Source organism: Flavobacterium salmonis (genome assembly GCF_903819435.1).
In the GTDB taxonomy this organism is placed as follows: domain Bacteria; phylum Bacteroidota; class Bacteroidia; order Flavobacteriales; family Flavobacteriaceae; genus Flavobacterium; species Flavobacterium chungangense.
Genome location: NZ_CAIJDP010000049.1, coordinates 1 through 57,671, shown reverse-complemented (window position 1 = coordinate 57,671; position 57,671 = coordinate 1). Strand labels below are relative to the sequence as shown.

Annotated in this window: 55 protein-coding genes (1 of these 55 running past the window's edge); 23 read left to right on the top strand and 32 right to left on the bottom strand. The window is 36.2% G+C overall.

Features of this window, described 5'->3' with window-relative positions; translation table 11 throughout:
* Positions 1–421, top strand: partial view of a type I restriction endonuclease subunit R gene (locus FLACHUCJ7_RS01525; RefSeq protein WP_180907668.1) — the 3' end only. It extends 2,684 nt beyond the left edge of the window; the window shows 421 of its 3,105 coding nt (coding positions 2,685–3,105); the start codon falls outside the window, past its left edge; its stop codon occupies positions 419–421.
* A gap of 280 nt (positions 422–701) precedes the next feature.
* Here FLACHUCJ7_RS01525 and FLACHUCJ7_RS01520 read toward each other — a convergent pair whose 3' ends face one another.
* The 4 genes from FLACHUCJ7_RS01520 to FLACHUCJ7_RS01505 are packed head-to-tail and all read right to left on the bottom strand — an operon-like array spanning position 702 to position 3,940.
* Entirely contained in the window at positions 702–2,054 is a 1,353-nt protein-coding gene (locus FLACHUCJ7_RS01520; RefSeq protein ID WP_180907667.1) for a hypothetical protein, read from the bottom strand.
* 29 nt (positions 2,055–2,083) lie between these two features.
* Positions 2,084–2,719, bottom strand: a complete 636-nt coding sequence (locus FLACHUCJ7_RS01515; protein ID WP_180907666.1) for a conjugal transfer protein TraD — start codon at positions 2,717–2,719, stop codon at positions 2,084–2,086.
* A gap of 11 nt (positions 2,720–2,730) precedes the next feature.
* The gene (locus tag FLACHUCJ7_RS01510) at positions 2,731–3,168 is read right to left on the bottom strand and encodes a DUF3408 domain-containing protein (protein WP_180907665.1); all 438 of its coding nucleotides are present in this window, start codon (positions 3,166–3,168) and stop codon (positions 2,731–2,733) included.
* Positions 3,169–3,172: 4 nt separating this feature from the next.
* Positions 3,173–3,940, bottom strand: coding sequence for a ParA family protein (locus FLACHUCJ7_RS01505; RefSeq protein ID WP_180907664.1), 768 nt, complete (start codon positions 3,938–3,940; stop codon positions 3,173–3,175).
* Between the two features lie 764 nt (positions 3,941–4,704).
* Between FLACHUCJ7_RS01505 and mobA the strand changes: the two genes are divergently transcribed.
* Positions 4,705–5,142, top strand: a complete 438-nt coding sequence (gene mobA, locus FLACHUCJ7_RS01500; RefSeq protein ID WP_180907663.1) for a conjugal transfer protein MobA — start codon at positions 4,705–4,707, stop codon at positions 5,140–5,142.
* 2 nt (positions 5,143–5,144) lie between these two features.
* The gene (mobB, locus tag FLACHUCJ7_RS01495; RefSeq protein ID WP_180907662.1) at positions 5,145–6,431 is read left to right on the top strand and encodes a conjugal transfer protein MobB; all 1,287 of its coding nucleotides are present in this window, start codon (positions 5,145–5,147) and stop codon (positions 6,429–6,431) included.
* A 76-nt stretch (positions 6,432–6,507) separates the two neighbouring features.
* Here mobB and FLACHUCJ7_RS01490 read toward each other — a convergent pair whose 3' ends face one another.
* The gene (locus FLACHUCJ7_RS01490) at positions 6,508–6,792 is read right to left on the bottom strand and encodes a hypothetical protein (protein WP_180907661.1); all 285 of its coding nucleotides are present in this window, start codon (positions 6,790–6,792) and stop codon (positions 6,508–6,510) included.
* 187 nt (positions 6,793–6,979) lie between these two features.
* Between FLACHUCJ7_RS01490 and mobC the strand changes: the two genes are divergently transcribed.
* On the top strand, positions 6,980–8,980 hold the full coding sequence (gene mobC, locus FLACHUCJ7_RS01485; RefSeq protein WP_180907660.1) for a conjugal transfer protein MobC: 2,001 nt from the start codon (positions 6,980–6,982) through the stop codon (positions 8,978–8,980).
* Between the two features lie 489 nt (positions 8,981–9,469).
* Positions 9,470–9,823: a hypothetical protein gene (locus tag FLACHUCJ7_RS01480; protein WP_180907659.1), complete on the top strand. Its 354-nt coding sequence runs from the start codon at positions 9,470–9,472 to the stop codon at positions 9,821–9,823.
* 472 nt (positions 9,824–10,295) lie between these two features.
* On the opposite strand, the gene FLACHUCJ7_RS01475 is transcribed toward FLACHUCJ7_RS01480, so the two are convergent.
* From FLACHUCJ7_RS01475 to FLACHUCJ7_RS01455, 5 genes are all read right to left on the bottom strand, one after another.
* A complete protein-coding gene (locus tag FLACHUCJ7_RS01475) occupies positions 10,296–11,024 on the bottom strand; it encodes a superoxide dismutase (protein ID WP_180907658.1) in 729 nt (242 codons plus the stop codon).
* Positions 11,021–12,187 (bottom strand): chromate transporter, encoded by a 1,167-nt coding sequence (locus tag FLACHUCJ7_RS01470; protein WP_180907657.1) that lies wholly within the window; start codon positions 12,185–12,187, stop codon positions 11,021–11,023. The genes FLACHUCJ7_RS01475 and FLACHUCJ7_RS01470 overlap by 4 nt, the downstream gene beginning before the upstream one ends.
* A 79-nt stretch (positions 12,188–12,266) precedes the next feature.
* Positions 12,267–13,115 carry a chromate resistance protein ChrB domain-containing protein gene (locus FLACHUCJ7_RS01465; protein ID WP_180907656.1) on the bottom strand — a complete coding sequence of 283 codons (849 nt, stop codon included), beginning with the start codon at positions 13,113–13,115 and terminating at the stop codon, positions 12,267–12,269.
* 202 nt (positions 13,116–13,317) lie between these two features.
* Positions 13,318–18,714 carry an N-6 DNA methylase gene (locus FLACHUCJ7_RS01460; RefSeq protein WP_180907655.1) on the bottom strand — a complete coding sequence of 1,799 codons (5,397 nt, stop codon included), beginning with the start codon at positions 18,712–18,714 and terminating at the stop codon, positions 13,318–13,320.
* Positions 18,701–19,138, bottom strand: coding sequence for a DUF1896 domain-containing protein (locus FLACHUCJ7_RS01455; protein ID WP_180907654.1), 438 nt, complete (start codon positions 19,136–19,138; stop codon positions 18,701–18,703). The genes FLACHUCJ7_RS01460 and FLACHUCJ7_RS01455 overlap by 14 nt, the downstream gene beginning before the upstream one ends.
* Before the next feature lie 310 nt (positions 19,139–19,448).
* Between FLACHUCJ7_RS01455 and FLACHUCJ7_RS01450 the strand changes: the two genes are divergently transcribed.
* Positions 19,449–19,793, top strand: coding sequence for a Rossmann-fold NAD(P)-binding domain-containing protein (locus tag FLACHUCJ7_RS01450; RefSeq protein ID WP_180907653.1), 345 nt, complete (start codon positions 19,449–19,451; stop codon positions 19,791–19,793).
* 191 nt (positions 19,794–19,984) lie between these two features.
* Complete coding sequence (locus FLACHUCJ7_RS01445; RefSeq protein WP_180907652.1) at positions 19,985–20,683, top strand: aspartate/glutamate racemase family protein; 699 nt, start codon at positions 19,985–19,987, stop codon at positions 20,681–20,683.
* Positions 20,684–20,874: 191 nt separating this feature from the next.
* On the opposite strand, the gene FLACHUCJ7_RS01440 is transcribed toward FLACHUCJ7_RS01445, so the two are convergent.
* The 6 genes from FLACHUCJ7_RS01440 to FLACHUCJ7_RS01415 form a co-directional block, all read right to left on the bottom strand.
* Entirely contained in the window at positions 20,875–21,756 is an 882-nt protein-coding gene (locus tag FLACHUCJ7_RS01440) for an ORF6N domain-containing protein (RefSeq protein WP_180907651.1), read from the bottom strand.
* Positions 21,756–23,840 (bottom strand): type IA DNA topoisomerase, encoded by a 2,085-nt coding sequence (locus tag FLACHUCJ7_RS01435; protein WP_180907650.1) that lies wholly within the window; start codon positions 23,838–23,840, stop codon positions 21,756–21,758. Before FLACHUCJ7_RS01435 ends, FLACHUCJ7_RS01440 begins: the two co-directional genes overlap by 1 nt.
* A 93-nt stretch (positions 23,841–23,933) precedes the next feature.
* Positions 23,934–25,403: a DUF3945 domain-containing protein gene (locus FLACHUCJ7_RS01430; protein ID WP_180907649.1), complete on the bottom strand. Its 1,470-nt coding sequence runs from the start codon at positions 25,401–25,403 to the stop codon at positions 23,934–23,936.
* A gap of 84 nt (positions 25,404–25,487) precedes the next feature.
* Entirely contained in the window at positions 25,488–25,796 is a 309-nt protein-coding gene (locus tag FLACHUCJ7_RS01425; protein WP_180907648.1) for a helix-turn-helix domain-containing protein, read from the bottom strand.
* A gap of 25 nt (positions 25,797–25,821) precedes the next feature.
* Complete coding sequence (locus FLACHUCJ7_RS01420) at positions 25,822–26,175, bottom strand: helix-turn-helix domain-containing protein (protein ID WP_180907647.1); 354 nt, start codon at positions 26,173–26,175, stop codon at positions 25,822–25,824.
* Between the two features lie 249 nt (positions 26,176–26,424).
* Positions 26,425–27,270 carry an RteC domain-containing protein gene (locus FLACHUCJ7_RS01415; RefSeq protein WP_180907646.1) on the bottom strand — a complete coding sequence of 282 codons (846 nt, stop codon included), beginning with the start codon at positions 27,268–27,270 and terminating at the stop codon, positions 26,425–26,427.
* A 932-nt stretch (positions 27,271–28,202) separates the two neighbouring features.
* Between FLACHUCJ7_RS01415 and FLACHUCJ7_RS01410 the strand changes: the two genes are divergently transcribed.
* The 15 genes from FLACHUCJ7_RS01410 to FLACHUCJ7_RS01340 all read left to right on the top strand — a co-directional run bounded on the left by FLACHUCJ7_RS01410 (position 28,203) and on the right by FLACHUCJ7_RS01340 (position 42,101).
* Positions 28,203–29,021 (top strand): SDR family NAD(P)-dependent oxidoreductase, encoded by an 819-nt coding sequence (locus tag FLACHUCJ7_RS01410; protein ID WP_180907645.1) that lies wholly within the window; start codon positions 28,203–28,205, stop codon positions 29,019–29,021.
* A 68-nt stretch (positions 29,022–29,089) separates the two neighbouring features.
* The gene (locus FLACHUCJ7_RS01405) at positions 29,090–29,995 is read left to right on the top strand and encodes a helix-turn-helix domain-containing protein (protein ID WP_180907644.1); all 906 of its coding nucleotides are present in this window, start codon (positions 29,090–29,092) and stop codon (positions 29,993–29,995) included.
* 106 nt (positions 29,996–30,101) lie between these two features.
* Positions 30,102–30,929, top strand: a complete 828-nt coding sequence (locus FLACHUCJ7_RS01400; RefSeq protein WP_180907643.1) for a helix-turn-helix domain-containing protein — start codon at positions 30,102–30,104, stop codon at positions 30,927–30,929.
* Between the two features lie 93 nt (positions 30,930–31,022).
* Positions 31,023–31,742, top strand: coding sequence for a dioxygenase family protein (locus FLACHUCJ7_RS01395; RefSeq protein WP_180907642.1), 720 nt, complete (start codon positions 31,023–31,025; stop codon positions 31,740–31,742).
* A 57-nt stretch (positions 31,743–31,799) separates the two neighbouring features.
* Positions 31,800–32,366 (top strand): DapH/DapD/GlmU-related protein, encoded by a 567-nt coding sequence (locus FLACHUCJ7_RS01390; protein ID WP_180907641.1) that lies wholly within the window; start codon positions 31,800–31,802, stop codon positions 32,364–32,366.
* A gap of 11 nt (positions 32,367–32,377) precedes the next feature.
* Positions 32,378–32,875 carry a cyclophilin-like fold protein gene (locus FLACHUCJ7_RS01385; RefSeq protein WP_180907640.1) on the top strand — a complete coding sequence of 166 codons (498 nt, stop codon included), beginning with the start codon at positions 32,378–32,380 and terminating at the stop codon, positions 32,873–32,875.
* Positions 32,876–32,971: 96 nt separating this feature from the next.
* Entirely contained in the window at positions 32,972–33,379 is a 408-nt protein-coding gene (locus FLACHUCJ7_RS01380; RefSeq protein WP_230408776.1) for a cupin domain-containing protein, read from the top strand.
* Between the two features lie 45 nt (positions 33,380–33,424).
* A complete protein-coding gene (locus FLACHUCJ7_RS01375) occupies positions 33,425–34,678 on the top strand; it encodes a PQQ-dependent sugar dehydrogenase (RefSeq protein WP_180907638.1) in 1,254 nt (417 codons plus the stop codon).
* 34 nt (positions 34,679–34,712) lie between these two features.
* Positions 34,713–35,459, top strand: coding sequence for an SDR family oxidoreductase (locus tag FLACHUCJ7_RS01370; RefSeq protein ID WP_180907637.1), 747 nt, complete (start codon positions 34,713–34,715; stop codon positions 35,457–35,459).
* Positions 35,460–35,549: 90 nt separating this feature from the next.
* A complete protein-coding gene (locus FLACHUCJ7_RS01365) occupies positions 35,550–36,590 on the top strand; it encodes an alpha/beta hydrolase (RefSeq protein ID WP_180907636.1) in 1,041 nt (346 codons plus the stop codon).
* Positions 36,591–37,219: 629 nt separating this feature from the next.
* On the top strand, positions 37,220–37,684 hold the full coding sequence (locus tag FLACHUCJ7_RS01360) for a (2Fe-2S)-binding protein (RefSeq protein WP_180907635.1): 465 nt from the start codon (positions 37,220–37,222) through the stop codon (positions 37,682–37,684).
* A gap of 2 nt (positions 37,685–37,686) precedes the next feature.
* A complete protein-coding gene (locus FLACHUCJ7_RS01355) occupies positions 37,687–39,786 on the top strand; it encodes a xanthine dehydrogenase family protein molybdopterin-binding subunit (protein ID WP_219634039.1) in 2,100 nt (699 codons plus the stop codon).
* A 33-nt stretch (positions 39,787–39,819) separates the two neighbouring features.
* Positions 39,820–40,434: a hypothetical protein gene (locus FLACHUCJ7_RS01350; RefSeq protein WP_180907634.1), complete on the top strand. Its 615-nt coding sequence runs from the start codon at positions 39,820–39,822 to the stop codon at positions 40,432–40,434.
* 47 nt (positions 40,435–40,481) lie between these two features.
* Positions 40,482–41,489 carry an XdhC family protein gene (locus tag FLACHUCJ7_RS01345; protein ID WP_180907633.1) on the top strand — a complete coding sequence of 336 codons (1,008 nt, stop codon included), beginning with the start codon at positions 40,482–40,484 and terminating at the stop codon, positions 41,487–41,489.
* A gap of 18 nt (positions 41,490–41,507) precedes the next feature.
* Entirely contained in the window at positions 41,508–42,101 is a 594-nt protein-coding gene (locus FLACHUCJ7_RS01340; RefSeq protein ID WP_180907632.1) for a nucleotidyltransferase family protein, read from the top strand.
* A gap of 270 nt (positions 42,102–42,371) precedes the next feature.
* On the opposite strand, the gene FLACHUCJ7_RS01335 is transcribed toward FLACHUCJ7_RS01340, so the two are convergent.
* The 16 genes from FLACHUCJ7_RS01335 to FLACHUCJ7_RS01260 form a co-directional block, all read right to left on the bottom strand.
* Positions 42,372–43,283, bottom strand: coding sequence for an NAD(P)/FAD-dependent oxidoreductase (locus FLACHUCJ7_RS01335; protein ID WP_180907631.1), 912 nt, complete (start codon positions 43,281–43,283; stop codon positions 42,372–42,374).
* 113 nt (positions 43,284–43,396) lie between these two features.
* Positions 43,397–44,635 carry a GTP-binding protein gene (locus FLACHUCJ7_RS01330; protein ID WP_180907630.1) on the bottom strand — a complete coding sequence of 413 codons (1,239 nt, stop codon included), beginning with the start codon at positions 44,633–44,635 and terminating at the stop codon, positions 43,397–43,399.
* A 5-nt stretch (positions 44,636–44,640) separates the two neighbouring features.
* Positions 44,641–44,952 (bottom strand): hypothetical protein, encoded by a 312-nt coding sequence (locus FLACHUCJ7_RS01325; RefSeq protein ID WP_180907629.1) that lies wholly within the window; start codon positions 44,950–44,952, stop codon positions 44,641–44,643.
* 12 nt (positions 44,953–44,964) lie between these two features.
* Entirely contained in the window at positions 44,965–46,170 is a 1,206-nt protein-coding gene (locus tag FLACHUCJ7_RS01320; RefSeq protein WP_180907628.1) for a hypothetical protein, read from the bottom strand.
* A gap of 20 nt (positions 46,171–46,190) precedes the next feature.
* On the bottom strand, positions 46,191–48,350 hold the full coding sequence (locus FLACHUCJ7_RS01315) for a TonB-dependent receptor plug domain-containing protein (protein ID WP_180907627.1): 2,160 nt from the start codon (positions 48,348–48,350) through the stop codon (positions 46,191–46,193).
* 109 nt (positions 48,351–48,459) lie between these two features.
* On the bottom strand, positions 48,460–48,867 hold the full coding sequence (locus tag FLACHUCJ7_RS01310) for a 6-carboxytetrahydropterin synthase (RefSeq protein WP_180907626.1): 408 nt from the start codon (positions 48,865–48,867) through the stop codon (positions 48,460–48,462).
* An 18-nt stretch (positions 48,868–48,885) separates the two neighbouring features.
* Positions 48,886–49,365 carry a hypothetical protein gene (locus tag FLACHUCJ7_RS01305; protein ID WP_180907625.1) on the bottom strand — a complete coding sequence of 160 codons (480 nt, stop codon included), beginning with the start codon at positions 49,363–49,365 and terminating at the stop codon, positions 48,886–48,888.
* 15 nt (positions 49,366–49,380) lie between these two features.
* The gene (locus FLACHUCJ7_RS01300; protein WP_180907624.1) at positions 49,381–50,136 is read right to left on the bottom strand and encodes a hypothetical protein; all 756 of its coding nucleotides are present in this window, start codon (positions 50,134–50,136) and stop codon (positions 49,381–49,383) included.
* The gene (locus tag FLACHUCJ7_RS01295; RefSeq protein ID WP_180907623.1) at positions 50,133–50,558 is read right to left on the bottom strand and encodes a Fur family transcriptional regulator; all 426 of its coding nucleotides are present in this window, start codon (positions 50,556–50,558) and stop codon (positions 50,133–50,135) included. Before FLACHUCJ7_RS01295 ends, FLACHUCJ7_RS01300 begins: the two co-directional genes overlap by 4 nt.
* Positions 50,559–51,209, bottom strand: a complete 651-nt coding sequence (gene folE / locus FLACHUCJ7_RS01290; protein ID WP_180907622.1) for a GTP cyclohydrolase I FolE — start codon at positions 51,207–51,209, stop codon at positions 50,559–50,561. It lies immediately after the preceding gene.
* The gene (locus tag FLACHUCJ7_RS01285) at positions 51,206–51,610 is read right to left on the bottom strand and encodes a phosphoribosyl-AMP cyclohydrolase (protein WP_219634038.1); all 405 of its coding nucleotides are present in this window, start codon (positions 51,608–51,610) and stop codon (positions 51,206–51,208) included. The genes folE and FLACHUCJ7_RS01285 overlap by 4 nt, the downstream gene beginning before the upstream one ends.
* Positions 51,600–52,127, bottom strand: coding sequence for a dCTP deaminase (gene dcd, locus FLACHUCJ7_RS01280; protein WP_180907621.1), 528 nt, complete (start codon positions 52,125–52,127; stop codon positions 51,600–51,602). Before dcd ends, FLACHUCJ7_RS01285 begins: the two co-directional genes overlap by 11 nt.
* On the bottom strand, positions 52,128–54,062 hold the full coding sequence (thrS, locus tag FLACHUCJ7_RS01275; RefSeq protein WP_180907620.1) for a threonine--tRNA ligase: 1,935 nt from the start codon (positions 54,060–54,062) through the stop codon (positions 52,128–52,130).
* 1 nt (position 54,063) lies between these two features.
* Positions 54,064–54,594 (bottom strand): molybdopterin adenylyltransferase, encoded by a 531-nt coding sequence (mog, locus tag FLACHUCJ7_RS01270; protein ID WP_180907619.1) that lies wholly within the window; start codon positions 54,592–54,594, stop codon positions 54,064–54,066.
* Between the two features lies 1 nt (position 54,595).
* On the bottom strand, positions 54,596–55,549 hold the full coding sequence (locus tag FLACHUCJ7_RS01265; RefSeq protein ID WP_180907618.1) for a CobW family GTP-binding protein: 954 nt from the start codon (positions 55,547–55,549) through the stop codon (positions 54,596–54,598).
* Between the two features lie 8 nt (positions 55,550–55,557).
* A complete protein-coding gene (locus tag FLACHUCJ7_RS01260; RefSeq protein ID WP_180907617.1) occupies positions 55,558–55,905 on the bottom strand; it encodes a MerC domain-containing protein in 348 nt (115 codons plus the stop codon).
* Positions 55,906–55,996: 91 nt separating this feature from the next.
* Between FLACHUCJ7_RS01260 and FLACHUCJ7_RS01255 the strand changes: the two genes are divergently transcribed.
* The gene (locus FLACHUCJ7_RS01255) at positions 55,997–56,389 is read left to right on the top strand and encodes a Fur family transcriptional regulator (RefSeq protein WP_180907616.1); all 393 of its coding nucleotides are present in this window, start codon (positions 55,997–55,999) and stop codon (positions 56,387–56,389) included.
* Positions 56,390–57,671 lie beyond the last annotated feature (1,282 nt).

Genomic DNA, 57,671 nt, shown 5'->3' with positions numbered 1-57,671 from the left:
GCATAATAAAAAGAACAAAGATAAAGCCATTTTGATTGAAGAAGTTCGTAGGGTTATTCGAGCGAGTATAGGTAACAGAGCAAAAGAGAGTTTAGTTGTAGATTTTATAAATGAAACAGACCTTGAAACCATTCAAGATAAAGCGAATGTTTTAGATTCATTTTACTCATATGCGCAAGGCAAACTGAAAACAGAAGTTTCAGAATTGATTGCAGACGAAAATTTAAATGAGGAAGAAGCAAAACGATACATCGCAGCATCTTTAAAGCGTGAATTTGCTAATGAAAACGGAACGGAACTCAATGCTATTTTACCTAAAATGAGTCCTTTAAATCCACAATATTTGAGTAAAAAACAGAGTGTTTTTCAAAAAATCGCATCATTTGTTGAGAAGTTTAAAGGTGTTGGTGGCCAAATATAAAAAACTTCATTGTACTTTTAAAATCTGGATAAAACAAGCATTCTATCAAGCATTTTGGATTCCTCTAGAATTTAATATTGATAGAATGTTTACAGTTACACTTAGAAGGCTATTTGATTTTGAAAGATGGGTAGAACCAAAAAATGATATTAGGTAGTTCACACAAACTCCCCAATATCAAACCCTTCCAAATAATTTTTCCGCAAAGTGAAAGAACTAGCTTCCGTTTCAGTGGAAAGGCAACTGCGCAATAGCTTAGCTATTTATTTAGCATATTCGATTAAATTCTGCGACCTTTTCTTTTATTTACTGTACTTTCTTCTGGCATTAGACTTATGGACGGTTTTTGCTCCGCTTTTACCTCTTGTCTATTGTTATGCTTTACAGTTTCCGCAAGTCGGGTCTGATGCCACGGTATTACTTTGGCTTCAAAATGCAGATGTATTCCCTCTTTTTTAAGATAATCCGAACTATTTAAGTTTCCTGACTTATTTTGCCAAATTGGGTCAAGGGTACGTTTGCTGGGTATTTGTACAACAATAAGGTCTTCGGGAATTTCCTTGACATTCAGGCTCACTTCCTGAAAGGTATGTGTCCTTTGGTTGTAAGGAATGGTAAAGGTGCTGTCTTTGTGCGAATAATAATACTTGAGTTCGGAAAAGATGATACCTCGTGACCAAATATCATCTTTAGGATGTAATTTGTCATTAAACAAGTCAATATAAAAGGTGTGTCCTGCAATATCTATCGTTGGTATAATCCCTTTATAGGCAATTTTATCAAACGTATCTTGATTAACCATTAGTTTGAAATCGTCCATTTCCGCTATTTTATTTTCGGAAATGTTATGTTTTTTTGCCATTCCTATTGGGTCAAGCTTTACGAAATCGGGTATCTCTACCAATTTTGCTCCCTGCTCGGCGTATGTTGTCAAGCTCTTATTATTCGGACTGTACCAAAATTTATAACCTTGTATTGCTTTCTCATCGATATCCGATATAGAAATTACATTTTTTAGGTTGTCTTTTTCCCGAATTTCCAACTGATTGACATCTACGATAAATTCCGTTCCGTGTATTTTATATGTTGGAAGTTCCCTCTCGGTATCGGTGGGTATTCTGTACAAGTTGTCCTTTGGCTCATTGACGATATATTCTTCTTTTGGCTGTAGCTGTTCTACAACATTACGCTTTATATGTTCTATCAAATTGGTATCTACCCACGGCAGAATACGGGCTTCAAAGTGCATTTGCTTTACGTCTTGATTAATAAAACTATTGTCGTACTTTTTATTCCATCCGACTATATCCAGTTCATACTGATTGGGGAACTGTACGATAATAACATCTTTAGGCAGTTCGGTCATTGCAGAAACATCGTCCTGCTGAAATTCGTGTGTAGTAGGATTATAGGGAATGACATACGCCCGTCTATCACGGTCATAGTAGTCTTTTATTTCAGTAAAGTTTATTCCTTTGGATTTAAAGTCGTCCTTTGGTCGCAGTTTGTCCATTTGTAAATCCACATAGAATGTATGACCTGCAATATCAAGCGTAGGGAGTACGCCTTTTTTCAAACGCAAGTCAAGCAAACTTCCTGGTTCTATGTTGATAGTCTGCAATTCTCTTTCCATAGTTTCTTATTTATAAATGATAAAGAAGTCTATACAAACGCTCCAATATCAAAATCTCCCAAATCATTATTCCGCAAAGTGGAAGAACCGGCTTCAGTTTCAGATGAAAGTGTGCTATCCAAAAGCTCGGCAATTTTTCGGGAAGCACCCTCAATGGAATTTTCCAGTAGGCTGAATAATTCAGTACCCTGTAATCTTTGAACTATCGCAATCGCCGTTTGCTTTTGGGCTTGTTCCAAATTTTCTTTTTGGAGTAACGCTCCCACGGAGCTTAGTTCGTCATAGGTAACCCCTTGGGCAAGACTGTCATCGCCACCGGATATTCCATACCTGTTCCATTCTTCTTCCTCTTCCTCCAAATCAGGTATATTTCTGAAAACTTCGTCCAGCTCTTCCTGCGGAATTTGAATACCTACGTTTTCATTTTCGTCGTATTCAATGTCTAAATTATCAGGGTTTATCTCTTGTTCCTCTATTTGGCTTTTATTGGCAGTGTTTGGCACTGAAAGGCGTTCAACAGGTTTTGGTTGTCCCATAATATCAGGCAGATTTGGATTGATTTTTTCCTGTTTCGATTTTTGCCCCCACCTGTCATTAATGACAATCTTATCCTGCAAAAGCAGGACAATAACTATCAGCAGGCATATCACAATTACTATTTCCATAATCAAATATTTTAAAAAATGGGTTTAAATTTTTCATTAAAATCATCGGTAATTGCTTTCTCAAATAGTTCAAAATGATGTTCCAGAATATTGTCAAGATAGGCATACATCGGTATCTCATCTTTCCCTATAACCTGTACGATGCGGGATAACCGTTCGTGATATTCCTGCCTGATGTAAATACTTTTATCTCCACGCTTCGTCATTGAGTGGGTTCTCAAAAAATGGACACCATAACTTCCGTCAAGGCTTTTCTTTGTTCGGTTCTTTTCCCTTTGTGCAGGTTTGCTTCGTAGTAATTCTTCCTCCTTGTTATCTACTTTTTCTGGCTCTTCGATTGCTTCAGGCGGGAGATGTATTCCTTCTTTTTTAACGCCATCAACCATCAGGTTCATCATCAATTCTTCGTTAATGTCCGGAGTAACTTTTCTTTTATTATCTTTCTCCATAAGGCTATAATTGAATGATTTTTAGTAATTCTTCTATAAACAGGTCTAACTGACATGCTTTCATCAAGCGTTCATCGGGAGGCATTACGGTAGAACGGAAAACGGTTCTGCTGTCCATTTCACTTTCTTTGCGAAAACGTGTGCTGTTCTTGACTTGGCTTTGCATTAGACTTAACCCTAATTGTTCAATCAGCTGATTGTACACTCCATATAAAGGTGTGCTTTCCCTGCCATCTACCTGATTCCAGAAAAGGTTAATGGTTTCTATGGAAGTTTCCCCCTTTTTCATAATCACATCCTGCAAAAGCTGTGTGAAGATGAGCGTACTTTCCATTACTAGACGGTCTGCCGTGATGGGCGTAAAAATGTGATTCATTCCAGCTAATGCTTTCAGAATGCCAGGCGTGTTCACGGTTCCGGGCAGGTCAAAGAATACAACATCAAGAGGAACTGAAGAAGCATTTACAAATTCGTGAGCCGATTGCAATACGTTATCCGCTTTGTATTGCATAATTGGGTAGGCTTTTTTATTGATAGTGGTAAATTGTTTGTACGCCAGCTTTTTCAAAGCCTCATTTTCCATAACCATTGCCAAATCCCTTGTCTTCATTTTCATAAGACTGTGTTGTGGAAAATCAGCATCAAATACGGCTACATTATAGCCCAAACGATAATGCATTGTACTGGCAACAAGCGTTGTAAATGTACTTTTGCCAACACCTCCTTTTTGAGATGAAAATGCAATAAACAGAGGTTTCTTTTTTGTATTCATATTTTTAAAATTTAAAGTTTATATATTCCTGCTTTAGTCTTGAAGACTATCAGGCAGGCTATGCTGATTTCGTTCTATCTTTCTTGCAGGATAGCCATCAAATTTGCCTGCCGGAATTTCTGATTGCCTGCATTTTTGCAATACAGCAGTACTGTATTCATTCCCGTATCTTATCAGGCAGGATTGCCGTCTTTCGTATGTTCCGTCAATCTAGAGAGCAAGATATTTTGATAGCAAGCTGTCACGCTTTCTGAGATTCCTGAATTCCTGAATTCCTGAATTCTTGCATTCTTGCATTCTTGCAATCAGGAAAGCCGAATTATCTGCTATCTTGGATGTACTCAATCCGTTCGTCCTGAAGTACGGGCTGACTGTCTTCCTGCCGACATTCAAAGGCAAAGAACTAATCATTTTCATTTCATTTTATAGGTGTGGTAGTCTTTGGCATTCAAAGGCAGTGTTTGGCACTGCTGTACTATGTAATCCTTTTGTAAACAGGGCTTTACTTTGTGAAGTGATTTTTATTAACGGATTTATGCAAAAGCCTCTTGGCAAAATGGACTCTAAGCAGAACGGCATCGAGCCGTTTTCCCTGTTACATTTAATCCGTCCCGCAGGGCGGATTTTTGTGTTCAACAGAACACGGCAAGTTGTGTTTTGAGGCACTCGAAACCGAGTTCGTGCCTCAAAACAACTTGCCCTGCTGGGAGCTGAAAAAACCACTCCGAAGTCGAGGTTTTGTGTGAATTAAAAATGGATTAGTGATGAACGAGAACAGTAACAAAAAACAGAATAAGGGCGGACGGAAACCAAAAACCGACCCAAGCATACACCGTCATGTTTTCCGTCTTACAGACGAAGAAAACGCCAAACTTTTATCGCTTTTTGAAGCATCGGGAATGCCCAATAAAGCAAAATTCATCATTTCCCAGCTGTTTAATAAGGAAATGAAATCGATTAAAATTGATAAAGGAACGGTTGATTTTTATATGCGATTGACCTCGTTTCACAGTCAATTTCGCTCCATAGGCGTGAATTATAATCAGATTGTGAAGCTATTGTACCGTCATTTTTCCGAGAAAAAAGCCGTAGCGTTTCTCTACAAATTGGAAAAACAGACAGCAGAAATGGCGGTATTATGCCAAAAAATCATTCAGATAACCGAAGAATTTGAAGCAAAACATCTGAAAAACCAGCCTTAGAAATGATAGCAAAAATCGGAAGAAGTGGAAATTTATACGGAGCATTGGCATACAATCAGCTCAAAGTAGAGAATGAAAACGGAAAAATTTTGTTTGCTAATAAAATGATTGAAACCGCTAATGGTCATTATTCTGTTGCACAATTAGCCCAATCTTTTGCCCCTTATCTGATAGCCAATCGCAATACCGAGAAACATACCTTGCATATTTCGCTCAATCCCGATCCAAAAGATATGGTAAGTGATGACAGGTTCAGGGAAATGGCGGAAGAATACATGCGGGAAATGGGTTACGGAGAACAGCCTTTTGTGGTATTCAAACACACGGATATTGACCGCAATCATATCCATATTGTATCGGTTTGCGTGGATGAAGAGGGCAAAAAGATTTCAGATAAATTCGAGAAAATGAGGTCTATGAATGTATGCCGTGAACTTGAAAGGAAACACGAATTAATATCCGCAGTGAATAAAGAACATAAGCCAAACGACAAAATTTTCCGTCCGATAGATTATCGTGCAGGCGATGTGAAAAGTCAGATAGCTTCAGTAGTCCGCCACCTGCCTAACTATTATCAATATCAAACTTTGGGAGAATACAACGCTTTGCTTTCGCTGTTCAATATTACTACAGAAAAAGTGGAGGGCGAATTGCAGGGAAAGATGCAACGGGGTTTATTGTACATCCCTTTGACTGAAAAAGGAGAAAGAGCTGGACATCCGTTCAAGGCTTCGCTTTTCGGAAAGAACGCTGGGCTTCCGGCTTTGGAATTGCATTTTGAGAAAAGTAGAACTGCCTTGAAAAATCACCCAAGCCAAAAAACGTTGCAATCAGCCGTTAGTATTGCACTGAAATCAACAAATGATGAGCAGGCTTTTAAAAAACAGTTAGCCGAACAGGGCATTAACGTAGTGGTGCGTAGAAATGACACAGGGCGTATTTACGGAATAACTTTTATAGACCATAATTCTAAAGCCGTTTGGAATGGTTCACGCTTGGATAAGGAACTTTCTGCTAATACCTTTAATGATTATTGGAACAATAATATCAAACCAGAAATAAAAGAGTCTGTTGAACTACAATCGAAAATATCAAGACCAAATAATCCAGATCTTCCTACGGAAGAACCACATCATTTGTTCGATTTCCTGAGTACTACTGAAAAACACGAAGACGGTTTGATTGAGGCATTAGGAGGTTTATTGCCCGAAACACAGGGCGAAGATTACGAGGAGCAGGATTTTTCTAATAAGATGAAGAAGAAAAGAAAAAGAAGAACAGGTCATTAAAGATAAAATCGTAACTATCCGAAAAGTATTTAACTTTTTTATCGGATAGCTCCGGTTTTAACAAGAAGTACTTTTACTAAGATTTATTCCAATTTTGAGCAACAAAAACATTTAGTTTGTCTCGCATTACAATGCTACTGGCTTCAGGAAGTCTAATTAGCTTCTCAACTTTTTGAAAACTTGTTTTGTTTTTTAGATTATGCTCTTTTAAGAAAGCATTACAGAAGTATACCACTTCATATAGTTCCTTTTTATTTACACGTTCCCGATCACGAATAGCCGTGTAATCTGGATTGTCGCCTTTGGTGGTTGTGTTTTCATAATCTTGATTGACCAAGTCATTCTCATCAAATTCTACCATAAAATATATTTTTAAATTTCATTAAAATTAAAAATTTGTTGACAATACATTTTACGGGTTTCCGTAAACAAGATAAATTTTTATGCTTAAGCCAAACACTGCCACTTACCGCCAATGACTGCCACATTCTTATAGTTACTATTTAGAGCCTTTAAATTAACGCCCGAACATTTAAAAATTTTAAAAAATGCAGGGAGAAGACGATTTAAGAGGACTTGCCAAAATAATGGCTTTTATGCGGGCAGTAAGTATCCTTTTGGTACTGATGCACCTTTATTGGTTCTGCTACGGTTTCTTTATAGAACGTGGTTGGACTTTAGAAGTAATCAACAAAATATTAGGCAATTTTCAGCGTACTGCCGGACTATTTTCACATACCTTATATACTAAAATGTTTGCTTTGGTATTGCTGGCATTAAGCTGTTTGGGAACAAAAGGCGTAAAGAATGAAAAGATAACCTGGACTAAAATTTATGTGGCTTTGGGAATTGGCTTTGTTCTGTTTTTTCTGAACACACCTTTATTAAAGCTATCAATAATTACCGCCACAATCCTTTATATCCTTACCACAGGTTTAGGCTATATCGCTTTAATGGTAGCCGGAGTTTGGATGAGCCGATTGCTCCGCACCAACCTAATGGACGATGTTTTCAATAATGAAAACGAGAGTTTCCAACAGGAAACCAAATTGATGGAAAACGAATATTCTGTCAATCTTCCCACAAAATTTTATTATAAAGGAAAATGGAACAACGGCTGGATAAATATAGTCAATCCTTTTCGAGCCTCGATTGTGTTGGGAACTCCAGGTTCAGGAAAATCGTATGCTATCATAAACAACTACATCAAGCAACAAATTGAAAAGGGATTTGCGATGTACATCTACGATTTTAAGTTTGACGACCTTTCTACCATTGCCTACAATCATTTATTGAAGCACCGAGATAAGTACAAAGTTCAACCCAAATTTTACGTTATCAACTTTGACGACCCACGTAAGAGCCACCGTTGTAATCCGCTCAATCCCGACTTTATGACGGATATATCCGATGCTTACGAAGCAGCTTATACTATAATGCTGAATCTCAACCGTAGCTGGATACAGAAGCAGGGCGATTTTTTCGTGGAAAGTCCAATTATCCTATTGGCTGCCATTATCTGGTATCTGAAAATCTATGAGGATGGTAAATACTGTACTTTTCCACACGCTATTGAATTGCTGAACAAAAAGTATTCTGACGTATTTACCATTCTTACCTCATATCCCGACTTGGAAAACTATCTATCGCCTTTTATGGATGCGTGGCAAAGCGGAGCGCAAGACCAATTACAAGGACAGATTGCATCGGCAAAAATTCCTTTGTCAAGAATGATTAGCCCGCAATTGTATTGGGTTATGACCGGAGATGATTTCTCGCTGGACATAAACAATCCGAAAGAGCCGAAAATATTATGTGTAGGTAACAATCCCGATCGTCAAAATATCTATTCCGCAGCACTGGGATTATACAATTCAAGAATAGTGAAACTCATTAATAAGAAAGGACAATTAAAAAGTTCTGTCATCATTGATGAGTTGCCAACAATTTACTTTAGAGGACTGGATAACCTTATTGCAACTGCCAGAAGTAATAAAGTGGCCGTTTGTTTGGGCTTTCAGGATTACTCTCAATTGATACGGGATTATGGTGACAAAGAGGCCAAGGTTATACAAAATACAGTCGGTAATATTTTTAGTGGACAAGTGGTTGGCGAAACGGCAAAAAGCCTTTCGGAACGTTTCGGGAAAGTTTTGCAGAAACGCCAAAGTGTATCAATCAATAGAAATGATACATCTACTTCAATATCCACACAATTGGACAGCCTCATACCTGCATCTAAAATTTCTACATTGACCCAAGGTGTTTTTGTAGGGGCTGTATCAGACAATTTTGATGAACGCATAGAACAGAAAATCTTCCATGCTGAAATTGTTGTGGACAATGATAAGGTAGCTGCCGAAACCAAAGCCTATCAAAAAATACCAGAGATTTTATCCTTTGTAGATGCACAAGGTGAAGACAGGATGAAGCATGAAATTGAAGCCAATTACAAACAGATAAAACGGGACATTGTTCTGGTTATTGAAAGTGAATTGGAACGTATTAAAAATGATCCTGATTTAGAATACCTTGTTAAAAAGGAATAAAAAGAACATTAATAGATTTATTTTTCAAGGAAACAATATTTCACAAAACAATTGAAAGAATGATCATAGTAATACCTATTTATCAAAATCAAATAATACCTAAACTAAATATATAACTCAATGATTTTAATTGAACTTTATTAAATATCACTAAAAGTGGGTATTGTACAGACCAATTAATCAAATCATTTTTGTAAATAAATAATTACGATAGTACTTTTGCCTAAAAATAATTTTTAAGAAATTTCCAACAAGACTTTTTATTGCAATATGCCTTTTTTGATAAATGTAATAACCAAAGAATAAATCCTAAATTACAATCAATCCATCACTAAATATTCATACTGATTTTTGATTGTTTTTTTTCTAGAATTTGACAACTCCTATTTTAGAAAACTTTAAAGTAAAATAATTAATTTGTAAACACAATAATATCCTATTCCAAGAAAAGAATTCAGAATGAAAATGGAATATTTAAACAATTAAGTCATGATTAAGACCACATATGAGATAACAATTATAGATAATGATGTAACCTTATTGCTTCATAATAAAAAAAACGGTGGATTATACACCTACCATAAAGAGCAAAACAGAATAAGTTTCAATGATGCAAACGGAAATAAAATATACAACTACCCACAAACAATTTCAGTCAATTACAAAGAGTTTGAATTAATAAAAAAAGGAGAAATCATAAATTTTAAGGATGAAAAAATAATGGCATATTTATCTACAAAAGAAGTACAAGAACTAGCAGAAAAAACCTTTTATGAAGAAGGACAGACCCGTATTTATGATTTTTCGAATCAAATGTTTACTATACAATTTTCAGGAGAATGAGATTTGTAGACGGAGATATTATTAAAACTACAAAAGGGAATCACAAAGAATATAGTAAAGAAAACATGGCTAATTTTTCAAATTTGCAAATGATTCAAGTTGGTAAAACAAGATAGGGCAATCTATGACCACAAAAAAACTCACTGCATCAAATCATAATTCCTGAATATATGTATATATCTATTTTAAAGATCGCCTAGCTATAAAAGGAGAATTTTGAGGGCATTATAGAAGAAGTGAATTCTTTACGGGAACTTGTATTGAAAATTTGGAAATTTAAAAACAGTAGTAACTCTTTTAATATTCTAACTAAAAACAGGACTTTTTCAGCTTCTTACGATGTAAAAACATTACTCTAATATCCTAAAAAAACATACTTAAAAAAGCTAAACTTAATATGCCAAACCAATATATCAAAAACATATAAAACAGATGCTAAGTGTATAACTCCAAAAAAATAACCGCAATTTTTTTATAGAGTCAATTTTAATGCGTCATTCAATCGCAACGCTACATTATCCCAATTAATAATATTAAAAAGGGCATCCACAAAATCAGTCCGTTTGTTTTTGTATTTCAAATAATAAGCGTGCTCCCAAACATCAATAACTAATATTGGAATCGCTCCCCATTGTGTTAGTTTTTCGTGGTTTTCACATTGTAGAACTACCAAACTATCACTATAAGGTTGATATGCTACAATACCCCAACCATTACCATCAACATTTTTGGCAGTTGCTGCAATTAGAACTTTCAATCTGTCGAAACTACCAAAACTTTTTTCAATTCGTTTCAGCAAATCTCCTTTTGGTAAGTTGCTTTTATTCGTAAGATTTGTCCAAAATATGGAATGCAAAATATGTGATGAAAAATGATAGGATAGTTTTTTAGTCCAAAAATCAACTGTTTCCAAATTGTTTTCGTCTAATGCTTTTTTTATCATTTGCAAATCTTTGTTCGCTCCTTTTACTGCTCCACCGTGATGAAAAGTATAATGCAGGTGTAAAGTTTCGGCATCCATATAGGGTTCTAAAAAAGTTTCACTATAAGGTAATGTTTGCTGAATATAATTTCCATTGGCATCTACCAATTTATCAATGGAATTGTCTGCTAAATTTTCAGCAAAGGCACTCGTAGTAGGAAGTATTAATGCTGCTGCTCCAAACAAGGTACTTGATTTTAAAAAGTCTTTTCTGTTCATAGTATTAATTTTATAACAACCCCTACAACTGCTGCAACAGCAATAATATAAGGTTCTTGGATTTTCTTGATATAAAGTAAAGCAAAAATTGTCGCAATAGCTATTAAGGTTGTTGGAATATCCAAAATACTTCTGGAAGCAATTACACCAACAGCTCCAACTAATGCCCCAACAACAGCTGCGGTAATTCCATCAACAAAAGCCTTGATAGATTGATTTTGAGCAATTTTCTTAAAGGATGGGGCTAAAGCAATCGTGAATAAATAGCAAGGCAAAAAGGTGGCTAAAGCAGCAACCAATGCCCCCGGAAAACCTGCAACTAAATAACCAATAAAGCCAACAGTAATAACAACAGGACCTGGTGTAATCATTGCCACCGCAACCGCATCAACAAATTGATGTTCTGTCAGCCATTGATTTTCTACTACCACTCCTGAATGTAAAAAAGGTACAATTGCCAATCCACTACCAAATACAAATGCTCCCGCTTTGGCAAAAAAGAGGGCAATTTTCATCAGAGTAGAATTGTCATAGCTCCAAAAACCAACTTGTAATAAAACAATAGAATTGGCAGTTTTACCATTAAACCATTTGGGTGGTGCTTTGACAAACATATATATAATCCCAGCCAACACAAATAATAAAACTTGTTCCTGTTGCGTAACCAATGTTACAACTATAGCAACTATAAAAAAAAGCCACAATAACCAATTCGTTTTAAAAGAGGTTAAATTAAATTTGCCGATAGATTTTACAGTCAGCTTATAAGAACTCATTACAATAATACCGATAACTGATGCACCTACGCCATAAAAAACGGCTTGTATCCAAGATAATCCTCCATATAATTTATAAACGATTCCCAATAGTACCACCATTATAAAAGAGGGCAAAACAAAAGCAAATCCTATCAAAGTTGCTCCTAAAAAACTATAATGTACAAATCCAAGGTAAATCGCCAATTGCGCCGCTAATGGGCCTGGTGCTAATTGTGCTAAAGCTAAACCTTCTTTATATTCTTCTTCTGAAACCCATTTTCTATTTTCTACTAAATCTCGGTGCATATAGCCAACTAATGCTACTGGACCACCAAAACCAATTGTACCTAATTTTAGGAAATAAAGAAGTAATTCTTTTAAACTATATCTTGGGTTCTCTTTCATTTTTGTTTTCCATTTAAAAAACAAAACTATGAATAGTAACCAAATAGAAATAGTATGCTGTTTACCTTTTGTATCTGAATTACTTTTTAGTGATTTTTTTTCGGTAAGAGGAAGGATTTTTGCCTGTACTCTGCTTGAATATTCTCGTAAAATGGCTTTGATCTGAAAATCCAGTCATATAGGCTATTTCGGTAAGCGTATAGGTTGAATTTTGAATAAGAGTAATGGCTTTTTCGATTCGTAGTTTTCTAACATAATCTCCAAAATTGAGGTCTTCAAAATACTTGGAGAACTCTCTTGATAAATAGGAAGGATTAAGTTCTAAATCATTAGATATTTTCTTTAGATCAAAAGTAAATTGAGTATCTATTTGATCCTGAATCATTGCTTTTAAATCTTTAACCCAAGCAGGCGTTTTCTTCTTATTTGTTTTTTCGTTCTTTAAAAATTTATGATACACTTCGTGCAAGAGATTTTCAAAAGGACTGTTTTGTAAATGATTTTGTTTGTATAAATGTGTTGCCCAACTGTATAGCGCATCATAAATAATCATCCCACTTTTTAATAATTTATAATCATCTGTAATATTATAGGAAAGTCCCGCTGAAATTGCCCAAAGTCCCGCCGATTCTTTTGCAATATCGTGTCTGTCTGTGTCTGCACCACGAACAATATCCGCTATAATTAGAATAGCTGGGTCTTTAATCTCATACTTTTTCACAATATAATCAAAGGTACTTTGCTCTTCGTAATGTGTAAATTCTACATTGGGAATGTCAAATGGAATAGCATCTAGCTCTTTTGCTTTATCCAAAACTTCGTTAAATGGAACATAAATAAATTCAGCGCCCTTGTCCACAAATTTTTTTATCAACCAAGGGGAAGCTATTCTATCAATCTTAGGTCGTTCTCTGGTAATCCATTTCATTTGTAAATTCTATTTAAGCAAAGTTTTAATAAATCAATTATTCTAAAGTTATTACAAATGTAATTAGTGAAATGAGACAAAGATATGAGTTTAGGAATACTTGTAAAAACATTTGAAATGTTTCCCGTAAAATTCATAATTTCTGCTTTGCTATCATTTTTTCTATGCATTGATTTAATTCCTTATTTTTATTTGATTAAAATTACATAGCCCTCAATCGTACAGGAGATCTTTCCTGAACATCATCTACTTTAATTGTTTTTTCTTGCTCTTCAGTCACCTGTTCTTTAGATTCGGGAGCAATAGACAACTGTATCTTCCTTTCAATAGACGCCAGTTCGGTTTTTAATTCGCTCAACCTGCTCTCCTTTGTCCAAGTGCCATTGACCACTTCCTGAAGTACAGGCATGTCTTTTTTCAGTTCGGCAATTTTCTTTTTTTCTTGTTCGATGTAACTTGGCAATTTTTCTAGGGCATTGAGGAAATTCATCACAGCCAACTTTTCATCTTTTGCGATAATGCCGTTGTTGTAGGTATATTTTATGTTGCCTTCGCCTTGTACCAAAAAACGGTTTACCCTTATATCCACACCCTCTTTTTCGGATACTTCGGTTTTGACCAATAACGTAAATCCATACAAACTTCCAATTTCTTCATATTGACCTCCAGTGCGAGATTTATCTGCAAGTTGATTTAGCTTGATGCCGATTTGTTTTATATCCGCATTCGTAGATAAACCGTCTAATTGTACAGGATTTGCAATAGTGCCGTCTGAACACTTTTGTATGCGTTGCTGTAGATTTTCCCAATCAAGGCTCATTCGGTTAAAACGGGATTGCGAACTTTCCAGTAATCCCGTAAAATCTTGGAGTTTGTATTTAGCACTGAACTTAGAACGATTGAATGCCTGTTTTTCGCTTTCTAAACCTGCAATCTGTTTTTCTAATTTAGCTTTATCCAACAGGTCGGTATTTCCCGAAAGGATAGCGACGTATTCCGAGAAGTTCATTCCTGATTTTTCGTCCATACTGCCCTCGTCAATGGTTCGTTTACCAAGGTTATTGTTTTTTAGTTGGTCGATGAAAAGTTGCTTATTGTACAGCAGGTTAAACTTATAGCTGTCTAATGATTTTTCTACGGCATAGATAATCACATCTACTTTATTGTCTGCAAAATGTTTCGCAATTTCATTGCCTTTGCGAACAGCCCTTCCGTCACGTTGAGCAAGGTCACTAGGTCGCCACGGTGTATCGAGATGATGAACGACAACGGCTCTTTTCTGTGCATTCACACCTGTTCCGAGCATACTCGTAGAACCAAAAAGTACACGAATTTTTCCCTCGTTCATTCCTTTGATAAGTTCCTTGCGTTGCTTATCACTTTTAGCTTCTTGTATGAAGCGAACTTCGTGTGCAGGTATGTTGTGGTCTTCCACGAGCTTGCGTTTGATTTCGGAGTACACATTCCATTCGTTTGATTTGTAAGTACCTAAATCGGAGAAAACGAACTGCGTTCCTTTCTGTGCATTGTATTGGTTGTAATATTTGGCAATATTTTTTGCACAATGCGAAGCCTTGTTGTCGGGATGGTCTTCATATATTGCACTTACCATCCGCATATCCAAAGACATTTTGCGGGCGTAATCCGTAGCAATGAGCATTTTTGCTTTTTCTTCACTTTGTGACAATGGAGGTCTTCCGAGCAATTCGCCATTTCCTGTTTTGGCAAAATCCATCAATTTTTGAATAAATACAGACTGGTCTGGAGTTGGAGGAATGTTGTATAAAACCTCATTCTTATTCGGTCGGTCAATGCCTATATCTTTTGCCGTTCGGTAATCTGTAATTTCCGAATAGAATTGCGCCAATTCTGGCACTTTAATAAAAAACCGAAAACGTTCTTTTGCAACAATGTTATTAGCAACCGAAAATTCATAATCGGTCGTTTTTCTTGCATAGATAGCCGCCCACGCATCAAAAGAATGAATGCCCTGTTTTTCCATTGCCCTTGGTCGCAAATATTTGAACAGCAGGTACAGTTCCGTCAAAGAATTACTGATAGTTGTCCCCGAAAGAAAAGTGGCTCCCATATCCGCATTTGTACGTTCCTGAATGGTGCGGATAGCGAACAACAGGTTCATTGCCTTTAAACTTCCGTCCACGTTTCCCAATCCAGCAACCCTTGTATGTCTTGTGTTGAACATTAAGTTTTTAAATTGGTGGCTTTCGTCTACAAATAAATGGTCTATTCCCATCATCTTGAAGTCTACCACGTCATCTTTGCGGTTTTCAATATCGTGTTGCAGGGTTTTCAATTTTACTTCGAGATTTTCTTTCCGTTTGATTACTCCGGCAAGCATCCCTCTGGTAACTTCCTTGCCTTGCGATTGCAGTGCATCAAGGTTTCGTTCCACGCTATCTAATTCGATTTGGAGAATTTTCTTTTGCATTTCTGGCGATTGTGGTATCATCCCGAATTGGTCGTGTGTGAGGATGACACAATCCCAATCGTTATTTTTAATATCCCCAAAAATTCGCAGGCGTTTTTGAGGCGTAAAATCTTCTTTGCCTGGAAACAAAATTTTTGCGTGTGGGTACGCAGTACGGTAGGCTTCGGCAATTTCGTGAACATTGCTTTTCAGCCCGATTATCATTGGTTTATGTGCCAATCCCAAACGCTTCATTTCCTGTGAGGCTGTACACATTACCAAAGTTTTTCCTGCACCTACTTCGTGGTCACAGATAGCACCGTTGTTCAGCTTTATCATCCAAACCGTGTCTTTTTGGCTCGAATACAAATCTTCTATACCCAACGCTTTTCGGTCTAATCCCGGAAAGTCCTGATGCGTTCCGTCATAGTTTGGTCGGACAAAGCAGTTAAAAGTATCGTTGTATTGATCGGTCAGCCTGTTTTTAAACTCATCATTTTGGTCGTGAAGCCAATCTGTAAAGGCGGTACGGATTTCGTCAATCTTGGTGTTCGCCATTTGTATAGCTTCCATATCCCGCACCTTGACCTCTTGGTCTCCAACCTTAATTTTCTTGGTAATGTCTGGTGTGGTATTGACAAGTGCGTGTTTGAGCAGGGCAATTCCGTCAAACGTCCTGCTTTCGGCTTTGACTGCATATTTATCCCAGATATGAACATTCTTCTGGTTACATGTTACGGAAAAGTCATCGGCGCTTTCTGAATAATGGATAACTACATCAGTATAGAACAAGTGCGAAGCAAAACGGGCATAAATGCCTGTTGGTATCCACCGTTCGCCCAAATTAAAATCGAGTTCCTCAAATTCGATACGTCTTGGTCGGGCTTCTTCTAAAACCGTAAGGCTTGTTTTGGCTTCGTTATCTTCGGGATTATTTTGGAGGTAGGCTTTGACCTCTTGGGCTTTTTCTACTACGTTACCTGCAATCCAGCGTTCGGATATTTCGTATTCCTTTTGCAGAGGATTGTAGTAAATACGACCGTGTAAGGCTTCTTTCAAAGCATCTTCCGTCACACTGCTGATTTCGGACATATAGTCTAAATCCACGCTTCCGTATTTGTTCAGCGAAGTCGCTAATGCTTCTTCGGGATTGTCTGTCGCTATTGTTAAGGTAGAGAAACTTACAGGTCGGCTGAATATATCCGCTTTGTGTACTACGCCACCAACAACACGCTCCAAATAAAGGATTTCCTTACCAGAACTATCTGTTTTAATCAATTTAGCATTATCGGCACTGTTGAGATTGCCGTACTTTTTGACAAAGGCATCGTATAAGCGGTTAAGGTTTTCCCTTTCTCCTTTGTGTTCGGTCTGAAGCGATGCCTCTTTATTGTAAAGCTCTTGGTAAACATCACGTACAGTAATGTATGCTTCGGTTCTTACTTTCTGTAAGGTCGGTAACTGTAAAGGGTTGAAAACAGCCGTACCGTCTGATGTATCTACATCTTGCAGATGACCGACCCAACCATTATCCACGACAAGGCAATCGTTACGATGGAATGGTTGCAGTTTGCCACTATATGGAGCAGGTTTGGGAATGATGTCGGGAACGGCTGGCTTATCAGCTTGGTCATTCCCGTTGCTACTCGAAAACAGGTCGCCGATAGCTTCCTGTTTTTTGCCGTTGACTGATGTGCTTCCGTTAGTAATTCTATTTGTGATTGGAGGTGTATAAGTTTGTTGCATCGCATTAAACAGGTCGGTTTGGCGACCTATTGCACGGCTACTTTTTTTAGTACTTTGTCTTTTGGCTTGTGTCGTTGTTTTGGGTGGAGCAAGAACCATTACAGGTTCTCCCGCATTTTCAAACAGGTCAAAAATGCTTAATTGTTTTAATTCCTGTGGGTTTTCCCGATTGATTGATAAAGGTTGTATTTCTGGCTGAATGGTTACTGGTCCGACAATTGGAGGTGTTACTTTTGAAGTAGTGGGAATTTGTATTATAGGCTCATCGTTCCGTTCGCTTTTGTATAAAATCAAATTCAGATGCTTGCCAAAATCTTCGGAAAGCATTTGTTTGAGGTCTTTGGCAATTCCCTCAACACCCTCTTTATGTGTATAGATCAGAGCAGGTTGTCCATAAGGGTCGGTATCTAATTTGCGAGAGGTATGTACAATTCTTGTACTGTCTTGAAACAACGTATTGCTTGGAGTATCGTATTCCGTTCGGTTGCTTTGGCAAAACAGATCTTCCCTTTCGGTCAGACTTTGTTTTGCTGTGTTCTTTTGCAGTATAATCAAATCACTGCCAACCTCCGTACCTGCATATTCTGTAAAAAGGTTGTTGGGTAATCGTACAACCGAAACCAAATTATTATCCTGCATCAACGCCCTGCGTATCGGTTCGTTCTTTGGGCTATTTAGAATGCCCTGTGAAGTAATGTAAACCAACAAACCGCCCTCTCGGAGCATATCAGCACCTTTGAGAAAGAAGTAATTGTGTATGCTTCGGGAAGCCTGTACTTTTGCACTATCTCTGCTTCGGGAATAGGAAAGGTCAAATATCGAAGTGTCGCCAAAAGGAATATTGCTGGCAATTACATCATAGCTATTTTGTTCCTTTTCGGGTATTTCCTCAAAACCACTTACACGGATATTGCTTTCGGGATAAAGCTGTTTTAAAATTTTGCCTGTGAGCAAATCCTTTTCATAAGCGGTAACACTGGCTTTTTGATTTTCTGAAAAGGATTGTATGAATGAGCCGATACCTGCGGAGGGGTCCAGAAATTTTTGAATATTCAGACCGCTTTCACGCAAGGTTGCGGAAATAGCATCTATGACCTGTGGTGGTGTATAAAAAGCCGTCAATACAGAGCTTTTCATACTATCTACATACCTGCGGTATTGCTTTTCGTCTTCGGAATTTTCGTTGAGTAGCTGGTGGAGTTCCTGCGTGAGAGGAAAAAGATCGTGTTCCGTTTTTCTCCAATTGTTGATATCTATTTCGTTTGCTATGGGGTTCAACACGAATTTAAGACCGCCAAATCCGCTGTATTGCATCATTAGCAGTCTTTCGCCTACGGTGGCTTGTCGTTTCTCCTTTTCTAGTTTAAAAGCAATTCGTAAAGCATCAATATTCTGTTGGAGATGTTGCTTTTTACTGAAGCCCATTTTCCGCTATCCATATTGCGATGGTTCCGGTTATTTCTGTATAGAGTAAATCATACTCATAACTGTATGCGAAGTCATCGGTTAGTTCATATCTTGCAAAAACAGGCTCACAAACAGGGAACATTTTCAGTGCAAATGGTCGCAGTTCCTCGTCTGCCATTATGGTATCAAACTCATTGCATACCACCTGAAATACGGTATCGAATTTGGAGAAATATAGTTTTTCAAACAGGATATAATTGGCTATTTCGTTGCATTGCTCAATAGTATTTCCCAAACGAAAAGCACTCTCGTAAGCATTGGAAGCCCACAAGGAACGTTGCTCTATAAATTTTTGGTCGTTTGCTTTTTCGGGAAAGCTGGTATTTAGTAATTCTTGCAGTCGTAATCTGAAATACGATAGATCTTTTTGCTGTGTATTCATATTGAATTTATTTAGATTTTTTACCAGAACACTAAAATTATAGTTCTATGTAAGAGCCTATTGAAAAGTGGTAATGTTTGGCGTTAAGAGGGTAGGATTTGGCGCAATACCAATTAATAGTAAAGGATTTAATTTTGTATATTCGTACTATCAAATAGAAACTAATTTTAATTACGATAGATACAGTTGCTGATCTAATTAATGAATTTGTATCGGCAGAAAAAGAAATACTAAATAAACAAGACATAAAACATCCGACCACCATCGGAGCTATGTATGAAGGGTTGACAGCTGAGGTTTCAGTGAAGCATTGGCAATTGAAACTGCACCACTTGGAATAAAACTAACTATTGTAGAACCAGGGCCATTTAGAACAAATTTCGCAGGTAGTTCATTAAAACTAGCCGACAAAATTATAGCAGATTACAACCCAACAGCAGGTGCATTTAGAGAACGAATGAAGCAAGTTGACGGCAAACAAGAAGGCGATCCAATAAAAGCGTCACAAGCAATTTTTGACATCACTAAACTTGATACACCACCGTTAAGACTGCCTTTGGGAAAAATTGCAATCATTTCATTAAATACAAAGTTGGAAAGCGTACAAAATGACATCAACAACTTTAAAGAAATTGCAGAAAGCGTTGTATATTAGCAGTAGACAAAAAGCACTATGCATAACCATTAGTAAGTAATAGTCTGGGATTAGGCTTGATTTAAGGATAGTTTTGTACTTGGAAAATAGTGATTAACCGATGTATTACGCTAACTTAACCCCGAAATCGCCTACTAGCCAAACGTTAGTGGCAAGGCGAAAAGAAACGAGGAGAATTTAATAAACTAAAAATGAAAAGAATTGCACTAATAGGCGGAGTTGGTCCAGAATCAACCATTGAGTATTATAGATTGATTATTAAACGATTTCAAGAAAGGCTAAATACTAAAGATTATCCTGAAATTATCATCAATAGTATAAACATGACTGAGATGCTAAATTGTCTTTTTAATAACCAACTTGACGATTTAGCAAACTTACTTATTGAAAAAATCAAGATTTTAGAAAAATCAGAAGTTGATTACGTGGCTATAGCATCAAATACTCCTCATATTGTTTTCGACAATCTTGCGGATAAAGTAAAGGTTTCATTAATCAGTATTGTTGAAGAGACCTGTAAGGTAATTAATGATAAAAAGATACAACGAGTTGGCTTATTGGGGACTAAATTCACAATGACGAGCGGATTCTATAATAAAGTAGCTGAAAAATATGAGATTGAAATTATTATTCCTGACTCAATAGATCAAGATTTTATTCATGATAAATATATGACAGAATTGCTTATTAACAAGATTGTGCCAGAAACCAAAAAACAGCTGATACAGATTGTGAGAACATTAAAAGAAAAAAAATCAATAGAAGCTGTGGTTTTGGCAGGGACAGAATTACCTTTAATTTTAAACCAGTCTGACTTTGATGATATTGAAATACTTGATACGACAAAAATACATGTAGAAAGTATAGTATCGAGAATGATTGAGAATTAAATACAGACGACAAACGCCCAGCCATTAACCGTCGTTTGGCAATATGGTGGGTTAAGGTTTGATTTAAAGTTGGTTTTGTAATTACAAAATTACGTATCTCCCAAAATGTAGCTTATAAGTTTTTACAACAATAGGCAGAAAGATAGGGAGTTACGTAACTAATGAGATTCATTAAAATTTGACAATAACATCTAAGTGCTACCAAGTAACTGTAGCATCCTGCCAACCTCAATATCCATTCTCGAAAAGGCAAACCATTTTTTGCCCAAATCTTTTAGTGATGCTCCGATATGGTACAATTCCGTGTTGTCAATAATTAAAAAGCGGTCGTGAGCATCGGAAAAAACCTCAATTTCAATCGGTGGATATTGGCTGTTGTATCGTTGCACATCCAGCCGTAGCTGATTGCTGACAGTTTTGGTATAGATAGTTGCAGTTACATTATTATTCCGTTTGCCCAATAAGGTCAGTACCGTGTCATCTACATAATTATCCAGCAGGATAATAGAGATTTTGGCAGTTCGGATAATATCGGAAATAAATGTATAAGCATCAAAAATCTGCCCGTTGTAGAAAACACCTTTTTCGCTGTGGAGCTTGTCGCTTTCCAAAGCCTTAAAAATGGCTTCAAATTTTTGGTCAGCTTCCAGTTGTTTAATTTCAATCTTATCCAAACGATGAAACAAAGAAGCGTTGCTAATAAGCATTCTTCGCATTTCTACAAAAGCTTCCATAATTTCAACACTGAGTTTAACAGCTATATCTGAACGGAGTATTGCAGAAGCCATTGCGACCCCTTGTTCGGTAAAAACATAGGGCAAATAACGTCTTCCGCCGTAGCTCAAACTTGAGGTTCCAATTTGGAACCTCAAGTTTTCAACTTCCTCTTCGGTCAGTTGAAAACAAAAAGAAACGGGAAATCTTTCAATATTTCTTTTTACGGCTTTGTTAAGGTTCTTTGTTTCCACTTGGTATAATGACGCAAGGTCACTATCCAACATCACTTGTTTACCACGTATGGTATAAATCAGGCTTCTGATTTCCATTGGACTAATGGCAGGCTTATTTTCCATTATTTTTTATAGCTTTTGTTTTTGGGAAACTCAAAGGAACTTTCGGCTTTGTCATTCAATACGATATAAGCATCGAATTTCTTACCTGCCTTGCTTTTCATCCCTTTGATGAGTGAAGTTTTCCTTTTATTGACAAGACTTTCAATATCGGCTATACCGATTTGTACGCCACAGATATTGCGGAACTGCACCCAATTACAAACCTCATTGGGACATTTGACAATCTTGTCACGGATAATGAGTTGCTGGCTTTTGCATTTCGGACAAACCAATTTAGGCAGGTTATTTTGGGCAATGGAAGTTTGCAACAATTCATTGGTAATAGATGAAGCGTAAGTTTCCATTTCCTTTTGAAATGCCCCTACATCTGCTTCGTTGTTCTCGATTTTTTGCAATGCCAATTCCCATTCGGCAGTCATTGCAACGTCAGCAATTTTTCTGTCTTTGACCAATTCATATACCTGTAATCCTTTTTCGGTTGGTATTAAAGACTTCTTTTTCCTTTGGATATAATTGCGTGTAAACAAGGTTTCGATAATTGATGCTCTTGTAGCTGGAGTACCGATACCAATATTTTGAAGGGCTTTCCGTTCCTCTTCATTTTCGATTTCCTTTCCAGCACTTTCCATAGCCGACAAAAGCCCTGCTTCGGTATAAAGCACAGGCGGTTTGGTTTCTTTTTCCAAAACGGTAGCTTCCTTGATTTTGAGTTCGTCGTCTTCTTTCAGTTCGGGTAAATCCTGTACAGATTCTGTATCATCATCAGAGAAACTGCCTTTAATGGAACGCCAGCCTGCTTCCAAAATCTTGCAACCTTTTGCGGTAAAATCGTAATGCAATACCTGTAAATCAACATCGGTTATCTCTTTGATACAGGCTTGTGAAATGGCTTCGAGCAGTCGAAAGGCTATCATATCGTAAAGGGCATTTTCCTTTGCGTTCAGTGCTGACGGGATTTTATCTGTAATCAATAATCCGTGATGATCGGTAACACGCAAATCATTTACGATACGTTTATTGAAACGTCCCCATTTCACTTTTGATACGGCTTGCTTGCAGGTTTCTTTGTCCTGCAAAGCCCTCACTAGGTTGGGAATTTCAGTCCATACATCTTCAGGAATATATTTGCTTCCGGTACGTGGGTAAGTGATAAACTTTTTTTCGTACAAACTTTGGGCAATGTTCAGCGTTTCTTCAGCAGAAAGGTTCAGTTTTTTATTCGCTTCTTTTTGTAAGCCAGTAAGGTCGAACAATAAAGGCGGTTGTTCTGTAACACTTTTTGTCTCTAACGATGTAATTATTGCTGTTCCACTTCGCTGAATGGCTTTCAGAGCATCATCGGCAATTTTTTGGTCTTCCCATTTGGTTTTGGAAATACTTTTAAAATCTAGGAACTCTTTGTTGTGCGATAACTGTATCTGCCAGTATTTCTTTATAGAGAAACTCTTGTTTTTCAGATAGCGTTTGCATATCAAAGCCAATGTAGGCGTTTGCACTCTTCCAAGCGAATAGATACCATTGCCTGCAACAATGCTCAATGCCTGTGTAGCATTGATGCCCACCAACCAATCAGCACGGCTTCTGCCTTGTGCAGACTGATACAATCCATCAAATTCTTTTCCATCTTTAAGATTATCAAAACCCTGTTTGATAGCTTTTTCGGTAAGAGAACTAATCCAAAGTCGTTCAAAGGGCTTGTTACATTTCAGGTATTCATAAATGTACCGAAAGATGAGTTCGCCTTCACGTCCAGCATCTGTTGCCACAATAATGCTATCGCTTCTATTAAAAAGTTGTTCGATAACTTTCAGTTGTTTTAATGCTCTTGTATCGGTGGTATAACCTTTGTCTTTTTTGACCTTGCGAATGGTCAGTAAAAAAGGGTTGGGAAGTATTGGCAGTGATGCTTTGTCAAATCCCGTAATCCCGTAATCTTCGGGCATTCCTAATCCTATTAAATGACCGAATGCCCACGTAACAAAATAGCCGTTACCTGTCAGGTAGCCGTCCTTTTTCTCGGAAGCTCCCAACAATCCAGCTATTTCTCTTGCTACGCTTGGTTTTTCTGCAATGATTGTTTTCATATGTAGATAATATTTGTTTTTTTATGGAATATGGTATCGCCAGATCTTCATTGGTGTTTGCGACAACTTTTGTCATGGCGATTTCATACTTTATTACATTTTTCTGCCTTTGGACTTTGCAGGTGCTTCTGGTTTTTCCTGTTCTTCTTGTTGCTTTTTACTATCAGGATTTTTTTGTCCTGATTTTAATGGCTCTTTGATATTTTTGGTTGCCTCATTGGTTTTGCCTTCTGAATTAACGTCAGTTTGTGTTTTATGGGCTTCAGTAGGTTTTATCCTTTCCTTGTATTGATTGGGAAATTCAAAATTGGTTTTCCCATTTTCTTTATTGAAAGTGATATAGCCTTGATAAGGTTGTCCTTTTTTATCTGTCAATCCGTCAATGTAAATGGTTTGACCGTTTTTGAAATCCTTATTTTGCTCATCGGTAAGTTCCTTACCACGGAATGTTTTTGGAGCTTCCTGTGGTTGATTTTGCTGATTGCTTTGTTGATTGTTCTGTCCGTTGTTTTGCGTTTGCTGATTAGAATTACTTCTATCAAACAGAAACTCAACATAACGCTTGTCCGCATTGAACTGTACTGTTGCCGAAAATTCTGTTCCTTTCGTGGAAATCATACCCTCTAACTTTAGCGGTTTACCCTCCAGCAAAGTTTGCTTTTGAGCATCATCGAGTTTTACGCTCTTAATTTCATCGGGGATTTTTATAAAATCCGTTCGTAATGCCACTAGCTCATTAGTAAGCCTGTCCACACTGATAATGGAAGGCATTAGTTCGCCTGTTTTGGAGTTTTTCAAATCAACTACTCGACCCATATTTCCAGTTTCGAGCAGGTTTTTCTTGTCCTCATTCGTAAACTTGTGTCCGAAAAACTCAAAGTTGAGGTTAGGTTCTTTACGGATGCCGTTCAATGCAGGGACCACTCTTCCGTCTTCCGTTGCCTGTAAAGACAAGCGTACATCTGTACGAAGAATGGCTGTGCCGAAATTGACGCTCACAGGTATAAGCTCATTGGTTTTGTAGCCTTTCAATAAAGGTTCAAGAAGGTTTCTTTTTTCAAGGTATTCCTTACTTAATCCGAGATTGTTCATTGTGTCCCAATCAATCTGTTCCGGCTTGTAACGGTATTCGCTTGTTTCCGGCGTTGTTTGTGCTGTTTCCATATTATTTTGATTTTCTTGTTTACTATTCTGTTTTGATTCGACTTTTACTTCGTGTTCTTTCATCACTTTTTCACCTTTGAGAGTTGGGTTATCTACCTGATTTTGCATTTCCTTTGCTTTATTTACAGCTTCATCAGCCGATACTTTAAAAAATGACAAATTGGTTGGGTTCTTCAGTTGGCTAAAAAAATTGGAGAAGAAGTTGGAAAAGAAATCACCACTTTTGTCCACACGCATAAATTGGTTTTGGTTCTTTTTCGTTGGTTCAACGGTTTCCATTTTCCCGTTTTCGTCAATACTCTTTACTGCTTGGATTTTCATTTTTTCTTTATCCAGCACCAATAATATGTCCGATAGTTGTTCGGGCATTTCCTGTTTATTTGTTATTTCTTTACTCATAATCCGAAAAATTTAAAGTTCGATGCCGAATGTAAAAGAAGCTTTCATTGCATTACCCAAAGTGGCAGTCAAAGGCAGTGTTTGTCACTTATTGGCGTTCAGTTTAGTTACGGAAGGATTAAAACTCTCCCTTATAAACTGATGAACATCAGACAGCTTGTAATACAATTTTCCGCTAATGGTATAATAGCGCAATTTGCCGATTGAGCGGTACCGTTGCAGAGAACGGTTACTGATTTTTAGCATTTGGAGCAAATCCTGATTATCCAACAATTCCTCACCGTCTATACTATTACGTTTCTTTTGTAATTCGTCTATAGTGTCGCCCAGCATATCAAGGCGACCCATTAGTCGTTCCATCCACGCCAAAAATTCCATTCTATCTATATTCATAGGGATATACTTTAAAGGATTCTTCCTATTTTTTATCTGTCTTTAGCTTTCTGCCTTTTTCGATATAGCTTTTGCCTTTTGCCATAAGTTCTTGCACAAATTCATCACTACTCTGTATGGCATTGGCGTTGAGCATATCCTTAATAGCTCCAATAGTATAGAAGTATTGACCATATATTTTTGAATAAGCTATCTCTCCTTTGGTACGCATACGCCAAAGGGTTTTTTCGCTGATATGCAGGTATTGGCATACCTCGTGGTTATTGAGCCAAAGGCCATCATAGCTTTTATCTTCTTGTCTTTTCAGATAGTCGGCAATGGCGTTGATACGGCTGTTGAGCTGTTGCCACGCTTCTTCTTCAATGGTTATTATTTTCATTACACAGCATTTAAAGTTCACTATGCAAAATTGTGAAAGGTGGCAGTGGTTGTCTGCCAATCCTTGCCAATTGGTTTGGCGGTTTTTTGAAAATTTTTATAAATAGAAAAAAACCTTGTCTAATAAGGTTTTAAGGTGTTTGGGGTGTTTTTTGTAACAGGGCTTTGCCAACATTTGCCAATTGGCAGATATGGGCAAAAAAAAAGCAGTACATTTTGTGTACTGCTTTGAATAGGGTACTTTATTTAGTTAAAGCTCTTTGTCCATATACTCTTCGAGTGATAATTTGAGCTGATCTAAAAATGCTGTCCTAGAACCTGTACGGGTTTTCATGCGGTGAAAAGCATGATGCAGATCTCCAAGAGGAACTCGGAAAAGTATCTGAAACAGTAAGCTTATTTTTCGGATACCAATTTTTCCGTGAGAAATAGCTCCTGAAGCATAAAGAGCATAAACCAATTCGATAAGTGCATTTTTGCTGTCTGTCCAAAAAATATCTTTTGTTGATTCAGAGTTTTGTAAAATCACATCGGGATTTTCTTCAGGATTAATTTTTGTTAACAAGTAATTATACAATAATTCGTTTGCTATAATTCGAGCAACTTTATAGTCATAAAAAGTAGAGAACTGAGAATCTATTTCAAATACGAAACTATTAAGTCCATCGTGATAGTTGATGTTGCCAAGTCGGAAGTAAACTTCATCTTTATCAGATCTTCCTGAGCGGTAATATCTATAAAAATCTGAGTTACAAATATGCTCAGCGTATTCTTTTTTCAATTCATGCAAACGGCTTGTAAAATAGGTGTGATATATTTTGCCATTATTAACGGGGCAACCAGTTTCTATACGGTAAACCTTATTGTAATAGATTAGTTTTCCAAGAATTTTCGGCTTAATGGTATGGAAAAAATAGATCTCTTCTTCATCATTTTTAAATCCTTCTTCAATAACGTATTTCTTGACCGTAAATAACAAGTCTTGGAGATACAAGGTCATTTCGCAAGCTTCATCAATCAATCTCTTATTTTGCGATAAAATCTTATCCTCCTTCTTATTAATCTCTAAAATGATGTTTTGTAATGAGTCCTTCATAACTATATTTTTTACGAGGATTACAGCCCTTTATAGTGAATTCCCCTAATTAGGTTACAAACATTAATAAGATAAAAGAAAATATTTCCAATGCGTAACCCAACTTGGGCAATATTTTTTGACGAATTTAATATCCAATATTTTGTTAGTAGTTACTATATCATTAGTCATTCAGAGTATGTTATATTTCAGACTGACTAATGAATCTTAATAATTCTGTTTAACCACAGTATTTTTTTAACTTTTTTTATTGTAGCAACATTCTTGCTTTTATGACTATATTAATTAACGCAACATTATTGCTTTAATTGTGAAAATAAAAAATTATTTACAAAATTTATTAATAACGCTTTTGAGAACTTGTAAATATTTTTTCATCCAAATCAATTCAAAAAAATGTAGTGTCCCTGTTTTTCTTTTTTGAGTAACCTTTTTTGCTTCATTAAGTACCAAATAAAACAATATTGGCTTGGTCTAAATTTATTATGAGAGGTGTAATTATACTCGAAATAGAGACAGTTTTTCGTGAGAAAGAAAGAGACCTCAAAGAATCAAAGACGACAACTGGATTTTTGCAACAACATTCGGTATGTCAAGTCCAAAATTGTCAATGATGCCCAATGTATGGACAATGTTTTAATGCTAAAGGCTACAGGAGGATAAAAATCAATCATAATCTTTATAGACTAAAAGCCTTTTGCTAAATCCGTTTTCTTGATTTTGGACAAAATCAGAGAAAACAGATTGTTTCAATACTATTTTAAATCATCTTTTCTCAATAGACTACAAGTATTAGACGGGTTTTTAATTATATTAAAAACCAATAAACTGCCTCTTTTCGTGAAAATGTAACACAACTTCCGACTTTTGTATAAGAATATGGATTAGCTTCTACTCTAATTTTGCATCATAAAATCATTTAAAATTAAAAAATGCAAAAGACAATTTTTATTACAGGCGCTTCTCGTGGTTTTGGAAAACTCTGGACAGAAGCTTTTTTAAAACGTGGAGATAAAGTGGTTGCCACAGCAAGAAACATTAAATCGCTGGAAAATCTTGCCAAAGAATATCCAGATAATTTCTTGCCTTTACAGCTGGATGTAACCAATCGTGAAGACTGTTTTGCCACGGTTAAAAAAGCACAAGAATATCTGGGTACTCTTGATGTTGTTATTAACTGTGCAGGTTATGGTCTTTTTGGGGCAGTTGAAGAAACAAGCGATGAGGATACCCGCAACTTGATGGAAACCAATTTCTTCGGTTTGGTATGGGTTACAAAAGCAACATTGCCTATAATGCGTCAGCAAGGTAAAGGACATATTATTCAGGTTTCGAGTTTATTGGGCGTAAATCCGCTACCTTTAATGGGAATGTACAGTGCTTCGAAATTTGCAATGGAAGCTTTTAGCGAAACATTGGCGATGGAAGTAAAAGATTTTGGAATAAAAGTGACCATTCTTGAACCAAACGCTTATGCTACTGATTTCACAAGTGTTTCGGCAATTCATGCTGAATCAATGGAAGAATATGGTCCGTTGAAAACAGCTGTTTATGAAGGATTTACGGATGATATTTTTGGAGTTCCCGAAGCTACGGTAAAAGCCGTTTGCAAATTGATTGATTCTACTGAACCACCATTGCGACTGTTTCTTGGAAAACACGGATTGCCAACCGTTTCCCAAACCTATAAAGACCGCCTTGCTACTTGGGAAGAGTGGAAAGAAGTATCGTTTGAAGCACACGGAAAATAATTATATTTACCAATAATACAGCAGAACTTATTTTTTTAGATAAATAGGTTCTGCTTAATTAATTTGAAATGGAACATTACAGCACATTAAAAGAACTTCACACGGCTTATGGATTTCCGCCACCCGAAAACCCACTAATCAGCATATTATTTGATGCCGAAAGAGTGGCTAATTTTGGCAATCATATTCCAGAACATACCTGCGATTTCTATATCATTGCTTTAAAAAAAATGACATCTGGATTAATGAAATATGGTTATGGTAAGACTAAATACGACCACGAAAACGGTACGATGTTTTTTCTGAATCCAAGACAGATTATGGAATTTAGTGATATTGAACAGAAAGTAGAAGGCTATTTATTGTTTATCCACGAGGATTTTCTTAATGGACATTCGTTGCACCAAGAAATAAAAAAACATGGTTTTTTTGAATATGAAGTAAATGAAGCCTTGCACCTTTCGCCAAGTGAAGAAATAATAATTGGCGAACTATTCCAAAAAATACTGATTGAGTATGGTAATAATCAAGATGAATTTAGCCGAGAAATTATGCTATCTCACATTCAATCGCTATTAAAATATGGTAGTCGATTTTATAAAAGACAATTTATCAATAGAACAATATTATCGGGACATACCATAAATAAATTCAATGAAGTACTTGCTGGTTATCTAAAAAAAGATGCTTTGCAAAGGCAAGGATTACCTACCGTTAAATGCGTTGCATCAAAACTTAATGTTTCGCCACGTTATTTAAGTGACCTTTTGAAACAGGAAACAGGTAAAACCGCCATAGATCTTATTCATTTATCCTTAATATCCGAAGCTAAAAATTTACTAAAAACAAATAACCAATCTGTTTCAGAAATAGGTTACGCATTGGGTTTTGAAAATTCGCCATATTTTTCCAAATTATTCAAAAAAGAAGTAGGTATAAGTCCAAAAGAATATAGAGAGCAGTTCTTGAATTAACTACATTTTTTTTGAGCTTTACAGAAAGACAAAACGAGCCTTACAGCAAAGTAATTTGAGAATGTATATTCTACTTTTGTAGGCGTATCAACACAACAAAAAAATTATGGACGCACAACAGGACGATAAATTGAAAACGATAGGCTATTCAGGAATATTCTTGTCTTGCTATAGTGATTATAGTGAAAAATGTATTCACGCTACGCCCGAACACGTTTTGGTTTATTTGTATTCTGGTGAACAAGTTATTGAAGACAGAAACAAAAAAATAAAACTCCAAGCAGGAGATTGTGCTTTTATTAGAAGAGATCATCGCTTGAAAATGTACAAAAACAGCAAAGGCGAAGATTTGTATAAAGGCATTTCGTTGACATTTAAACGCAGTATGTTACGTGATTTTTATAGTAAAATGAATAAATCTGAAATCCCAACTGCTGTAAAAGTTTCAGATAATACGGTATTCAAATTGGACAAAAGTCCTGCCATAGAAAGTCTGTTCCAATCGCTTACGCCTTATTTTGACAGCAATATAAAACCAACGGAAGCTGTAATACATTTAAAATTATTGGAAGGAATTTACGCTTTACTAAACAGCAACGAAGAACTTTACCCCATACTTTTTGACTTTGCCGAACCTTGGAAAATCGACCTTTTGGATTTCCTAAACGGGAACTATATGGAAGAACTTTCAATGGAGCAAATTGCTTCGTTTACAGGACGCAGTTTGGCAACTTTCAAGAGAGATTTCAAAAAGATAAGCAGTCTCACACCCCAAAAATGGCTAATCAAAAAACGCTTGGAAATGGCTTACATCAAACTAAAAGAAGAAGGCAAAAAAGTACAAGACGTTTATATGGAAGTTGGATTTAAAAATCCTTCCCATTTCTCAACAGCATTTAAAAAACAATACGGAATTTCTCCGACAGAAATTTAAAATTGAGCTTTTTAGAAAGATTCTTTGAGCCTATCAGCAAAGTCACTTCGAGGTGTTGTCTTTAACTTTGTAATAATAATTCAGCTTTAAAAAATGGATAGAAAGAAATTTATAACAAACGGAATTATAGGTCTAGGGGCTATTGTTGCTTTGCCATTTGCACTATCAGCTTGCTCAAAAGATGATAACGATGTTTCAACTACAAGCCCAACAAACGGAAGTGGAAACAATACAGATAATTGTGATGTTTCACCAACAGAAACGATTGGTCCGTTTCCTATAAAAACACCAGCCCAACTTGCACAGGCAAATATTATTGGCAATAGAACTGGTGTTCCTTTGCTAATGAATATTACAATTCAAGATCAAAGCAATGGTTGCACACCACTTGCAAATGTTTTTGTAGATGTTTGGCAATGCGACAAAGACGGAAACTATTCGCAATATGGAGGTAATTTTTTGCAAAACACGAACTATACCAATCAAAATTTTCTTCGAGGAAGACAGACTACTAATGCCAACGGACAAGTTTCATTTATTAGTATTTTTCCAGGTTGGTATCCTGGACGAGCACCGCACATTCATGTAGAAGTACTAACGGCTGATGGTGTTTCGCTTTTGGTTACTCAAATTGCATTTACCGAATCTGTTTACTCTCAAGTTTATGCTACTAGCGGATATAATGGTGCTCCAGATAGAACAAACACACAGGACAGTATATTTTCAAATAGTTTAAACAATAATATGGCGGATGCTATAATAGGCAATATATCGGATGGTTTTACATTGTCAAAAATAATTACTGTGGCATAATTCATTTTCAAATATTGTATTAAAGTAGTAGTCTCATTAAGTTAAAAAATCGAAACAATGAAAACAACAACTATATTCGAACGATTAAAGAATGGAGAAACGATATTGCCAAACGACCCCGATGCTTATCGCTTGAGAGAAGCCTCTTTTGCTACTAAAAAGTTATTGGTTCTGATGAATAATTCCTCAAACCCTGAAGAAATCAGAGATTTTTTAAGCCAAATTACGGATACCGAAATTGACGAAAGCGTAACCGTATTTACACCATTGCACATCAATTACGGAAAACATACTAAAATTGGTAAAAATGTATTTATCAATTTTGATTGCGTTTTTTTAGATTTAGGAGGAATTACCATTGAAGATAACGTACTAATAGCACCAAAAGTAAGTCTTTTAACAGAAGGACATTCAACGACAATCGAAGATAGGCATTCTTTAATTCCGAAACCAATTTGCATCAAAAAAAATGCTTGGATTGGTGCCAATGCAACCATCTTCCAAGGTGTTACCATTGGCGAAAATGCGATTGTAGCAGCCGGATCGATAGTTTCTAAAGATGTTCCTGATAATACTATCGTAGGCGGAATTCCAGCGAAAATTATTAAAAATATTCAACCTTAAAAGAGATAATTATGAAATTGAAATCTTTAATAACAGTCATAGTTGTTGTTTTTGCTTTTTCTTTTTGTGCTGCAAGTTGTAGTAATGATGATGATGTATCAACTCCAACCCCAAACAATGGAAACGATACAACTGGCAACGGAAATAATAACACTTCAACTACCAAAATGAAGATAACTATTGGCACAGCAGTTTTTACAGCAACGTTGTATGACAACCCAAGTGCAGCAGCATTCAACACAAGGCTCCCACTTACTATCGATATGACAGAATTGAATGGAAATGAAAAGTACTACGACTTTCCTAGTCCACTTCCAACAAATGCTTCAGTTGGAGGCGATATAAAAGTGGGCGACTTAACACTTTACGGAAACAATGTATTGGTGCTTTTTTATAAAAATTTCAACACGGCATACAGCTACACCAATCTCGGATATATCGATAACCCTACAGGACTTGTTACGGCTTTAGGTTCAGGAAATGTAACTGTAAAATTTGAAAAACAATAAAAATAAAACACTATGAAAAGTAATTATAAAACAATGTTGTTATTAGCATTTACCTCATTGCTAATGCTATCGTGCAACAATAAAAATCAAGAAACAATGGAAAATACAAAACAAGAATTGAACGCTATTTTCCCGAAAGGCGAAAAAGGTTCAAAGGATTTTTTTACAGGCAATGCGTATCCTACTGCTTTAGTAGATGCAGATAGTGTTTACAATACATTGGTTGGCAATGTTTATTTCGAACCTGAGGCAAGAAGTAATTGGCACAGTCATCCTGCTGGTCAAATCTTAATTATTACAGACGGTCTTGGTTATCATCAAATAGAAGGAAAAGAAATTGAAATTATTAAAAAAGGGGATGTTATAAAATGTCCGCCAAACGTAAAACATTGGCACGGAGCAAGTTCCGATGTGGGTTTACATCAATTGTATATAATTCCCAATACTGATAAAGGTATTGTGGAATGGAAAGAGGCAGTAACCGATGAACAATATCCTAAATAGAAAACATACGTTTTTTCTACTATTAATCAAACTAAAAATGTTTTTATGAAAACTTATATCAAATTACATCTTATTGCCATTGTTCTATTCAGCTTTGTGGGATGCTCAAAAGGAGATGACACTAACGGAACAACTCCAGAGCCAGAAAATCCAACTACGGGAAACCCAAATGCAGGAACACCAGTAGAAACCAATTCGGCAAATACAAATTATCCGTCAGCATTTGTGGGTCAAACAAGAGTAAATTCTGTTGTTACCACCACAGCATATAGCACCACTATACTTACCAGTACTTTGAATGCGCCTTGGGGAATTGCTAATCTTCCAGATGGGCGTTTTATTATCACAGAAAAAGGAGGGACAATGCGAATTGTTACCAGTTCTGGAGTTGTAAGTACTGCTATCACTGGAATTTCTTCGGTAAATGCTTCTGGTCAAGGCGGATTATTGGGTTTGTGTATCGACCCGCAGTTTTCATTAAATAGAATGATTTATTGGGTGTTTTCTGAAAATGTAACAGGTGGTACAGTAACTTCAGTTGCCAAAGGCAGATTATCAGATAATGAAACAAGTTTAGAAAACGTAAGCGTCATTTATCGCGCTATTCCCGCAGCAAATAGCACGGCACATTATGGAGGTCGAATACTTTTTGATGCTTCAGGAAATCTTTTAGTGAGTACAGGTGAGCGTTCTGGTATTACAACCCGACCATTGTCACAGTCAGTTTCAGCCGCTTTGGGAAAAATAGTTAGAATTACTACCAACGGAACACCTGCATCAGGAAATCCAACTTTTGCAGGAGGCGGAGCCTTACCAGAATTATACAGCATTGGACATAGAAATCCACAAGGTTTGGCAATACATCCCACTACAGGAGAATTGTGGCAAAGCGAACACGGACCACGTGGTGGCGATGAAATAAACCGCGTACAAGCAGGGTTTAATTATGGTTGGCCAACAATTACTTACGGTATAGAATATGGAGGTCAAACTATTGGTTCAGGTATCCAGCAACAAACCGGAATGGAACAACCTGTTTATTATTGGGATCCAGTAATTTCGCCGAGTGGTATGACTTTTTTTAGAGGTAGCCGAGTGCCCGAATGGCAAAATAATCTCTTCATTGGTGCTTTGAGCGGACAGCATATCGTAAGATTGGTAATCGAAAACAACCGTGTAACCGGAGAAGAAAGATTACTGGCAAACCAAAATCAACGTTTTAGAGATATTACACAAGGTGCTGATGAGGCTTTGTATGCCATTACTGATGGTGGCAGATTGTATAGAATAGGCAGATAGTAAAAAAGAAAAGAATCAAATAGAAAATGTAGAGATGAAAAATAATATCAAAGACAAAGTAGTAATCATTACAGGAGCAAGCAGTGGAATGGGCGAAGTGGCGGCGAAACATCTGGCAGAACTTGGTGCAACTGTGGTACTTGGTGCAAGAAGAGCCGAAAAAATTGAAAAACTAGCAAAAGATATTCAGGAAACTGGAGGAAAAGCACTTGCAGTAACCGTGGATGTAACAAATCTGGAGCAGGTAAAAAAAATGGTTGATACAGCTGTTCAACAATTTGGACGTGTAGATGTCATAATTAACAATGCAGGTATAATGCCTTTGTCCCCAATGGATCGAATTAATGTTGACGAGTGGAATACGATGATAGATGTTAACATAAAAGGCGTACTCAATGGTATTGCCGCTGTTCTCCCTTATATGACAGCGCAAAAGTTTGGTCAGATTATCAATACTTCGTCGGTGGCTGGTCATAAAGTATTTTACGGTTCTGCAGTTTATTCAGCAACAAAATATGCCGTTCGGGCATTGACCGAAGGTTTACGTATGGAGTTGAAACCTTATAATATCCGTACCACAATTGTGTGTCCTGGTGCTGTTAAAACAGAGTTGCTGGAACATATATCCGAAGCAGATATTCAACAGGCGAACAAAGATTATGTGGGAGAAGTAGGGATTAGTCCAGACAGTTTTGCACGGGTGGTTGCTTTCGCAATCAGCCAGCCTGAAGATGTAGATATTAATGAAATTATCTTCCGTCCAACAGCGCAGGAACTTTAATTTACTTTCGTTCCAAATACTGAAAAAGGTATGTTAAATTGAAACGAAGCGGTAAGAGATAAACAGTTTTTAATTAAAAATCAAAATAAAATGAAAAAAGCATTCGCAATTGCAATATTGTTTCTGATAACAGGACAATTATTGGCACAAAACAAAAAAGAAAATTTTAAAAAAATGAACACAACAGAGCATTACACTTTTCAATTAAGTGATAAAGTAACCCGTCAAAAAGTATCATTCAAAAACCGTTACGGAATTACATTAAGTGGAGATTTATATCTTCCAAAAAATGTAGGAAATCAAAAAATAGCAGCTTTGGCAATCAGCGGACCTTTTGGTGCCGTAAAAGAACAATCGTCAGGTTTGTATGCCAACCAAATGGCAGAACGTGGTTTTGCAGTTGTGGCATTCGATCCATCTTATACAGGCGAAAGCAGCGGCGAACCTCGAAATTTGGCTTCGCCAGAAATCAATACCGAAGATTTTAGTGCGGCAGTAGATTTTTTAGGAATTCAAAAAAATGTGGATAGAAATAAAATTGGTATTATCGGAATCTGTGGTTTTGGCGGTTTTGCATTAAACGCAACTGCGGTTGACAAACGTATAAAAGCCGTTGCAACTGCTACTATGTATGATATGACCCGAGTAATGTCTAAAGGATATAATGATTCCGTAACTTTAGAGCAACGCACAAAAATGCTTGAACAATTAGGGCAACAACGTTGGAAAGATGCAGAAAATGGAACATTTGCTTATGGACCAGAAGGCAATAAAGCATTGAAAGGAGATGAACCACAATTTTTAAAAGAATATTACGATTATTATCGCACAGAAAGAGGATTCCATAAACGTTCTGTAAACTCGGGAAATTCTTGGACTGCAACTACGCCTTTAGCGTTTATGAATATGCCAATCTTAACCTACATCAAAGAAATTTCGCCTAGACCCGTTTTGATTATTGTAGGCGAGAAAGCACACTCAAGATATTTTAGCGAAACAGCCTACGAAAATGCGGCAGAACCAAAAGAACTACTAATTATTCCAAATGCTGTCCATACCGATTTGTATGACAAAGTGGATATAATTCCTTTTGCAAAAATAGAAGTTTTCTTTAAAGAGAATTTAAAATAAAAGCAAAATCACAAAAAAAACCGTTGACAATCCGAGGGCACTGAAAAAGTCCCCATTTCCAAAAAACAGCTAAAAAAGCAATGAAATAAGGCTTTAATTTTATTTATTTTTCTTTTTTAGTCGGCTTTGATTTTGTTAGACTACAAGTGTTTATAATAATCAAAAAAGAGCGAAACTGTAGCAGTTTCGCTCTTTTTTATAAAATCTCATTTTCCGTATTATAAGGACTTTTTCAGCGCCCTCGACAATCCATCAATGGTTTTTATCATTTTAAAACTATTTTATGGCTTGTTTTCTAATTCTACTCAAGGCTTCTTTGGTAATATCTAAAAAAGAAGTAGTAACTAGCCCGAAGGGGTTTAAGGAAAAGTTTTGAATTAATGACAAACATTTTTAATTAAAAAGTCTATTCATTCCACGCCTGAACACGCCTTGGTTGACTTGTATTCTGGCGAACAAGTTATTGAAGATAGGAACAAAAAAATGGCAGGTAGTAAATTGTGTATTTATACGAGGAGGTCATTCTTATAGAATTATTTAATTTGCAAAAAAAATGGGTTAAAATAAAAATAATTGGGCAATTTTAACGATATATTTGTGTTATCAATAAAAATAAATTTTTAAATAATATGGCAAAATACTCTCTTTCCATCAACGGTAAAATGATGTCGGTGGAAGCCGATGCCGATACCCCTTTATTATGGGTTCTCCGAGATAATCTAAATTTGGTAGGCACCAAATTTGGTTGTGGTGTGGCTCAATGTGGTGCATGTACCATAGATCTCGACGGAGAGGCTATGCGTTCTTGCGTTTTACCTGTTTCGGCAGTAGGTAAAAGAAAAGTTGTAACCATAGAAGGATTTAGTGAAGATGGGAATCATCCACTTCAACAAGCTTGGGAAGAACTTGATGTTTCGCAATGTGGCTATTGCCAATCGGGGCAATTAATGACCGCTGCCGCTTTGCTTAAAAGCACTCCCATCCCCACTGATGAGCAAATAGACGAAGCAATGACAAATATTTGTAGATGTGGCACACAAGTAAGGATTAGAAAAGCGATTCATTTGGCAGCAAAAAAAATAAATAACAAATAGTTATGGAATCTATAAATTCTCGTAGAAATTTTTTAAAAGTTTCAGCTATCACAGGTGGTGGTATACTTCTCGGTTTGGTGTTTCCTAGTTTTGATGCAAATGCTGCTCCAACTGTATTAGCTGATTATATGCCTAATATCTATATAAAAATAAAACCTGACGGCACAATTGTACTGATGGCACCTAACCCAGAAATTGGTCAAGGAGTAAAAACTTCATTGCCAGTCATAATCGCTGAAGAATTGGGTGTAGATTGGAAAAAAATAGAAGTAGAGTTGGCATCTTTAGACAACAGGTATGGAAGGCAAGTAGCAGGTGGTAGCGGTGCTATTAGAGGAAGATTTAATGATTTGCGTAAAATGGGTGCAGCTGCTCGTGAAATGTTTGTAAATGCAGCTGCCCAAACATGGAATGTGTCAGCAGCAGATTGTATCGCCGAAGACGGAATGGTTGTTAATAAAAGTTCTGGGAAAAAATTAAGCTATGGCGAATTATCTTCAAAAGCTGCCACAATGGAAGTACCAGTCAATCCCACTTTAAAAGACCCAAAAGATTTTAAATACATTGGCACTCGAATTAATGATGTTGATTCACATAGTATAGTTACCGGTAAACCACTTTTTGGTATAGACACTCGTAGAGCCGGAATGTTATTTGCTATGGTGGCTCGTTCCCCAGCTTATGGAAAAACATTGGACAATGTAGATGATACAGCGGCTCGCAAAGTAAATGGCGTTAAAAATATAATTAAACTAAAAAATTCAGTAGCCGTTTTAGCTACATCTACTTGGGCAGCGAAGAAAGGGAGAGATGCTTTGGTTATTCAATGGAACGCTACCGAAAAACTGGAGAATTCATCCGACCATTTTGCTGGGTTCAAAGAAATTTTGGAAAAGGGAACAACCACCGCAGGCAGAAATGATGGCGATGTAGAAATTGCAAAACAAAAAGCAACAAAAATACTAGATGCTTACTATGAAATACCTACCCTTTCACACTGCCAAATGGAACCACTCAATTTTTTTGCTGATGTTCGAGATGGAAAAGTAGAATTGTATGGGCCAACCCAAGTTCCAGAACAATTGAGGAATGATGTAGCTGAAAAATTAGGTATAAGCAAAGATAATATAACAGTAGGAGTGCCAAGGCAAGGAGGTGGTTTTGGTCGCAAGCTAATGACAGATAATGGTGTGGAAGCCGCTTTGATTTCGGCAGCAGCCAAAAGTCCTGTTCAGGTTCAGTGGACTCGTGAAGATGATATGCAAAATGATTTTTATCGCCCTGCAGAAATGTATCGTTATCGTGCAGCACTTACCGAAAATGAACTTTTGGCATGGCATCAGTCGGCAGTCGGCATCGGACGTGGTATTAGAGGGGATAGTTATTTGGCAGGTGCATTGGTAAATTACAAATCGGATAGTCAAGGATTTACAAGTAATACACCTACAGGTTGGTGGCGTGCGCCCGGTGCGTGTACAATGGCGTATGTAGCTGAAAGTTTTTTTGACGAAGTATGCGTAGAATTGAAAAAAGACCCTGTGGCATTTCGTTTGGATTTCTTCAAAAAAGCAAAAGATACACCAGTAGGACGAGTAGGTTATGACCCAACCAAGTATAAGGCTGTGGTAGAGTTGGTTGCTAAAATGAGTAACTGGGGTACTACACCTGCCGGTATTTATAGGGGCTTTGCTACATGGTTCTCATTTGGATCGTATGCCGCTCAAGTGGTTGAAGTAAAATTAGAAGATGGAAAACCAAGAGTAACAAAAGTATATTGTGCAGTGCATTGTGGTAGGGTTATCAATTTGAGTGGTGCCGAAAATCAAATTCAGGGTGCTATTGTAGATGGTATCAACCACGCAATGTTTCCAAAAGTTACTTTTGTCGATGGAGCCGTACAAGAAACCAATTTTAATACCTACAATTTTCTTCGTATGTATAATGCTCCTTTAGACATTGAAGTGCAATTTGTAGAATCTGATGAAGCCCCAACAGGATTGGGTGAGCCAGCCTTGCCACCAGTAGCGGCTGCTTTGGGCAATGCGATTTTTGCTGCCACTGGTAAGAGACTTCGCAGGTTGCCATTTGCAGACCAGCTTTGATAATTGATTTATAAGTTCAAAATAAAAACACCTATGTCGACAAAAACTAAATTCATATTGATTGCCCTAATACTCGTTTCAACCCTTGGATTAGCATTTTCTGTTTCGTTAGATCGGGTAACAGAAAAGGAATATATAATCATTAGTCCGATAAAAAAAGACAGTGTAGCCTCTGTAGAGGCTTTCAAACAGGTTTATAAAGTACTTGTGAGTCCTCGTTGTGTTAATTGTCATCCAAAAGGTGATATTCCACTTCAGGGAGATAATAGTATTGTTCACAGCATGCAACCCAAAAGAGGAAAAGATGGAAAAGGCTTATATACAATGAAATGTGCTAATTGTCATCAGCAATCAAATAGTACAGGATTGCATACACCGCCAGGAAATCCAAATTGGCATTTACCACCCGCTGATATGAAAATGGTATTTGAGGGAAGAACAGCTCACGACTTGGCCAAGCAATTGGTTACCCCAGAACTTAACGGACATAAAGACATAAAAATGCTTATTGCCCACGCAGATGATGGTTTGGTAAGAGGAGGTTGGAATCCGGGGGAAGGAAGAACTGTTCCTCCTTTGACCTATGAACAATTTAAAAAAGCTTGGATTACATGGTTGCAAACAGGTGCTTATGCACCTGCTCAATGATGTTATTTAATGATAAGCAATAATATAAATATTTTTAAGTTTTTTATATGATGCACGAATTGTTAAAATTAAAAGAATCTTACATTTTAGCCCAAGCTATGGGATTAAAAAGTGTTATGGCAACCGTTGTTGCTATTGAAGGCTCATCCTACAGAAGACCGGGTGTTCGAATGCTACTATTCGAAAATAATACAATGGTGGGAGCCGTTAGCGGTGGCTGTGTTGAAAACGAAATCCTTAAACAATCTCAATCTGTATTTTTAGATAATAAAGCAAAAATCATGGTTTATGACGGTCGATACCGTCTGGGTTGTGAAGGAGTTTTATACATTCTTTTGGAACCTTTTTCTCCTGATGCTGCTGTTTGGCAAGCTTTAAATTATGTTGAGCAGCAAAGACAATCATTAGAAATTGAATCTTTTTATACCAAGACAGCAGGGAATCATTCTGGATTAGGTTCTGTATTTCATTTTGAAGGAAATAAGTTTAGTTTTTTCAATATTCAATTGGATCAATCCTTGCCTAGTTATACGCAATTGCTGAAGCCTCGCTTTCATTTAATTATTATTGGATCAGAACATGATGCCGTTCAATTGTGTCATTTTGCTTTTTTAACGGGTTGGGAAGTTACTATTGTAGCCTCTGCAAAAGATTATAAAACTGAAGCTAATTTTCCCGGAGCAACTCAAGTGGTTCATTTATCAGCTGAAGAAATAAGTTCTCTTTCTATAGATACAGATACTGCAGTTGTTTTAATGACACATAGTTATGTAAACGATTTGAAATTTCTTATCGAATTGAAAAATATGCAACCTGCTTATCTTGGACTACTTGGGCCTGTTAAGAGAAGAAATCAATTGTTAAACGAATTTTTTGAATATACGGAATCCTTTAATGAAGGATTATTAGACGTTGCTTTTGGTCCATCGGGCATTAGTATTGGAGCAGAAACGCCTCAAGAAATAGCTATCAGTATTATTGCCGAAATACTTTCAGTCATACGAAAAGAAGAACCGATGTCTTTAAAATACAAGAATAGTGCGATACATTCCTAAAACCAAAATTCAATAGTAATGGATAAAATTGCTGTAGTAGTTTTAGCGGCTGGCAATGCCAAAAGATTAGGAAAGTCCAAACAGTTATTGCCCTGGAGCAATTCGACTTTATTAGGCAATGTAGTAAAAAATGTCTTGGCAGTTGATGCCAATAAAATCTTTGTTGTTTTAGGAGCCTACAGCAATGAAATTATAGAAAAAATAAATCTATCAAAAACAACCATACTTATTAATACCAACTGGCAACAAGGATTGGGAAGTTCTATTGCCACTGTAATTACAGAAATAGACAACAAATATTCAGATGTAAATGCTGCGTTGTTGGTATTAGCCGATCAGCCATTTATTAGTAGTATTCATTTGAATGCAATGATTAAACTTCATTTAACAGACAAAAAATCGATTATCATTACTAGAAAAGAGGATTATAGTGGCGTACCAGTTCTATTTCCAAGGAAATTCTTTAGTGAACTTATGTTGTTGTCCAATGACGAAGGAGCGAAACAGATTATCAACAGAAATAAGAATTACATCAAAGAAATTGTTTGCCAAGACAACACAGCTGATATCGATACTTTTGAAGCGTATGAAGCTTTGCATAAAAATGTTTAGTAATGTAGTTAGAAACAGTTGATATATCTTTTCTTAATTTATAGGTTTTAAAATTGATTCCTACAGCTTGCTTCCTAATTCTGCTCAAGGTTTCTTTGGTAATTTCTAAAAAAGGAGTAATAAAGTGGTACAGAAATCGTTGTATATTGTATAGCAAATTCTTAATAGCGTTTTTCGATTGTATTGCTGATAGTAGAAATTAATCTTCGTTGGTTGGTAATAGTATTTCGTTCGTCCATTAGGCGAATTATTTCTATCATCGAAGTAATTTTAGCCAAATTCTTCCTCGGTTAATTCTCTGTTAACCATTACTCCAGACAAAGTCCCCATTGCTACAGCATTTGCTACTGACCGCATAGGTGTTGTATTGTCTCCGCAAGCAAAAATGCCGTGTTGTGTTGTTTTCTGAAAAAGGTCTATTTTTATATAATTCTGTTCGGTCAATTCACAACCTAATTGTTCAGGAATTGTGCAATGTTGATAGAAAGCTGGTCTTGCATATAATGCCTTGATAGTCGTTTTAGAACCATCTTTGAAATGAATATTTTCAATTTGCCCTTTATTGTGTTCAAAACTGTCGATTTCATTTTCTACAACTTTGATTTTATGTTTTGCCAATTTTTCTAATTGCTCTTCAGTCAATGTTGATTTTCCGTTGGTAAAAATGGTCAAGTCTTTTGTCCAATTATTAATCAATTTTCCCATTTCAAAAGCCATATCACCGTTGGCAAGAATACCCGTTTTGTCATTGCTATATTCGTAACCGTGGCAGTACGGACAATGAATAATAGAAATGCCCCAACAATCCGAAAAGCCTTTAATGCTTGGCATTATATCTTTAAGTCCAGTTGCAAAAATCAATTTCTGTGCTCTGAATTTCTCGCCCGATTGGGTTTTTATTTCAAAACCTGTTTCAGTTTTACTACCACTTACTGCAAGTCCATCATAAAATTGTATGGTTTTGTATTTTAAAACCTGTTCCTTTGCTAGATTCGAAATTTCTTTTGGTGTTTTTCCGTCTTGGGTTAAAAAATTATGGGAGTGCGGTGTTTGACTATTACAGGGTTTTCCGCTGTCAATAATTAAAACATTCCGCAATGCTCGTCCCAAAGCCATTCCTGCCGAAAGTCCTGCGTAGCTTCCTCCAATTATTATTGCGTCAAAATTATTTTTCTTTGTCATAGCATTAAATTTTATAAAGGATGTCAAAGGGAATGGTAAAATTAAAGTGGTTAAAGCCAGACTACTTTTTTTGATAAACGTTCTTCTTGTGTTAGTCCGTTTTTCCATTGTAACTAATCGTTCAAAAAAGCGATTTCTCCTTGCAATGCGTTAGCTCTCGGGATAGGAAAAGGGTCTTTGTTGGAGAAAAAACCATCCTGTAAATCCATAATTTCATCGGCGGTACAAAGGCAATTTTCTAATTGTTGGCGTACTTCATTTTCGTTAAATGAAATCCCAATAAATACCAGTTCGTTCAATCTATCGCCATAATCCAGTGTCCATCGTTCTTCGATAATTTCTTGGTTTTGAACAAAATTATTAAAGTTTTCACGTTCGCTTAAAGGCATACTTGCCCACCAAACGCCCGCACTTTCGGCTTTCATAGATCCGCCCGCCTGACTCCAGTTGATAGCTTGTTCGGGGCGTGATGCCATCCAAAACAAACCTTTGCTACGGATGATGGTTGGTGGGAAATCGTTTGAAATAAAATCCCAAAATCGTTGGGGATGAAAAGGTTTTTCGTTTCTAAAAACAAATGAGCTAATGCCGTATTCTTCGGTTTCGGGTGTATGAATTCCTTCGAGTTCCCTGATCCAGCCTGCAGAATTTTCGGCTTCTTCGTAATTGAACAATCCGGTATTTATAATTTGGTTTGGATTGACTTTTCCTAATTCTGAACAAATGATTTTGGCTACAGGATTCAGTTTGTGGATAGAAGCTTTTAGGGTTTCTAATTGGCTTTGGGTAACTAAATCGGTTTTATTTAGAATAATCACGTTGGCAAATTCGACCTGATCGACTAAAAGGTTTACAATGGTTCTATTATCATTTTCGATATTGGTCGCTTTTATATCTTCCAGCGTTTTGGCAGAACCAAAATCTTTAAAAAAGTTAAAAGAATCGACCACCGTAACCATCGTATCAATGTAACTAAAACGAGATAAATCGATATTTTCGTCTTCGTTTACAAACGTAAAAGTTTGTGCCACAGGAATCGGTTCGCTGATGCCTGTACTTTCGATTAATAAATAATCAAAACGGTTTTCTTTGGCGAGTTTCTCCACTTCAATCATCAAATCTTCCCGAAGAGTACAGCAAATACAACCATTACTCATTTCGACCAATTTTTCTTCGGTACGGGAAAGGGTCATTTCATTTTTAACCAATTGAGCATCAATATTGACTTCGCTCATATCGTTTACAATTACAGCAACTTTCAATCCTTCTTTGTTGTGCAGAATGTGATTGAGCAAGGTAGTTTTTCCTGCTCCCAGAAATCCTGATAGTACGGTAACGGGTAGTTTTTTCATTGATTTTAAGTATTAATTTGATGCGTTTTCGGACTTATCTTTTTGGATTTTGACAACACTTTAAAATAAATCGTTCTGGAATCTATTTTGAAACTATCATAAAAAACACCATCCTTTATATCAAGCTTTTGTATAATTGGAGTCAATTTCAAGAACCGAAGCATTTTGTATTCTTCTTCGACCGTATAAACTTCAAAAGCGGTTTCGATAGATCGACCATTGCCAGATTTCATTATTCTGATGATGTCTTTTGGAACATCTTGATTGGGTGTTGCAAATACGTTTAATGTGATTAAGAGAATTAGGAGCGTTTTCATTCCTTGTCGTATTTAGTTAAACACTTTTATCAAGCTGGTATCTCCTTGCGTATTTACAACCGGATTTGCAGATGCTGTATTTGTTGCAGGATCGTAAGTATAAAGCCCAACTCCAGTTGTTGTTGCCAATCCCCAAAGCACTTTGTTTTCAAAAAGAGCAACTGATGCGGAATAGCCATTAGAATACGGCAGGTTAATTTTTGTAATTGTTTTGTTAATTAAATCCACTTTGAACGAACCCATAGTTCTATCAGTAACATAGTTTGGCGGATTGCTTGCAAGAGCATAAATGTTTCCGGTACTATATACAATTCCGTTTTTATCGTACTGCATATGTTGTAAATAATCTACTTTGTTATTCGGAATTCCTGTAACAGAATAATCGGCTACGTTAAAAAAGTAAGTCGAATCGAATGTGGTTTGTCCGCTTTTGATTCTCAAAAAACCACACTTTTGAGTTGGACCACCAAAACCATACGAAGCCACACAAAATAGATATAAGTCTCCGTTTTCTGTAAAAAACATCGAACTTTGTTCGTCAATACTTCCTGCCCAAGTAGTTCTGGAATCGGTTGTAGAAGTTATTGCATTAGCATTGGCTACATCAATAATCAAAACCTGTGCGGGATAATCGCTGGTATAGCCGTTTGAGGTTTGTACGCAGGCTACATACAATTTGCCATTTCGAAGTGCCATTATACTTGGGTCTGGACTTCCGTCTCCGCCAAGCGCATAACTGGTCAAATCAATATAACTAATAATTGCCATAGTCGATGGGTTGAACACCAGTATTTTGCCTAAATTTTGTAAAGAACAATAGCCTTTTACAGCACTTTCTATCACAACACTTATGGATTGTGATGATGCTGGCAAAGTGATACTGCCACTTTCAGACAAAGTGCCATCATTTTGGCGCGTGAATTTTTTTAGAATATCGCCTCCTTTATTTGGGATTACAAAAACATCATTCCCGTTTAAAGTTACAAACGGATATTGGGCTGTTTGTCTTCCTTTGGCATTGGTTTGATTAGTGACACTCAAGTCTTTCAACGTACTTACATAACCAATTACAGGGTTGGTACTGGTAATGTTATTGACTAATAGTAGCTTATCAAAACCAACTGTGTTTGAAGTATCTATTTTGTCATCTTTGGAACAAGCATTTAGGAGTATTGCTAAAGATAACATTCCTATAATTTTGAGAGCATTTTTTTTCATTGTAGTGAGGTTTAAATTGATTAATGATGGTGTTTGTTTTTGGATAAAAATAAGTATCGAAGCTTGATACGGAATGTTCTGCCAGGCAAAGGCAGATTATAATTATTAAGAATTTCTTGGTCTGTTAGATTATTTACTTCGGCAGAAACAGTGTATCTATTGTCTTGAAAAGACTGCTCAAAAGAGAGTGTATGACTTACGTAAGCGGGAATTACAAAATTGTCATAAATGCTTATTTTGAAACCATAATTAAATTCGTCGGTAAAACTGCCATCGTAAATAATTCTTGTTTTACTGTTTTTGCACAGCCAATTGTCTTTATGAAATTCCAAATTCCAATTGGCAAATAATTGTGGTGTGTTGGGTATTTTTAAATTATAAGTAGGGTTGGGGACGTTTTGAGTTGCTGGAATAAACTCATTGGTATCAGTCAGAATTTGGTAGGTTGCATTGCAACTGGCAAAAAGGGTCTTGGTTATATCGGCTTTTATATCCATATCTGCTCCGACAATTCTAGCTTTTGCAAAATTGACATAGCCTAATGAAAGTCCGTTGCCTGATAGCTGAATGAGTTCTTCCACATTCATATAAAAACCGTTTACATCTATTTGCAGGCGTTTTTCATTTCGATATGTTTTGTCAAAAATCAATCCTAAAGAACTATTGTAGGCTACTTCTGGTTTTAAGAAAATGGCTGGCGTGATTAATATTCCATCTCCAAAAAACTCGGCATTATTAGGCAAGCGTACTCCTTTTTCGTGGCTTGCCTTTACAAGAAAACTTTCAGAAAAACGGTATCTAAAACCAAAATTATACCCGAAAATTCCCGTATTGTTGCTTATTTTATCAGGAGTATCAGTCAAGTAAATACTAGTATTGTAGCCTTCTATGTAATTACTGTAATATTTTCCAGCCGTTGAAAACAGTAATTTATTGTTGAAAAAATTGCTGTCAAAAGTAAGTCCTGTAACCGAGTTGGTTAAATTAGCGGGATAATTAAATAGGTTTTTACCCGCATAGGCATTCCCCACATCATCCTTTGGATCAAAACTTCCGTATCTGAAAGCGCTGTTTAAATTAAGATTGAATTTTTCGTTTATCGCATAATCCAAATTCAAACGTTGTCGAATTTCTTTTTGAATACTTGTCGATAAATTAGGGCCAATTCCCAATTCGCCCTGTCCCAAAGTACTAGGGGTGCGAGAACCATCCCAATTGTAACTGTAAAATGATAAGTCTTTGAATTTAGCATTGAAATCGCCCAAGAGTAGCGAAAATCTAAAGTTTAGTTTGTCATAAAAAAAACGTTTTTTGACCAAAGTCAAAGCCAATACTTTAGCGTTGCTCTCGCTTTCGGCTTTTTGTATATTCTTTTGAATGCCTTGTATTTGTTTGTCATTATTGACAAAAGCAGTTTCTATTTCTATTTCGTCAAACCAAAGCTTATGAAACCGAATTGACAGCCCACCTAAAACCGACTTAAATTTATCGTGATCTCTTTTAATTATTAAGTCTGGTTGATAGGGCGACAAAAAGCTATAATCGTTATCACTTTTGGTACTAAAAATTCCTCCACCAATTTCAATTCCTTGTTTGTAGAATGTTTTTTTTAGAATTAATCCCATAGATTCTGTGTTATAGGATTGACGTGAAATATTGGCATCAATATAGCTCATGTCCCTGTGTCTGGTAACGACATTTACGGCACTTCCCAATCCGTCTCCACCTAAATAAGCAGGAACAGAACCTTTGTAAATTTCGATTCTTTCGATTACCTGAACAGGCAAATCGTTGATTCCAAAACTTCCATCGGGTGTATTCAACGCATTACCATCAATGAACACCTGAACTCTTTTTCCTTCTAGACCCCGAATAGAAATTCTGGCTTCACTACCTAAACCACCACTGGATCGTACTTGCACTCCAGCTTGTCGGGCTAAAACTTCGTTTAAGTTTCCGGCTCTATTTTCGAGCTGTTTAGCTGTAATTATGGTTACTGGATTGATATTGTTTTTTACTTTCAGTACTTCTTTTTGCTCTTCGGTAAGGCTAATGATTTTTACCTCTTGGAGTTCATTGGTTTTTGTTTCCGAGTCTTTTTTGGAAGGTTCCGTTGGTTTGTTTTGGGCGGATAATCCAATTGGTAATAGTAGTAATAGGAAGATAAGTATGGTTTTCATAGTAATTTTGCAAATCATTAACGCAATAATGTTGCAAATATAGTTTTATTTTCATTAACGCAACAAAATTGCATTAATAATTTATTTAAAAAACCATCATAAATTACTGTTACTCCCCAACTTCCACATAATTTTTATCCGTTTCATAAAGTATAATTGCCAAAAGATGTTCTTTCGGAAGCAGTGGTTTTAAAATCCCATAAATAACCCAAGCAAAATTTTCGGTAGAGGCTATTTTGTCTTTGAATTCGGGACAATCAAGGTTGAGGTTTTTATGGTCAAAACGGTCTTCGATTTCATTTTTTATAATAGTTCCCAAGACTTTCATATCCATAACATACCCCGTTTCTGGATTAATTTCTCCTGTTATTTTTACAATAAGCCTAAAGTTATGTCCGTGATAATTGGCGTTGTTGCATATTCCAAATATTTCTTTATTTTTTTGGTCAGACCAATTGGGATTGTGCATTCTATGGCAGGCATTAAAATGTGCCTCTCTACAAATGGTGGTTTTCATTGCTCGTTTTGTTAGGTTTTATTCTGAAATTTCATCATATTCGCTCACAACCAATCCTTCTACTGGATGAAAATGGAGTTCTATTTTTTGATTTTTGAATTCAATACAAAACATCACATTCAAATAATTTCCTTTTTCTTCAATAAATGTTATTTGTTGAAAAGCAGTTATCAAAGCTGATTCCCAGATTTCTAATGTAGTAGCTTCCACTTTTTGAAGTCTTATTTGTTGTAGAAATTCGGTTTGCAAGCTTTTTTTATATTTTTCAAATTCAAATTCAGTGGTAATTCCAATTCCAGAATCATCTTCGTTGAGCTTAAAAAATAAAGACTTATTGTCGTCAAAAACAAATTCAATAACATCTATAAAACTATAATGTTCGTCAGGATTTGAAATGTTTATCCAATAATAATAGAAAATAGAAACAATTTTATTTTTAGAATTAAAGAGTTTCACGAGTTGAATTTCTTCGGGATTTAGATAGGCTGTTTTTTGCATTACTGTTTTTATTTATTATAAATCTTTAAAAGCAGGTGTTTCCAGAATGGAAATATCAAAAGGTTTGTCTTCTAATTCATTAGTATTTACAACCTGAAAATTCCGCACATCTACCATATCATTAAACTCTGGAGAAGTATTGATGATGATACCTCCCAATAAAAAAATACGTTTACACGAAAACTCTTTTTTAGATATTTTGACCAGCAACTGTATTTTTTTATGAATTTCTTCATAGAAAACTTCCGTTATCTCTTTTTTTGGATTCTGTGCCTCTATAATTCTTTGTTTATAAGGCATTACGGTACGTTCCAACAATATTTGCTGATAATCTAATTCGGAATTGATCGGTACATAGACTTCGTTTTGTTGTTGCAATCGTTCCAGTCCAAGCATTAATGCACCACAACTATTGGTTAGTTTGCGTTGTCCTGTTCGTCTCATTTCGCCAAGTATTCCAGTATCAGAAATACCAATATGTGGACCATAAAAAACAAACGCATCGCCACCATCTGGAATATGATGAGCAAAGGCTACCATTCCTGTAAGTCCAGAATACGGCAAACCACCCAAACCACCCATAGAAAAAGGGCGTGCCAACACTTTTCTAAAATCGGTAGAAACATTCACATCATCCGAACAAAGCGAAGTGGCAAAGAGCATTTTTGAGAGGTCGGATTGATACTCTTTTTCTAAAAAATCCAAGTATTTATTGGTTACATTTTCGCCTGTTTCAGCATTCGGGTATTCCTTTAATACAAATTGGTTCATCGTGATTCGGGGTTTTTATTTTGACAATTCTCGCAAGTCCCTTCAATTAATAAATTCATTGTTTCCATTTTGTTTTTACCCAATACTTGAAGGTACTCTTCAGGTAAATTGGGTAGCGAAACTACAGTTTCACAATCCTTGCATTTAAAATGAGATTTGCCATTGCAATCAGGATTATTAAGATTTAACGTGTAAATTGCTGTGCCAGATGCGTTGCAGAATTTTTCTAAAATCCCTTTTTCAGAATAGGTTTGCAAGCTTCTAAAAATGCTGGACCGATCGTGTTGATAGTCAAATATTTTTTCTAAATCCGATAACGTAAAAGCCTTTTCAGAACCTAGAAAAACAGTCAAAACATCCAATCTATTTTGGGTTATTTTGAGTCCGTTTTCTTTTAGAATTGTAGTGGCTTTTTGTGTCATTTATATCATTTTAAAAAAATCATTTCTAATTTGAGTATCGCCAAATTGTCCGCCAAATTCCAGCGTTGTGGTTTTACTGGATTTGTCGTTTACACCGCGAGTAGAAACACACAAGTGCTCGGCTTCGACTACCACAATTACATCATCGGTTTGGAGAGCCGTTTTCAATTCGTTAAAAATTTGCATCGTCATTCGTTCCTGTACTTGGGGTCTTCGCCCAAAATATTGCACAATCCGGTTCATTTTTGATAATCCAATCACTTTGCCCGACGAAATGTAACCAATGTGCGCCTTGCCAATTATGGGTAAAAAATGATGCTCGCAAGAAGAATTAAAAGTGATATCGCTTTCAATCAGCATTTTGTTGTAGTCATATTTATTATCGAAAATGGATATTTTGGGTTTATTTTTGGGGTCTAAGCCCGAAAAAAGTTCTTTTACATACATTTTTGCCACTCGATAAGGCGTACCGCTCAAGCTGTCATCGGTCAAGTCCAAGCCTAATTCTTCCATTATTTTTTGGTAATGAAACGATATGGCTTCTATTTTCTCGTCATCTGTTTTGTCAAAAGCATTGCTACGCAAAGGGGTTTCTACAGATGTACCAATGTGGTTGTCGCCAAAAGCATCTGCTTTTTTGTGATTTTTCATTTTTCTAAAAAATATAATTGATTCTTTTCTATATTTAATTTTCGGTAAAAACAGGCTTTTCTATTTTCACCTTGAGCGTTATACGTATGGCAAACGCCACCGTTTTCAAGTGTAACTTTATAAATAATGGCATCTTGATCACAATCAACAAGGATTTCGTCTATCAATAAGGTATTTCCCGAGGTGTGTCCTTTAGTCCAGATTTCGTTTTTAGAGGTGCTCCAGAAAGTCGCTTTTCGAGTTTTTATTGTAATTTCAAAAGCCTCTTTGTTTACCGAAGCCAACATTAATAATTGTCCTGTTTGCGTTTCCTGAACGGCAACAGGAAGCAAACCACCTCGTTTGTCAAATTGTAAGTGCAGGTTTTTAGTTTCTTCTAATTCGCTTTTATCAATTTTCATTTTCAAAATCTTTAAATAAATAACTCGGTTGAATGCTATCGTTTTTTTGATATTTACCGCTGGTATAAGTTTCAAATTCGCCATCGATAGCGTGGTAATAAATTTGGCAAATTTCAATGTTGGGATAAATAATCAGGGGCTGAATGACGAAGATTTCGAGCGTCCAATAGCCCTCAAAACCCACATCGCCAAAACCTGCCGTAACGTGTATGAACATTCCCAAACGCCCAATACTGCTTCTGCCTTCTAGCATTGGCACATAATTGTGGGTTTTGGTGTATTCTACAGTTCTACCTAAATACAGTTTGTTGGGTTCTAGCAACAAGCCCGATTTTGGAATGGTAATCCCTGATGCTTTGTTCTCTATTTTCATATCTAAAATAGCATTGTCATAGACCAACAATTCTTCGTGCAATCTCAAATTATAACTATTAGGATTGAGCTGTTTGGCATCGAATGGTTCAATCGAAATATCCGTTCCGAGTTTTTTTTCTATTTCTTTTCCGCTTAAAATCATTTATATTATTTTAAGTTCTTTTCTAAAATTCTCCATAAATTCCAAAATCATAACGGCTCCTTTATCTCCTTCGCCGTGTACTCGGATAGAAACTTTGTTTTCCTGACTCTCTTTTTCGCCCACAATAAGCATATAGGGGATTTTTTGTGTTTCGGCATCTCGGATTTTACGTCCAATTTTTTCGTCACGTTCATCCACTTCAATCTGCAAATCGAATTCCTCGTTGATTTGATTGGCAATTTCTTGACAATAAGCAATGTATTTGGAGGCAATTGGCAACAGAATTACTTTAGTTGGTGCGAGCCAAATAGGGAAATTACCTCCGGTATGTTCGATTAAAAGAGCAATAAATCGTTCCATAGAACCAAACAATGCCCGATGAATCATTACGGGTCTATGCAAAGTATTATCGGTTCCAGTATAAGTCAAATCAAAATTTTCAGGCATCATATAATCCACTTGAATAGTACCAATTTGCCATTTTCTACCAATGGCATCACGAACGATAAAATCTAGTTTTGGACCATAAAAAGCCGCTTCGCCCTCTTTGGTTGTGGTTTTCATTCCACGCTCTTGGGTTGCTTCTATAATGGCGTTTTCGGCTAAATTCCACATTTCGTCTGTGCCTAAATATTTCTCTTTGTTTACGGAATCCCGCAACGAAATTTGGGTTTGAAAATCGGTAAAGCCTAATTTCCCATACACCAGATTTACTAAATCGACCACTTTCAAAAACTCGTCTTTGAGTTGGTCTGGTCGGCAATAAATATGTGCATCGTCTTGCGTAAATCCTCGAACCCGAGTCAATCCGTGCAATTCGCCACTTTGTTCGTAACGATATACCGTACCAAATTCAGCATATTTTATGGGCATTTCTTTATAGCTTCGGGGTTTGGTAGCGTATATTTTGCAATGATGCGGACAGTTCATTGGTTTCAAGAAAAATTCCTCATTTTCGGCTGGTGTTTTTATAGGCTGAAAAGCATCCTGACCGTATTTGGCATAATGTCCTGAAGTAATATACAATTCCTTTTTACCAATATGCGGACTAGCCACGTGCTGATAACCGGCTCGCATTTGAATTTTTTTGAGAAAACCAATTAAGTTTTGTCGTAAAGCTTCGCCTTTTGGAGCCCACAACGGCAAACCCATTCCGACTTCTTCATCAAAATAAAAGAGTTCTAATTCCTTGCCTAACTTTCGATGATCTCTCTGTTTTGCTTTTTCTAATGCTTCGAGATACTGATCCAATTCTGCTTTTTTCGGAAATGAAATTCCATACACACGAGTCAGCATTTTGTTTTTTTCGTTGGCACGCCAATAAGCACCAGCGATGGCAGTAAGTTTTACGGCTTTGATAAAAGATGTATTCGGGATATGTGGCCCAGCACACAAATCGGTAAAATTTCCTGTTTCGTAAAACGTAATCGTTCCGTCGGGCAAACCTTCGATTAATTCTAATTTATATTGGTTGTAATGTTGGGTAAAAAAAGCAGTAGCCACCGTTTTTGAAACTTCTCTTCTAATGTTTTCTGATTTGTTTTGGGCTAATTCGAGAATTTTATTTTCGACTTTGATAAAATCGGCATCGGTAAATTTATATTCGCCAAAATCAACATCATAATAAAAACCGTTTTCTATGGCTGGACCAGTCCCGAGTTGTATGCCTGGAAATAATTCTTGCAAAGCTGCTCCAAGCAAATGAGCGGTGGTGTGCCAAAAAGCATTTTTGCCTTCGTCGTCTTTCCAAGTCAGTAATTCGACTTTTGAATTATTTTCGATGGTGGTATTTACGTCTATGATTTGTCCGTTTGCATTGGCTACAAGTACTTCTTTGGCTAAAGAATTACTTATAGATTGGGCAACATCGAGCAAAGTGACCGTTTCTTGATCGAATGTTTTTTCTGTATTAGAAGGTAGGAATAAAGTAGTCATACTATTTTTTGGGTCTAAAAATTTGAATATTTTCTGGATTGCATATCATAAATGGCCCTTCGAGCAAATCGATACAATAGGGAATGGCTGGAAAAATGGCTTTTAAGCAGGTTTCAATTGCACTAGGTTTTCCAGGAAGATTGACAATTAAAGTTTGGTTTCTTATTCCTGCCGTTTGTCTGGATAATATGGCGGTGGGAACTTGTTTTAAACTTTCTGTTCGCATTAGTTCTCCAAAACCGGGAAGCATTTTTTGGCAGGCTTTTTCGGTGGCTTCGGGGGTTACATCTCGCAAGGCAGGACCCGTTCCGCCAGTGGTGAAAATCAGACTGCAATGTTCAATATCCGATAAATGAATTAATTTTTCGAGAATCAAATTTTCTTCATCTGGAATAACACAATAAGCAAAATCACAACTGTCATTGGTGTAATTATCCACCACTTTTCTAATTTCCTGACCCGATACGTCTTCATAAATTCCTTGACTAGCTCGGTCAGATATGGTAAGAATTCCAATTTTTATATTTTTCATTTTACACCAATTGAAGTTTATCTATTTTAGCAACTGCAGGTTTAAGGATGCGTTCTATGGTCTTTAATTCTAATTCTTTTCCTATAAAAACCAACTGACCCTTAATTTTATCCTGATTAGTGGCTAGTTCTATCACGACTGATTTCCCTACTGTCTGTACTAAAACCACCTGATTTTCTTTGGTTAAAACATAGCCTTTTATTCTATAAATTTGATGGTAGTACAAATACAGATGCCTAAAAAGTTCGTATTTTAGTTTTTGAACATCAAATACATCGTCTGTTTCAAAGAGCATTGTTTTGATTTTATGGGTACTTTCAGATTTATAAATAGTGCTGGGAGTGAACGTTTTTTGACAATTTTCTGTTGCTAAAATCATTCGGTCTAACCAACCGTCTTTGGATAAAATAATATTCGAATACGGATTTATCGATTGTATAAAGTCTTTTATATTCATCAAAATTTCGGTTGTAATCAATTCAAATTTATTGATAACCACTACATCTGCTGCGACAATTTGCTTTTGCACTTCGGCATTCGAATCTTTATAAAAAAGTACATTTTCAGCATCGACAACGGTTATGATTTTCTTTAAATCAAATGCTTCTGCTACAAAAAGAGCTGTAAAATTGGCTGCTATTTCGCCTGCATCGGCAATACCTGTGGTTTCTATAAACAAGTTGTCAGGTGGGGTTTCTAAAGTATGAATTCGGGTTAGGGTTTCTAGTAATTGGTTGTTCATCGAACAGCATATACAACCGTTTGTGAGTTCATAAACCGATTCGAATGTTCCGTTTACAAGTGTTGCATCAATATTGATTTTGCCAAATTCGTTTTCTATGACTACGTTTTTTTCGTTGGCAAATTGACTTAACAAATTATTCAACACCGTTGTTTTTCCAGAACCAAGAAATCCTGTTAGGATGTACACGTTTATTTTTTTTGGATTTTCCATTTGACCTCTTATTTCGAATGCAATTTATAGTTCAATAGATGTCCGATTATCATTCCGACACCTCCAATTAGAATCATTTGGGTATTGATTTTCCAAATAATTTCTAAAACAACTCCAATTATTATAGCGGTTATGGATGCAGTGAGAATGAGTTTTACTTTTTTGGCCGTTTTGCCCATCACTATTTTTGAAACGACAAACATTCCAATACAGGCAAAAAAAATGTCTATCCAATGTGTGTCTGAAAAACCAAACGGAATAATGCTTAAAATTGGGAATAATAAGCAATGAACCAAACATAAACTGGCACTCGAGATTCCTAAAATATCTAAAACTACTATTGATTGTTTCTTCATTTTCGTGTATATTTGTTTAATGCAATTTTGTTGCAAATATACTTGTATTTCAATAAACGCAACAATGTTGCGTTATTATTTTTTAAAGAAAATGAAAACAACTAGAAATACCATAGCAAAAGCTGCAGTTTTAGAATTGATAACTCTTTCAAACGTAGCGTTGTCGCATGCTGAAATTCAAAAAAGAATAGGGGATGTATGTGATAGAGTGACTATTTATAGGATTTTGGATCGTTTAGTTACGGAAGATGTCATTCACAAAATTGCCACTCCAGACGGAACAGTTAAATATGCAAGTTGCCACCACAATCACGACAATCATCAACATACTCATAATCACGTACATTTTAGTTGTGAAAAATGTCTTTCGGTAACCTGCTTGGATTCAGTAGAACCATCTTATACTATTCCAGATAATTATTTGGTAAAAGAAGTTAATTTTACACTATCGGGTTTGTGTCCGAATTGTAATAGAAACAATTAGTATTTAATTTCAAAAAACAGTTTAGTTGTAATTACAATATTCTCTTGTCTACTTTTAAAGAACATAAAGCCGTACTGAAGAAACAAAAAAACAATTTATATCAATTTTTGGACAGGGCTCTTTTAAATATCAATAACTCCAATATAAATTCCCCAGTCAGCCAGCTACATACAAAATCTAGACAATTAATTTACCCAACTTTCATTACGCCTAATTTTAAACTAAGGCGTAAGAAATAAATAACATAAATTTTTTTGGTGAATAAAGAGAAGGTGTTAATCTTAAAATAGGTGAAAAACAAGTTATATATTTTAAATACTTTCCTGTTTTTTTGTAGATTTACCATTGATTTACAAGGAATTTGATTGAAAATGAATGCAATTATCACCATTACTAAATCGTTACCGATAGTGTTTTTAAATCTTGTAAACTGCTATTAAATAGCTGCTTTAGTCTTTTCTAATCTTTTTAAAGGAAAAAAGCAAAAGGATTTTCGTTTCTATCGGGGCTATGGCATCGGTTTTTAGCAGAATTTCTTCTTAATATACATAACGTAAAGGGATTTTTTGTGTCTTTACGAAATTATGAAGTACTTTAAAAACCGCTTTTGGACTGAAGACCTCTAGGAAGTAAAGTAAAAAAAGGCAAGTTTAGCGATGAAAATCTGTAAAAAAGACTTGAAGAGCTATATTGCAAAATTCTCGGAAAAGGATCTTTTGTGTTGTGAAGTCAATAAAAACGGCTTATCATGAAATAAAAGAATTGAGGTAAATATGAATAATACAGAAAATTCCTAACAAAAATAAGAAACTGTAAATCGTAAGTTTTGCGTTACCAGACAGTTAAGAAAAAGAATAAAAAAAGGTTGAAATTTTATAATAAAAAGGCTTGGTAAAGTGGATAAAGGTTGTACTTTTGCACCCGCAACAGCGAAGGCGTTCATCGAAATACTGACAGGCAAACGAATTTAAAGGAAAAGAAATTTTCTAAAAAAAAAAGATTCAAAAAAGCTTGTGAGATTTGAAAATTCTTTTTACATTTGCACCCCGCAAAACACGGAAAGTTTATTGAGGTATTGGAAGGAAAATTAGAAAAAGGAAACGAAAAAAAAGTTTCAAAAATTTTTAAATTTTTCTTGCGAGAAACAAAAAGAAGTTTTACTTTTGCACCCGCTTTGAGAGATAAACGATAGGCGAAAAGAATAATAAATATTACGTTCGTAGACATATTGAATTGACAGCCGCTTTAACAGAGATGTTAAGGCAAAAGAATAAGAGTAATA

Coding starts and splice junctions, on each gene's coding strand:
- dcd (WP_180907621.1), bottom strand. CDS start 52,127: ATGATTTTAAGCGGAAAAGAAATAGAAAAAAAACTCGGAACGGATATT.
- mobC (WP_180907660.1), top strand. CDS start 6,980: ATGCAGGGAGAAGACGATTTAAGAGGACTTGCCAAAATAATGGCTTTT.
- FLACHUCJ7_RS01515 (WP_180907666.1), bottom strand. CDS start 2,719: ATGGAAATAGTAATTGTGATATGCCTGCTGATAGTTATTGTCCTGCTT.
- FLACHUCJ7_RS01320 (WP_180907628.1), bottom strand. CDS start 46,170: ATGAAAAAAAATGCTCTCAAAATTATAGGAATGTTATCTTTAGCAATA.
- FLACHUCJ7_RS01295 (WP_180907623.1), bottom strand. CDS start 50,558: ATGACACAAAAAGCCACTACAATTCTAAAAGAAAACGGACTCAAAATA.
- FLACHUCJ7_RS01505 (WP_180907664.1), bottom strand. CDS start 3,940: ATGAATACAAAAAAGAAACCTCTGTTTATTGCATTTTCATCTCAAAAA.
- FLACHUCJ7_RS01490 (WP_180907661.1), bottom strand. CDS start 6,792: ATGGTAGAATTTGATGAGAATGACTTGGTCAATCAAGATTATGAAAAC.
- FLACHUCJ7_RS01350 (WP_180907634.1), top strand. CDS start 39,820: ATGTCGACAAAAACTAAATTCATATTGATTGCCCTAATACTCGTTTCA.
- FLACHUCJ7_RS01415 (WP_180907646.1), bottom strand. CDS start 27,270: ATGAAGGACTCATTACAAAACATCATTTTAGAGATTAATAAGAAGGAG.
- FLACHUCJ7_RS01375 (WP_180907638.1), top strand. CDS start 33,425: ATGAAAACTTATATCAAATTACATCTTATTGCCATTGTTCTATTCAGC.
- FLACHUCJ7_RS01285 (WP_219634038.1), bottom strand. CDS start 51,610: ATGAAAATTGATAAAAGCGAATTAGAAGAAACTAAAAACCTGCACTTA.
- FLACHUCJ7_RS01345 (WP_180907633.1), top strand. CDS start 40,482: ATGATGCACGAATTGTTAAAATTAAAAGAATCTTACATTTTAGCCCAA.
- FLACHUCJ7_RS01380 (WP_230408776.1), top strand. CDS start 32,972: ATGGAAAATACAAAACAAGAATTGAACGCTATTTTCCCGAAAGGCGAA.
- FLACHUCJ7_RS01480 (WP_180907659.1), top strand. CDS start 9,470: ATGATTAAGACCACATATGAGATAACAATTATAGATAATGATGTAACC.
- FLACHUCJ7_RS01355 (WP_219634039.1), top strand. CDS start 37,687: ATGGAATCTATAAATTCTCGTAGAAATTTTTTAAAAGTTTCAGCTATC.
- FLACHUCJ7_RS01470 (WP_180907657.1), bottom strand. CDS start 12,187: ATGAAAGAGAACCCAAGATATAGTTTAAAAGAATTACTTCTTTATTTC.
- FLACHUCJ7_RS01395 (WP_180907642.1), top strand. CDS start 31,023: ATGGATAGAAAGAAATTTATAACAAACGGAATTATAGGTCTAGGGGCT.
- FLACHUCJ7_RS01400 (WP_180907643.1), top strand. CDS start 30,102: ATGGACGCACAACAGGACGATAAATTGAAAACGATAGGCTATTCAGGA.
- FLACHUCJ7_RS01510 (WP_180907665.1), bottom strand. CDS start 3,168: ATGGAGAAAGATAATAAAAGAAAAGTTACTCCGGACATTAACGAAGAA.
- FLACHUCJ7_RS01445 (WP_180907652.1), top strand. CDS start 19,985: ATGAAAAGAATTGCACTAATAGGCGGAGTTGGTCCAGAATCAACCATT.
- FLACHUCJ7_RS01440 (WP_180907651.1), bottom strand. CDS start 21,756: ATGGAAAATAAGCCTGCCATTAGTCCAATGGAAATCAGAAGCCTGATT.
- FLACHUCJ7_RS01330 (WP_180907630.1), bottom strand. CDS start 44,635: ATGAAAAAACTACCCGTTACCGTACTATCAGGATTTCTGGGAGCAGGA.
- FLACHUCJ7_RS01260 (WP_180907617.1), bottom strand. CDS start 55,905: ATGAAGAAACAATCAATAGTAGTTTTAGATATTTTAGGAATCTCGAGT.
- FLACHUCJ7_RS01385 (WP_180907640.1), top strand. CDS start 32,378: ATGAAATTGAAATCTTTAATAACAGTCATAGTTGTTGTTTTTGCTTTT.
- FLACHUCJ7_RS01265 (WP_180907618.1), bottom strand. CDS start 55,549: ATGGAAAATCCAAAAAAAATAAACGTGTACATCCTAACAGGATTTCTT.
- FLACHUCJ7_RS01465 (WP_180907656.1), bottom strand. CDS start 13,115: ATGAAATGGATTACCAGAGAACGACCTAAGATTGATAGAATAGCTTCC.
- FLACHUCJ7_RS01520 (WP_180907667.1), bottom strand. CDS start 2,054: ATGGAAAGAGAATTGCAGACTATCAACATAGAACCAGGAAGTTTGCTT.
- FLACHUCJ7_RS01370 (WP_180907637.1), top strand. CDS start 34,713: ATGAAAAATAATATCAAAGACAAAGTAGTAATCATTACAGGAGCAAGC.
- mobA (WP_180907663.1), top strand. CDS start 4,705: ATGAACGAGAACAGTAACAAAAAACAGAATAAGGGCGGACGGAAACCA.
- FLACHUCJ7_RS01430 (WP_180907649.1), bottom strand. CDS start 25,403: ATGAGTAAAGAAATAACAAATAAACAGGAAATGCCCGAACAACTATCG.
- mobB (WP_180907662.1), top strand. CDS start 5,145: ATGATAGCAAAAATCGGAAGAAGTGGAAATTTATACGGAGCATTGGCA.
- FLACHUCJ7_RS01435 (WP_180907650.1), bottom strand. CDS start 23,840: ATGAAAACAATCATTGCAGAAAAACCAAGCGTAGCAAGAGAAATAGCT.
- mog (WP_180907619.1), bottom strand. CDS start 54,594: ATGAAAAATATAAAAATTGGAATTCTTACCATATCTGACCGAGCTAGT.
- FLACHUCJ7_RS01305 (WP_180907625.1), bottom strand. CDS start 49,365: ATGCAAAAAACAGCCTATCTAAATCCCGAAGAAATTCAACTCGTGAAA.
- FLACHUCJ7_RS01460 (WP_180907655.1), bottom strand. CDS start 18,714: ATGGGCTTCAGTAAAAAGCAACATCTCCAACAGAATATTGATGCTTTA.
- FLACHUCJ7_RS01340 (WP_180907632.1), top strand. CDS start 41,508: ATGGATAAAATTGCTGTAGTAGTTTTAGCGGCTGGCAATGCCAAAAGA.
- FLACHUCJ7_RS01310 (WP_180907626.1), bottom strand. CDS start 48,867: ATGAAAACCACCATTTGTAGAGAGGCACATTTTAATGCCTGCCATAGA.
- FLACHUCJ7_RS01390 (WP_180907641.1), top strand. CDS start 31,800: ATGAAAACAACAACTATATTCGAACGATTAAAGAATGGAGAAACGATA.
- FLACHUCJ7_RS01325 (WP_180907629.1), bottom strand. CDS start 44,952: ATGAAAACGCTCCTAATTCTCTTAATCACATTAAACGTATTTGCAACA.
- FLACHUCJ7_RS01360 (WP_180907635.1), top strand. CDS start 37,220: ATGGCAAAATACTCTCTTTCCATCAACGGTAAAATGATGTCGGTGGAA.
- folE (WP_180907622.1), bottom strand. CDS start 51,209: ATGAAAAATCACAAAAAAGCAGATGCTTTTGGCGACAACCACATTGGT.
- FLACHUCJ7_RS01475 (WP_180907658.1), bottom strand. CDS start 11,024: ATGAACAGAAAAGACTTTTTAAAATCAAGTACCTTGTTTGGAGCAGCA.
- FLACHUCJ7_RS01410 (WP_180907645.1), top strand. CDS start 28,203: ATGCAAAAGACAATTTTTATTACAGGCGCTTCTCGTGGTTTTGGAAAA.
- thrS (WP_180907620.1), bottom strand. CDS start 54,062: ATGACTACTTTATTCCTACCTTCTAATACAGAAAAAACATTCGATCAA.
- FLACHUCJ7_RS01420 (WP_180907647.1), bottom strand. CDS start 26,175: ATGAAAATAATAACCATTGAAGAAGAAGCGTGGCAACAGCTCAACAGC.
- FLACHUCJ7_RS01425 (WP_180907648.1), bottom strand. CDS start 25,796: ATGAATATAGATAGAATGGAATTTTTGGCGTGGATGGAACGACTAATG.
- FLACHUCJ7_RS01255 (WP_180907616.1), top strand. CDS start 55,997: ATGAAAACAACTAGAAATACCATAGCAAAAGCTGCAGTTTTAGAATTG.
- FLACHUCJ7_RS01335 (WP_180907631.1), bottom strand. CDS start 43,283: ATGACAAAGAAAAATAATTTTGACGCAATAATAATTGGAGGAAGCTAC.
- FLACHUCJ7_RS01365 (WP_180907636.1), top strand. CDS start 35,550: ATGAAAAAAGCATTCGCAATTGCAATATTGTTTCTGATAACAGGACAA.
- FLACHUCJ7_RS01455 (WP_180907654.1), bottom strand. CDS start 19,138: ATGAATACACAGCAAAAAGATCTATCGTATTTCAGATTACGACTGCAA.
- FLACHUCJ7_RS01300 (WP_180907624.1), bottom strand. CDS start 50,136: ATGAACCAATTTGTATTAAAGGAATACCCGAATGCTGAAACAGGCGAA.
- FLACHUCJ7_RS01315 (WP_180907627.1), bottom strand. CDS start 48,350: ATGAAAACCATACTTATCTTCCTATTACTACTATTACCAATTGGATTA.
- FLACHUCJ7_RS01405 (WP_180907644.1), top strand. CDS start 29,090: ATGGAACATTACAGCACATTAAAAGAACTTCACACGGCTTATGGATTT.